47 protein-coding genes, 6 pseudogenes and 1 riboswitch are annotated in these 57057 nt (G+C 63.4%); of the genes and pseudogenes, 19 read left to right on the forward strand and 34 right to left on the reverse strand.

Annotation, left to right across the window (positions count from 1 at the left end):
• Positions 1 to 77 precede the first annotated feature (77 nt).
• The 4 genes and pseudogenes from SPHME3_RS0119500 to SPHME3_RS20390 all read right to left on the reverse strand — a co-directional run.
• Positions 78 to 419 (reverse strand): annotated as a pseudogene (locus SPHME3_RS0119500) (transposase); the annotation flags it as partial.
• Positions 420 to 608: 189 nt separating this feature from the next.
• Positions 609 to 1253, reverse strand: coding sequence for a NeuD/PglB/VioB family sugar acetyltransferase (locus SPHME3_RS0119505; protein WP_018251314.1), 645 nt, complete (start codon positions 1251 to 1253; stop codon positions 609 to 611).
• On the reverse strand, positions 1250 to 1843 hold the full coding sequence (locus tag SPHME3_RS0119510; protein WP_026189154.1) for a sugar transferase: 594 nt from the start codon (positions 1841 to 1843) through the stop codon (positions 1250 to 1252). Before SPHME3_RS0119510 ends, SPHME3_RS0119505 begins: the two co-directional genes overlap by 4 nt.
• An 88-nt stretch (positions 1844 to 1931) precedes the next feature.
• Positions 1932 to 2192, reverse strand: coding sequence for a hypothetical protein (locus SPHME3_RS20390; RefSeq protein WP_037477178.1), 261 nt, complete (start codon positions 2190 to 2192; stop codon positions 1932 to 1934).
• A 107-nt stretch (positions 2193 to 2299) separates the two neighbouring features.
• Between SPHME3_RS20390 and SPHME3_RS20395 the strand changes: the two are divergent.
• Together SPHME3_RS20395 and SPHME3_RS0119525 are read left to right on the forward strand one after the other, a co-directional pair.
• Positions 2300 to 3428 (forward strand): annotated as a pseudogene (locus tag SPHME3_RS20395) (IS3 family transposase).
• Between the two features lie 263 nt (positions 3429 to 3691).
• Positions 3692 to 4735 carry a site-specific integrase gene (locus tag SPHME3_RS0119525; RefSeq protein ID WP_018251317.1) on the forward strand — a complete coding sequence of 348 codons (1044 nt, stop codon included), beginning with the start codon at positions 3692 to 3694 and terminating at the stop codon, positions 4733 to 4735.
• Positions 4736 to 4782: 47 nt separating this feature from the next.
• On the opposite strand, the gene SPHME3_RS0119530 is transcribed toward SPHME3_RS0119525, so the two are convergent.
• Genes SPHME3_RS0119530 through SPHME3_RS0119545 form a run of 4 tightly spaced genes read right to left on the reverse strand, consistent with a single transcriptional unit; the run spans position 4783 to position 6484 of the window.
• A complete protein-coding gene (locus SPHME3_RS0119530) occupies positions 4783 to 5064 on the reverse strand; it encodes a hypothetical protein (protein WP_018251318.1) in 282 nt (93 codons plus the stop codon).
• A gap of 40 nt (positions 5065 to 5104) precedes the next feature.
• Positions 5105 to 5905: a COG4705 family protein gene (locus tag SPHME3_RS0119535; protein WP_018251319.1), complete on the reverse strand. Its 801-nt coding sequence runs from the start codon at positions 5903 to 5905 to the stop codon at positions 5105 to 5107.
• Entirely contained in the window at positions 5902 to 6141 is a 240-nt protein-coding gene (locus tag SPHME3_RS0119540) for a conjugal transfer protein TraD (protein WP_018251320.1), read from the reverse strand. Before SPHME3_RS0119540 ends, SPHME3_RS0119535 begins: the two co-directional genes overlap by 4 nt.
• Positions 6142 to 6154: 13 nt before the next feature.
• Complete coding sequence (locus SPHME3_RS0119545) at positions 6155 to 6484, reverse strand: conjugal transfer protein TraD (RefSeq protein WP_037477196.1); 330 nt, start codon at positions 6482 to 6484, stop codon at positions 6155 to 6157.
• 174 nt (positions 6485 to 6658) lie between these two features.
• Here SPHME3_RS0119545 and traA point away from each other — a divergent pair, with 174 nt between their 5' ends.
• Positions 6659 to 9577, forward strand: a complete 2919-nt coding sequence (gene traA, locus SPHME3_RS0119550; RefSeq protein ID WP_018251322.1) for a Ti-type conjugative transfer relaxase TraA — start codon at positions 6659 to 6661, stop codon at positions 9575 to 9577.
• Between the two features lie 34 nt (positions 9578 to 9611).
• On the forward strand, positions 9612 to 10310 hold the full coding sequence (locus tag SPHME3_RS20400) for a DUF6118 family protein (RefSeq protein ID WP_018251323.1): 699 nt from the start codon (positions 9612 to 9614) through the stop codon (positions 10308 to 10310).
• Positions 10311 to 10339: 29 nt separating this feature from the next.
• Here the strand turns inward: SPHME3_RS20400 and SPHME3_RS0119560 are convergent, their stop codons facing one another.
• From SPHME3_RS0119560 to SPHME3_RS20525, 4 genes are all read right to left on the reverse strand, one after another.
• Entirely contained in the window at positions 10340 to 10783 is a 444-nt protein-coding gene (locus SPHME3_RS0119560; protein ID WP_018251324.1) for a hypothetical protein, read from the reverse strand.
• A 71-nt stretch (positions 10784 to 10854) separates the two neighbouring features.
• Entirely contained in the window at positions 10855 to 11292 is a 438-nt protein-coding gene (locus SPHME3_RS0119565) for an RES family NAD+ phosphorylase (RefSeq protein ID WP_018251325.1), read from the reverse strand.
• Positions 11289 to 11720: a type II RES/Xre toxin-antitoxin system antitoxin gene (parS, locus tag SPHME3_RS0119570; protein WP_026189156.1), complete on the reverse strand. Its 432-nt coding sequence runs from the start codon at positions 11718 to 11720 to the stop codon at positions 11289 to 11291. The genes SPHME3_RS0119565 and parS overlap by 4 nt, the downstream gene beginning before the upstream one ends.
• Before the next feature lie 200 nt (positions 11721 to 11920).
• Entirely contained in the window at positions 11921 to 15349 is a 3429-nt protein-coding gene (locus tag SPHME3_RS20525; protein ID WP_018251327.1) for a S8 family serine peptidase, read from the reverse strand.
• A gap of 204 nt (positions 15350 to 15553) precedes the next feature.
• On the opposite strand from SPHME3_RS20525, the gene SPHME3_RS0119580 reads away from it, so the two are divergent.
• Positions 15554 to 15931 carry an antitoxin Xre/MbcA/ParS toxin-binding domain-containing protein gene (locus SPHME3_RS0119580; protein ID WP_026189157.1) on the forward strand — a complete coding sequence of 126 codons (378 nt, stop codon included), beginning with the start codon at positions 15554 to 15556 and terminating at the stop codon, positions 15929 to 15931.
• Positions 15924 to 16670, forward strand: coding sequence for an RES family NAD+ phosphorylase (locus tag SPHME3_RS20410; RefSeq protein ID WP_018251329.1), 747 nt, complete (start codon positions 15924 to 15926; stop codon positions 16668 to 16670). Before SPHME3_RS0119580 ends, SPHME3_RS20410 begins: the two co-directional genes overlap by 8 nt.
• Before the next feature lie 143 nt (positions 16671 to 16813).
• Here the strand turns inward: SPHME3_RS20410 and SPHME3_RS0119590 are convergent, their stop codons facing one another.
• Positions 16814 to 17974, reverse strand: coding sequence for a PQQ-dependent sugar dehydrogenase (locus SPHME3_RS0119590; RefSeq protein ID WP_018251330.1), 1161 nt, complete (start codon positions 17972 to 17974; stop codon positions 16814 to 16816).
• Between the two features lie 235 nt (positions 17975 to 18209).
• Between SPHME3_RS0119590 and SPHME3_RS21650 the strand changes: the two are divergent.
• The 3 genes and pseudogenes from SPHME3_RS21650 to SPHME3_RS21475 form a co-directional block, all read left to right on the forward strand.
• Positions 18210 to 18623 (forward strand): annotated as a pseudogene (locus SPHME3_RS21650) (TonB-dependent receptor plug domain-containing protein); the annotation flags it as partial.
• A 118-nt stretch (positions 18624 to 18741) separates the two neighbouring features.
• A complete protein-coding gene (locus tag SPHME3_RS20415) occupies positions 18742 to 20373 on the forward strand; it encodes a TonB-dependent receptor (protein WP_231376789.1) in 1632 nt (543 codons plus the stop codon).
• A gap of 5 nt (positions 20374 to 20378) precedes the next feature.
• Positions 20379 to 21026 (forward strand): annotated as a pseudogene (locus tag SPHME3_RS21475) (phytase); the annotation flags it as partial.
• A gap of 28 nt (positions 21027 to 21054) precedes the next feature.
• On the opposite strand, the gene SPHME3_RS21185 reads toward SPHME3_RS21475, so the two are convergent.
• From SPHME3_RS21185 to SPHME3_RS21190, 5 genes are all read right to left on the reverse strand, one after another.
• Positions 21055 to 21381 (reverse strand): WGR domain-containing protein, encoded by a 327-nt coding sequence (locus SPHME3_RS21185; protein WP_156021464.1) that lies wholly within the window; start codon positions 21379 to 21381, stop codon positions 21055 to 21057.
• Positions 21382 to 21462: 81 nt separating this feature from the next.
• The gene (rfbA, locus tag SPHME3_RS0119605) at positions 21463 to 22386 is read right to left on the reverse strand and encodes a glucose-1-phosphate thymidylyltransferase RfbA (protein ID WP_018251333.1); all 924 of its coding nucleotides are present in this window, start codon (positions 22384 to 22386) and stop codon (positions 21463 to 21465) included.
• Positions 22383 to 23438, reverse strand: coding sequence for a dTDP-glucose 4,6-dehydratase (rfbB, locus tag SPHME3_RS0119610; RefSeq protein ID WP_018251334.1), 1056 nt, complete (start codon positions 23436 to 23438; stop codon positions 22383 to 22385). The genes rfbA and rfbB overlap by 4 nt, the downstream gene beginning before the upstream one ends.
• 74 nt (positions 23439 to 23512) lie before the next feature.
• Positions 23513 to 24928 (reverse strand): L-serine ammonia-lyase, encoded by a 1416-nt coding sequence (locus SPHME3_RS0119615; protein WP_018251335.1) that lies wholly within the window; start codon positions 24926 to 24928, stop codon positions 23513 to 23515.
• 122 nt (positions 24929 to 25050) lie between these two features.
• Positions 25051 to 25138: riboswitch (glycine riboswitch) on the reverse strand.
• Positions 25139 to 25199: 61 nt separating this feature from the next.
• Positions 25200 to 25595 carry a hypothetical protein gene (locus tag SPHME3_RS21190; protein ID WP_156021445.1) on the reverse strand — a complete coding sequence of 132 codons (396 nt, stop codon included), beginning with the start codon at positions 25593 to 25595 and terminating at the stop codon, positions 25200 to 25202.
• Positions 25596 to 25938: 343 nt separating this feature from the next.
• Between SPHME3_RS21190 and SPHME3_RS0119625 the strand changes: the two genes are divergently transcribed.
• The 5 genes from SPHME3_RS0119625 (at position 25939) to galE (ending at position 30579) form a co-directional block, all read left to right on the forward strand.
• A complete protein-coding gene (locus tag SPHME3_RS0119625; RefSeq protein WP_018251338.1) occupies positions 25939 to 26892 on the forward strand; it encodes a replication initiator protein A in 954 nt (317 codons plus the stop codon).
• Between the two features lie 476 nt (positions 26893 to 27368).
• Complete coding sequence (locus SPHME3_RS0119630; protein ID WP_156021449.1) at positions 27369 to 28196, forward strand: helix-turn-helix domain-containing protein; 828 nt, start codon at positions 27369 to 27371, stop codon at positions 28194 to 28196.
• A gap of 250 nt (positions 28197 to 28446) precedes the next feature.
• Entirely contained in the window at positions 28447 to 29106 is a 660-nt protein-coding gene (parA, locus tag SPHME3_RS0119635; protein ID WP_018251340.1) for a ParA family partition ATPase, read from the forward strand.
• A complete protein-coding gene (locus SPHME3_RS0119640; RefSeq protein ID WP_026189159.1) occupies positions 29103 to 29372 on the forward strand; it encodes a ribbon-helix-helix domain-containing protein in 270 nt (89 codons plus the stop codon). Before parA ends, SPHME3_RS0119640 begins: the two co-directional genes overlap by 4 nt.
• A 208-nt stretch (positions 29373 to 29580) precedes the next feature.
• The gene (galE, locus tag SPHME3_RS0119645; RefSeq protein ID WP_026189160.1) at positions 29581 to 30579 is read left to right on the forward strand and encodes a UDP-glucose 4-epimerase GalE; all 999 of its coding nucleotides are present in this window, start codon (positions 29581 to 29583) and stop codon (positions 30577 to 30579) included.
• A 379-nt stretch (positions 30580 to 30958) separates the two neighbouring features.
• Here the strand turns inward: galE and SPHME3_RS21195 are convergent, their stop codons facing one another.
• Positions 30959 to 31783, reverse strand: coding sequence for a hypothetical protein (locus SPHME3_RS21195; protein WP_126014483.1), 825 nt, complete (start codon positions 31781 to 31783; stop codon positions 30959 to 30961).
• 20 nt (positions 31784 to 31803) lie between these two features.
• A complete protein-coding gene (locus SPHME3_RS0119650; RefSeq protein ID WP_007406331.1) occupies positions 31804 to 32385 on the reverse strand; it encodes a recombinase family protein in 582 nt (193 codons plus the stop codon).
• Positions 32386 to 32549: 164 nt separating this feature from the next.
• Between SPHME3_RS0119650 and SPHME3_RS0119655 the strand changes: the two genes are divergently transcribed.
• Positions 32550 to 35516, forward strand: coding sequence for a Tn3 family transposase (locus SPHME3_RS0119655; RefSeq protein WP_018250482.1), 2967 nt, complete (start codon positions 32550 to 32552; stop codon positions 35514 to 35516).
• Between the two features lie 214 nt (positions 35517 to 35730).
• On the opposite strand, the gene SPHME3_RS21200 is transcribed toward SPHME3_RS0119655, so the two are convergent.
• The 4 genes from SPHME3_RS21200 to SPHME3_RS0119675 are packed head-to-tail and all read right to left on the reverse strand — an operon-like array spanning position 35731 to position 40258.
• Positions 35731 to 36129 (reverse strand): hypothetical protein, encoded by a 399-nt coding sequence (locus SPHME3_RS21200; RefSeq protein WP_156021451.1) that lies wholly within the window; start codon positions 36127 to 36129, stop codon positions 35731 to 35733.
• An 11-nt stretch (positions 36130 to 36140) separates the two neighbouring features.
• On the reverse strand, positions 36141 to 37358 hold the full coding sequence (locus SPHME3_RS21205) for a tetratricopeptide repeat protein (RefSeq protein WP_156021453.1): 1218 nt from the start codon (positions 37356 to 37358) through the stop codon (positions 36141 to 36143).
• Positions 37359 to 37369: 11 nt separating this feature from the next.
• Complete coding sequence (locus tag SPHME3_RS0119670; RefSeq protein ID WP_037477186.1) at positions 37370 to 39562, reverse strand: GumC family protein; 2193 nt, start codon at positions 39560 to 39562, stop codon at positions 37370 to 37372.
• Between the two features lie 12 nt (positions 39563 to 39574).
• The gene (locus SPHME3_RS0119675; RefSeq protein WP_156021455.1) at positions 39575 to 40258 is read right to left on the reverse strand and encodes a polysaccharide biosynthesis/export family protein; all 684 of its coding nucleotides are present in this window, start codon (positions 40256 to 40258) and stop codon (positions 39575 to 39577) included.
• 328 nt (positions 40259 to 40586) lie between these two features.
• On the opposite strand from SPHME3_RS0119675, the gene SPHME3_RS0119680 reads away from it, so the two are divergent.
• Positions 40587 to 41765 (forward strand): DegT/DnrJ/EryC1/StrS family aminotransferase, encoded by a 1179-nt coding sequence (locus tag SPHME3_RS0119680; RefSeq protein WP_018251347.1) that lies wholly within the window; start codon positions 40587 to 40589, stop codon positions 41763 to 41765.
• A gap of 32 nt (positions 41766 to 41797) precedes the next feature.
• Here the strand turns inward: SPHME3_RS0119680 and SPHME3_RS0119685 are convergent.
• Positions 41798 to 42927, reverse strand: a protein-coding gene (locus SPHME3_RS0119685; RefSeq protein WP_156021457.1) for an IS3 family transposase whose coding sequence is annotated in 2 segments (ribosomal slippage) — positions 41798 to 42675 and positions 42675 to 42927 — 1131 coding nt in all. Because the reading frame shifts where the segments join, the coding sequence is not laid out codon by codon here.
• A gap of 162 nt (positions 42928 to 43089) precedes the next feature.
• Positions 43090 to 45012, reverse strand: coding sequence for a nucleoside-diphosphate sugar epimerase/dehydratase (locus tag SPHME3_RS20420; protein ID WP_051076142.1), 1923 nt, complete (start codon positions 45010 to 45012; stop codon positions 43090 to 43092).
• 498 nt (positions 45013 to 45510) lie between these two features.
• Here SPHME3_RS20420 and SPHME3_RS21210 point away from each other — a divergent pair, with 498 nt between their 5' ends.
• A complete protein-coding gene (locus SPHME3_RS21210; protein WP_156021460.1) occupies positions 45511 to 46518 on the forward strand; it encodes a hypothetical protein in 1008 nt (335 codons plus the stop codon).
• Here the strand turns inward: SPHME3_RS21210 and SPHME3_RS0119710 are convergent.
• The 3 genes from SPHME3_RS0119710 to wecB are packed head-to-tail and all read right to left on the reverse strand — an operon-like array spanning position 46458 to position 50005.
• The gene (locus SPHME3_RS0119710; protein ID WP_018251353.1) at positions 46458 to 47552 is read right to left on the reverse strand and encodes a glycosyltransferase; all 1095 of its coding nucleotides are present in this window, start codon (positions 47550 to 47552) and stop codon (positions 46458 to 46460) included. The two genes, SPHME3_RS21210 and SPHME3_RS0119710, sit on opposite strands and share 61 nt — an antisense overlap.
• Positions 47549 to 48862, reverse strand: a complete 1314-nt coding sequence (locus SPHME3_RS0119715) for a lipopolysaccharide biosynthesis protein (RefSeq protein WP_020493515.1) — start codon at positions 48860 to 48862, stop codon at positions 47549 to 47551. The genes SPHME3_RS0119710 and SPHME3_RS0119715 overlap by 4 nt, the downstream gene beginning before the upstream one ends.
• A gap of 27 nt (positions 48863 to 48889) precedes the next feature.
• On the reverse strand, positions 48890 to 50005 hold the full coding sequence (wecB, locus tag SPHME3_RS0119720; protein ID WP_018251355.1) for a non-hydrolyzing UDP-N-acetylglucosamine 2-epimerase: 1116 nt from the start codon (positions 50003 to 50005) through the stop codon (positions 48890 to 48892).
• A gap of 131 nt (positions 50006 to 50136) precedes the next feature.
• Here wecB and SPHME3_RS0119725 point away from each other — a divergent pair, with 131 nt between their 5' ends.
• Positions 50137 to 51429 carry an EpsG family protein gene (locus tag SPHME3_RS0119725; protein WP_018251356.1) on the forward strand — a complete coding sequence of 431 codons (1293 nt, stop codon included), beginning with the start codon at positions 50137 to 50139 and terminating at the stop codon, positions 51427 to 51429.
• 24 nt (positions 51430 to 51453) lie between these two features.
• On the opposite strand, the gene SPHME3_RS0119730 is transcribed toward SPHME3_RS0119725, so the two are convergent.
• Positions 51454 to 52314 carry a glycosyltransferase family 2 protein gene (locus SPHME3_RS0119730; protein WP_081614892.1) on the reverse strand — a complete coding sequence of 287 codons (861 nt, stop codon included), beginning with the start codon at positions 52312 to 52314 and terminating at the stop codon, positions 51454 to 51456.
• Positions 52314 to 53456, reverse strand: coding sequence for a glycosyltransferase family 4 protein (locus SPHME3_RS0119735; protein ID WP_026189165.1), 1143 nt, complete (start codon positions 53454 to 53456; stop codon positions 52314 to 52316). The genes SPHME3_RS0119730 and SPHME3_RS0119735 overlap by 1 nt, the downstream gene beginning before the upstream one ends.
• A 196-nt stretch (positions 53457 to 53652) precedes the next feature.
• On the opposite strand from SPHME3_RS0119735, the gene SPHME3_RS0119740 reads away from it, so the two are divergent.
• Positions 53653 to 55020, forward strand: a complete 1368-nt coding sequence (locus tag SPHME3_RS0119740) for an O-antigen ligase family protein (RefSeq protein ID WP_026189166.1) — start codon at positions 53653 to 53655, stop codon at positions 55018 to 55020.
• Between the two features lie 9 nt (positions 55021 to 55029).
• On the opposite strand, the pseudogene SPHME3_RS20890 reads toward SPHME3_RS0119740, so the two are convergent.
• The 3 genes and pseudogenes from SPHME3_RS20890 to SPHME3_RS0119750 form a co-directional block, all read right to left on the reverse strand.
• Positions 55030 to 55811: pseudogene (locus tag SPHME3_RS20890) on the reverse strand (IS5 family transposase).
• 77 nt (positions 55812 to 55888) lie between these two features.
• A pseudogene (locus tag SPHME3_RS20895) lies at positions 55889 to 56292 on the reverse strand (IS5 family transposase); the annotation flags it as partial.
• Positions 56293 to 56358: 66 nt separating this feature from the next.
• Positions 56359 to 56856, reverse strand: coding sequence for a hypothetical protein (locus SPHME3_RS0119750; protein ID WP_018250504.1), 498 nt, complete (start codon positions 56854 to 56856; stop codon positions 56359 to 56361).
• Positions 56857 to 57057 lie beyond the last annotated feature (201 nt).

The raw sequence follows: 57057 nt of genomic DNA on the forward strand, positions 1-57057 counted from the left end.
GAGACGGACACGGGCACGGGCAACCTCCTTCACGACAAAGCGGGAAGGTCAGTCTGCCTCAACCGGCGCCAGCCCGCGCCCATGGGATCTTTTTTAACCCGCAGGCTCAATGCCGTGCGGTGCGCCTTCAGGTAGGTTGCATCGATCATGATGGTCTTCGGTTCGGCACCTGCCGTCGCCAGTCCTTCCATCATCCGCGTGAAAACGCCTGCCTCACCCCAGCGCTTCCACCGATTATAGAGCGTCTTGTGCAGACCATAGGCACTCGGCGCATCGCACCAGCGCAGCCCGTTGCGGTTGACGAACACGATGCCGCTCAGCACCCGTCGGTCGTCCACCCTCGGCTTGTCGTGGCTCCTGGGAAAGAACGGCCGCAGCCGCTCCATCTGCTCGTCCGTCAGCCAAAACAGGTCGCTCATCCCAGTTTCCTTCTGGAGCAGGAATCAGATTACAACGCTCAAATCAATGGGTCCTGACTCTAAGTCAGTCTACCCAGAAGCGTCGCGCCAGCAAAGGCTGGACTTTCTCGCGGACCAGGCTGCGACTATCATCGGAAGAGTCCAGCTTTAGCTAGGATTATATTCGATCCCATTGGGATTGATCAGGCCCTAACGGCGCAAGGGACGCGCAGGATTGCCAACCACCGTTTCACCGGGTGCGACATCCTTCGTCACTACCGCCCCCATGCCGATGACGGCGCCACGACCGATGCGTCTTGGCTGTGCCGGTGTCCCCTGTTTGATGACCGCGCCGGAACCGACATAAGCATGGTCGTCGACATGGATATTGCCGTTCAGCTTTGCACCAGGCGCCAGCGTTACGAAATCCCCAATGATGCAATCATGCGAGACATAGGCGTGGTTGTTCGCATGGAAAAACCGGCCGACCCGGATCGTTGAAGTTAGCAGCGAGAACGGGCATAAAATTGCGCCTTCCCCTATAAGGACATCGTCCAGCGTTACGACATTGGCCGCGCGGACGGCGAGACTTTCAAAACCGGCGGCTAGACAACGCGCGACCAGCATTTCGCGGACGCTGGAATTGGCGATCGCGACAACGAATTGCTTGCTCTTATGGGGCAGGCTGGCAAATGCGTCGAACGACAGGATTGCGATGCCATCCGCCCGCCCATCGTCGACGAAAACAATGTCGACGTCATCCCCGGCATGCTGGGCTCGGACTAGTGGCAGCACTTCGCGCCCGAAGCCGCTCGCGCCATAGATTGCGATGCAGCGTTCCCGGACGCCGTTCACCGCCTGTTGCCCGTGAACGGTGGCATGGTCGCCTCACCCGCTGCCGATATCCCTTCGCGGAACAGGACCTTGCGCAGCGTACGCCAAAGGATGCTCCAGTCGAGCGCGAAGCTGCGATTATCGACATACCACGTGTCTAGCGCAAATTTTTCGTCCCAGCTCAAGGCATTGCGGCCATTGATCTGCGCCCACCCCGTCAGGCCGGGACGCACGTCGTGTCGGCGTGCCTGTTCCTTGGAATATAGCGGCAAATATTGCATTAGCAGCGGGCGGGGGCCCACCAAGCTCATCTCGCCACGTAGGATATTGATAATCTCGGGAAGTTCGTCGAGGCTGGTTGATCGCAGCATCCGCCCGAACGGTGTCAGGCGCTGATCGTCCGGCAGGGAAACTCCCTTGCTATCAACCGCATCAAGCATCGTGCGGAACTTGATCATTTCGAACGGTACGCCGAACCTGCCTGGGCGCTGCTGACGGAAGAACACCGGGCTGCCCAGCTTCAGGCGGATCAGCAGCGCTACCGCGGCGAATACCGGGCTTAGTAGCACCAGAGCAATTAGAGCAACGACGAAATCAAAAAGACGCTTCACGCTTGCCGATTACCTATGCAGCTATTCCTTTCTCCTGCCGCATGCCGAGGTCAAACGCAATTCTCCGGTTCGGCGCTTTATAGAGGGTTTAGCTGATCCGGCGCACCGTAGCACAGCCTGCCAGTTCAATCGGCGTTCGGCACTCCGCAAAATCGCTTCCGCCTTCAGCAAAGGCAGAAATACCGTCCGCATAGATGCCATACAGACCATTCGTCAGGCGGTTGTTGACGATCCTGACACCGGACGTTCCATTGACAAGCCGGATGCACGTGCCAGCCGTGTGGGCACGCAGCCGGCTGTTGCGTATCTCCACCCCGGACGCACGGTCGAAGACGGCGGCATGGGTCATTACGCCCCTGCTGTCGCCGACAGAGGTGGTTCGGGGGATCTGAACAGCGGGTATGAGTGGATTGCCGAACTGACAGCGGCCATGCTGGCCGCGTAGCAGGAGGCAAGATGAGCAAGCGACCGCGCCGGAACCACAGCCCGGCGTTCAAGGCGAAAGTGGCTCTGGCCGCCGTGAAGGGCGAGAAGATGCTGGCCGAACTGGCGCAGCAATATGACGTGCATCCCAACCTCATCAACCAATGGCGGGCGCGGCTGCTGGAGGGCGCCGCGGACGTGTTCGGCGCGGTGCCGGCAGCGGCCGAGCCGACGGTCGACGTCACGGTGCTGCACGCCAAGATCGGCGAGCTGACGCTGGCGAACCATTTTTTGGCCGGTGCGCTCGGGAAGGCCGGTCTGTTGCCGAGCGCAAAGCGATGATCGACCGGGGTGATGCGCTGCCGCTGATTGCCCAGGCGCGGCAGCTCGGGATCAGCCGCGGCAGCATCTACTACCTGCCGCGGCCGGTGTCGGACAGCGATCTGGCAATCATGCGTCGGATCGACGAACTGCATCTGCTCTATCCGTTCGCCGGTAGCCGGATGCTGCGCGATCTGCTCCGGCGGGAGGGCACGCCGGTGGGTCGGCTGCATGTCGCGACGCTGATGAAGCGGATGGGGCTGGAGGCGCTCTACCGACGCCCGAACACGTCGAAGCCAGCGCCAGGGCACAAGATCTATCCCTACCTGCTGCGCAAGCTGGCGGTAACGCGGCCGAACCAGGTGTGGGCGACGGACATCACGTACATCCCGATGGCACGTGGCTTTGTTTATCTGGTCGCCATCGTCGACTGGTTCACCCGGCGCGTGCTGGCGTGGCGGGTGTCCATCTCGCTCGACGCCGGGTTCTGCATCGAGGCGCTGGAGGAAGCGCTGGCCCGCTACGGCAAGCCGGCGATCTTCAACAGCGATCAGGGGTCGCAGTTTACGAGCACCGCGTTCACCGCTGTACTCCACCGCGAGCAGATCGCCATCAGCATGGACGGGAAAGGCTGCTGGCGACAACGTGTTTGTGGAGCGCCTCTGGCGCTCGGTGAAATACGAGGAGGGTCTACCTCAACGCCTATGCCTCAGTCCCCGAGGCCCGCGCCGGTATCGGCCGATATATCGGGTTCTACAATGCCGTCAGGCCGCACTCCGCGCTTGGCGGCCGTACGCCCGACCAGATATACTTCGCACAGCCGCTTCTCGCAGCGGCATGATCAACCAGCGGCAGTTCACTTATCCAAGTTGCGAGCCTGTTCAGACAAAACGAGCCACCTCTCACCGCAGAGAGGGCACTTGCGAGCAATCGCTTAAGGACGCCTATTTTGGCCACGGTTGAGCATTCCGTGCAGCCGACAAGTTCAACCGATCAAAGGGTGGACAACAGGGAACGTCGGTAAAAGTAGCAATACGACGTGTCCGATAACAATGATTCCCGGACACTGCGCTAGCCCTTCCGGGTCAATCCTGCCATAGCCGGATGATGGCGCGCCAACGGCTCATTTCCGATGCGATTGTCCCAGTCGTCGGTGACGACGGGCATGATCGCGCGGTGGCTGTGGCCCTCCAGCCGACGTTGCCGACGTTGCCGACGATCCTCGATGCCAAGATCGAGCGGGCGGCGGCTTATGCCAAGGCGGCTCGATCGACCGCGACGCGGCGGGCGTACGATTCGGATTGGGCGATCTTTGCGACCTGGTGCGAGAGGCACGGATTAATGGCTTTGCCGGCGTCGCCCGATGTCGTGGCAGTATTCGCGAGCGATCAGGCGACCGCCGGGCTCAATCCCTCGACGATTAACCGGCGAGTCGCAGCCATCGGGCATTATCATCGAACTGCGGGCTATCCCGCCCCCACCGCCCTGCCGACCGCGGGGCGGCTCGCCGAGGTGCTGGCCGGGATACGGGCGAAGCATGGGGGGGCTAAACGCCGTAAGGCGCCGGCAGATGCTGCGGCGTTGCGCAACATGCTCGGCGCGATCGAGGGGGATGGGCTGCGCGCGGTGCGGGATCGGGCGATCCTGGCGATCGGGATGGCGGCTGCGTTGCGGCGGTCGGAGATCGTCGCGCTGGAGGTGGGGCATGTCGGGCTCGTCCCCGAAGGCCTCAGGCTGACGGTCGGGCGGTCGAAGACCGATCAGGCCGGCGAGGGCGCGGTGATCGCGATACCCGAAGGATCGCGGATCCGCCCCAAGGCGCTGTTGCTCGCCTGGATGGCGGCGGCCGGGCATGGCGAGGGGGCGTTGTTCCGGCGGCTGACGCGCAAGGATGCGCTGACGCCGGCGCCGATGTCCGACCGGGCGATCGCGCGGCTGGTGCAGATGCATGCCGCCGCGGCGGGATACGATCCTACGCAGTTCGGTGGGCATTCGCTCCGGGCGGGGTTCATCACCGAAGGTGCGGCGCAGGGTGCGACGATCTTCAAGCTGCAGGAGGTCAGCCGGCACAAATCGGTGCAGGTCCTGTCCGACTATGTGCGCAACGCCGAGCTGTTCAAGGATCACGCGGGACAGCGGTTTCTCTGAATCCTGACATGTCGATGTGTCGACAACCCGACACGGTGACGGATCGGTCAGTGCGTCGCCACCGGGGTGATCGGCAGCGAGCGATCGGCATCGGGATGGTCGAGCAGCCGGAGCAGGATTTGCGACACGAGGGGAGGCGGTACACCCTCGTCGAGCATCATGGCGAAAAACGCATCATCATTGGCCGAGGGGATCATGCCTTCGATCATCAGGTTCGCGCGGGAATCGGCCATGTCTTCCTGCCACAGGGCGATCTCCGCCGGCGTACCGCGCACGAACTTCATCGCGCGGACCTCGGCGCGAATCGACTCGATATCGAAATCGCTCATGGCGTCTCTCCTTCGGGTCGGAGCAAGGCTTGCGGATCGATCATGGCTTGCCCGGATGCCGTCCCGCCCATTGAGGGAGGATCAGAATAAGCAGCACGATGGCGGCAGCGAGCACGGTGGTGGCGACGGGACGGCTGAACGCGAGCCCACCCCTGGCGACCGGCTTGTCGAGGAAATCGCCGACCGTCGCACCCAATGGCCGCGTCAGGATGAAGGCCGCCCAGAACAGGATCACGCGGGAAACCTGCGTCCAAAAGTAGAGCGCGGCGACAATGGCGAGCGCCCCGCCGAAGACCAGCGCAGCGCCGGAATAGCCGAGGCTGCCGTCCGCGACCCAATCGCCGAGCGCGGTGCCGAGGGTTTGCGACAGAGTGATGGTGATCCAGTAGAAGGTTTCCGCGCGTGGTCCGACGACGGTATCGACCGCAACGCTACCCAGCGTCCGATACCAGGCGAGGAGCGAGGCAAGGACGCAGCCCAGCAGCAACAGCGAACCGCCCGGATAGCCGATGCCGAGCGAACGGGTGGCGAAGTCGGCGAGCGTCGTGCCGGCCGTCGTCGAGGCGATGATCGTCGCCCAATAGAGCCAGGGACTGAACCGTCGCGCCCTGATCTGCAGCCACACCAGTCCGACGAGCAGCAGCCCGAAGATCGCCGTGCCGATGAGATAGCCGTTGAGGCCCGATTGGCCGGCATCCGGGGTCGTTTCGCCGAGCCAGCTCATCGACACGGTATCGCCGCCCGTTTCGCCAAGCGTGGTCGCCAGGATCTTGATGATCCAGAAGCCGAGCGTCACCGCCGGAACCTTGGTCACTGCGTCGGTCAGGTGTTCACGCGTCATAGGGGCTTGTCCCGCAGCTGGTTGTCCGCATCCTGTTCGGCATCGAACGCGCGTTTCCCACGCCGCTTCCACAGCGCCAGAACATTGCCGGCATCATCGCCCCGGCCCCGCGCCGCGACGTCAAGCAATGCGCCGTAGAGGGTCGCGCGATCGTCATCCGTAAAATCGACCAGGCCGGCCTTCTGGACGAGGCCGCCCAGTTCGATCAGGTGACGGGTGCGTTCGCGACGCGCCAAGACCCAGTCCCTGCTATCCGTTCGCCGTTGCGCCGCTTCCGTCCGCAGCGTCGCCGTGCGGTTCAGCCGCAGCGCCCGATCCGTCGCTTGCAGCAGCGCCGCCACCCTTGCGCCCGCGTCGTTGAAAGAAGGCGGCGCCCTTCGCGCGCCATGCCTCCTTTGCGTCCGCATCCCGCGATCCGATCGCATCGAGCAGCACGCCGGCGAGGGTTTCCGCATCGAGCGCATCGGCTCCGGTCGCGGCGACGAGCTGACCGAGCTGCTCGACCCGCTTCGCCTTGAGCGCGCGGGCCTTGTCACCCAGCGCCTTCAGTTCGGCATCGTAATCGCGAACCTTCCGCATCGCCTTCATCCTTCCGCGTATCGGTCATCAGTATCTTAGCGTGTCCGATTTATGGGTAAAGCTAGAACGGGCAGAAAGTGGCACCAAGTCAGTCAGGAGATGCGAAGCAGATCATGAGTGCGCGCTTATACGTCGTTGCCGACGTCCGCTAAGGTGTGTATCATGATAGTTGCGATGGCGATCTATCATTTCAGTGCCAAGGTCATCAGCCGCGCCAACGGCTCCAGCGCCGTGGCGTCTGCCGCCTATCGTTCCGCTTCCGAGCTGCCCGATCAGCGACTGGGACGATCGCACGATTTCTCGAACAAGACCGGCGTCATTCATTCTGAGGTGATGTTGCCGCAGGGCGCACCGGAGCGTTTGCGCAACCGTGTCACGCTGTGGAACGACGTTGAAGCGGGCGAGAAGCGCAAGGATGCGCAGCTTGCCCGTGAGGTGGAGTTCTCGATCCCGCGCGAGATGAACGAGAAGCAGGGCATCGCGCTCGCCCGTGATTTCGTCGCCGAGCAGTTCGTGAAGCGCGGGATGGTCGCGGACCTCAACGTGCATTGGGACAAGGCGAAGGACGGCAGCCCGAAGCCGCATGCGCATGTCATGCTGTCGATGCGCGACGTGGGACCGAACGGGTTCGGGCAGAAGAACCGCGACTGGAACGGTAACGAGCTGCTGAAGGAATGGCGCGAGGCGTGGGCCGCCCATGTCAACGAGCGCATGGCGGAGCTGGGGCTGGAGGGGCGGATCGACCATCGCTCCTATGTCGATCAGGGCATCGATCTTGAGCCACAGCACAAGATCGGACCCGCAGGAATGCGCCGGCTCGATCGCGGCGAGGATGCCGAGCGCGCCGACGATCACCGGCGGATCGCGCGCGAGAACGGCGAGAAGATCGCAGCCGATCCGCGTATCGCGCTCGACAGTATAACCCGGCAGCAATCGACCTTCACCACCCGCGACCTCGCGACTTTCGCGTTCCGGCATTCGGACGGCAAGGAGCAGTTCGACCGGGTGATGGCGGCAGTGCGCGCCAGCCCCGAATTGGTGGCGTTGGGCCGGGACGGTCGGGACCAGGAGCGGTTCACGTCCCGCGACATGATCGCGACCGAGGCGCGGCTTGAACGCGCCGGCGACGAGCTGGCGCGTCGCGGCGATCATGGTGTCGGCGATCGGCAGCGTGACGCCGCGATCGGCGCGGCCGGGGGGCGGGGGCTGGTACTGTCGGGCGAGCAGCGCGACGCCTTCGACCATATCACTGGACGGGACGGGCTGGCGTCGGTCGTCGGCTATGCCGGCACCGGTAAGTCAGCGATGCTGGGCGTCGCGCGCGAGGCGTGGGAGCGTGAGGGCTATCAGGTGCGCGGTGCGGCGCTGTCCGGGATCGCGGCCGAGAATCTGGAAGGCGGATCGGGCATTGCGTCGCGCACCATCGCTAGCCTGGAGCATGGCTGGGCGCAGGGGCGTGACCAGCTTGGACCCCGTGACGTGCTGGTGGTCGACGAGGCCGGCATGATCGGCACCCGCCAGATGGAGCGAGTGCTGTCCCATGCCCGGGATGCAGGCGCGAAAGTCGTGCTGGTCGGTGACCCCGAGCAGCTGCAGGCGATCGAGGCGGGCGCGGCGTTCCGGTCGATCGCCGAGCGGCATGGCGCAGCCGAGATCACCCAGGTTCGCCGGCAGCGCGAGGACTGGCAGAAGGAAGCGACGCGGGCGCTGGCGACCGGCCGTACTCCGCAAGCGCTGAATGCCTATGCCGCGCACGGCATGGTCCATGCCGTGGACACTCGCGACGCTGCACGTGCCGAACTGGTCGACAGTTGGGATTGCCAACGCCGGGCCGATCCCGACCAGACCCGCATCATCCTCACCCACACCAATGCCGAGGTCCGACAGCTGAACGTGGAGGCGAGAGACCGGCTTCGCATGACCGGCGAGCTGGGCGAGGACGTGGCGTTCGCGACCGACCGCGGGCATCGCGACTTCGCCGCGGGCGACCGGTGCATGTTCCTGCGCAACGAGCGATCGCTGGGCGTGAAGAACGGCACGCTGGGGACGATCGCGCACGTCACGCCGGAGGGCATGACAGTGCGGCTCGACGGCGGGCGCGAGGTGACGTTCGCGGCGAAGGATTATGCGGCGGTCGATCACGGCTATGCCGCGACCTTCCACAAATCGCAGGGCGTGACGGTCGATTGTGCGCATGTTCTTGCGACACCCGGGATGGACCGGCACAGCGGCTATGTCGGACTGTCGCGGCATCGCGAGGGCGTGCAGCTCCATTACGGCCGCGACGACTTTGCCGATCAGGGCAAGCTCGCGCGTGTGCTGTCGCGCGACCGCGGCAAGGACATGGCGGGCGACTATGCGCCCGAGCGCAGCGAACAGGACCAAGCCCGCGCCTTCGCCGATCGGCGCGAAATCCGGTTCCCGGAACGCACACGCCAGATGGTGGAGAAGGTGCGCGACATGGTTCGGGATGGCGCGCGCGGCATGTTCGCGGGGTTCCGGCCGAAGCCTGCGGTCGAGCGTGACGGAGCGGCGATCGGCACCGACCGTCCTGACCAAGCCAAGGCAATCCGTGACTATGCCCGCGTTGCGGCCGACGTGCGGCGGATGCAGGCACGGGACCTGCCGGTGCTGCCGCATCAGGACACTGCGGCACGGCGCGCGATCGCGGCATTGGATGCGATCCGCCCCTATGCCGCTCGCGACCTTGCGTCCGCGATGCAGCGCGAGCCTGGGCTGATCGATCAGGCGGTGAGCGGCCATACGGATGGGGCGGTGCGGGCGATGGCCGAGGAACAGCGCGTGCGGCTTGATCCTGAGGCACGCGCTGATCGGTTCGTCGCCGGCTGGCAGGCGATGCAGCGGCAGCGTGCCGGGCTCGAGCGAAGCGGCGACAGCGCCGGCGCCGAACGGGTGCAGGCGCGGATGGAGACAGAAGCGGCCGGGCTCGCCCGCGATCCGCAGCTCGAATCCGCGCTGCGCCGTCGCGCATCAGAGCTGGAGCTGGACATGCAACGCGAGCGCTCGATCGGTGACGCGCTGATGCGATCGATCGAACCGGGCCGGAACCGCGACCGGGGTATGAGCCGGTAGGGTTTCGTGCCGTCGTGCGGAAAGAGGGGGCAACATGGACGAGGGCGAATACGAACGGGATGCCGCGGCGGAAGCGTTCGAAGGCGTACGCGGCGAACTGGCGTTGCTCCGGCGCGCGATCGAAGGGATCGCGGCGCGTGACGATCGGCCTGAACCGCCCGACTATAACGAGACGCTGGGGCAGATCACGAAGCTTGCGACCGCCACCTACCAGCGCGCGGAAATCTTGCGGAAAGCAACGGAGGAAGAGACGGTCGCACGTCAGGTCGCCGCCCGGATCACCGGGGCTGTCGCCGAGGACCGGCAGGCAGTGAAGACCGCAGCCGGCGAGCTACGCGATGCGACGCGTGCCTTGCAAGCCGTCACCGTCTCGGCACGGCGCAGTGACGAGCAGAACCGCTGGCTCGCGTGGACCGCGATCGGCGGGATCGTCGTCGGCATGATCGTATGGGCGGTATTCGCCGGCATCGTCGCGCGTGCCGTCCCCGCGGGCTGGCAATGGCCCGAGAAGATGGCGGCGCGCACGCTCGCCATGCCGATGTGGGAGGGCGGACAGCGCATGATGCGGAGCGCCGGACCCGAGGCGTTCGCGAATATCGCTGCGGGTGACCGGATCGTCACCGCTAATCGGAACACTCTGGAGGCATGCCGCAAGCGCGCGGACAAGGCGCGTAAGCCCCTGCCCTGCACGATCACCATGTCGCCCGCCCTGCCTGCTGATACGCAGCGCTAGGCCTGTGATCAGCGGGCGGGCGGTCATCGCTAGTGTTTCAGGCTGCCCCCGTTCAGTCGCAGGCGAGATGCCGGGCGGACGAGGCGTCCCCAGCGTGGTTGCGTGGCACCGGTGAGCGTGTCGGCAAGGCGCGCGCGGGCTGGCGCGGACAGTCGTGCCCACGCCGTCTGCTCGCGTAGCGTCAGCGCGTAGAGTCGCCAGCCGCGGTTGCTCATGCAGGTTTCGATCGGGTCGTCCGGTGTGACGGGCGGTACGTCTTGGGCGGTGCCTATCGGGGGCGTGAGCCTGCGGTCCTTGACCACCGCCGGGCCGGTATCGGCCATCGGTTGGGTGGCGATCGCCAGGCAGCGGGCGAGGTCGGCGTCGCGGGTCGCGACACTGGCGCCGGGGCGGTTATAGAAACGCGCCGGGAGGGTCGTTAGCAGGGGATCGGCCCAGGTCAGCGCCAAGGCGGTCAGCAGGGCGACGGGCATGGGCGGCTCCTCCTCAAGCGGTCTATTTGATCTTCGATGAGCGGGGGCTGACTGGATCGCCCCGCCTTGCGTCAGCGAAGCAACCGCGGGTCGAAGCGGAACGGGTCCGTCCCGACCACCCTCACCCGCTTCATGTCCGCGTGGCGCACGTTCAGCAGCAGGTTCGCCTCTTGCGGCACGACGACGCTGCGCACACGCAGGCCCAGCGCTTGGCTGGCGTCGAGGAAGGCGTCCCCCGCCTGCCGACAGGCATCGGCATCCGTCGGCGTGCCGTCCAAGCTGTGGAGCGTTGCATCATCTGGGACGTCGATCGCCAGCAACACCATGTCGTCGGGGATGAGATCGGGCGGCAGGTCGAGGTGGACCAGCACCTCCAGAACCGCGAGGCTCGGCGTAGCGGCAGTATAGACCATCGCCCGTCCCGGCGAATTCCACCGTCCGCCCCACATACGCGCGCCCTCGCCGTCCAGCGCGGCATGCGCTGCCTTGCACAGGCGATGGACGATCACGCCGCGAGGCCATGCGCGATCTGCCCCAGCAGCGCCTCCACGGCGCGCGCGCCCTGATCCGTGTCGGTCATCGCGAGGGGCGTTTCGCCGTCGAGCGCGCGATTTTCGCGCGTCAGCCAGGCATGCGCCTTGTCCGGGTCGGCGAACGTCTCCTCGGCCGCGGCAACTACGCTCACCACGCGCACGATCCGGTCGGACTCTGCCGGATCGAGCGGCTGGGCCGCATCCTGGCGTCGCTTGAAGGTCCGCCGGTTGAGGATCTGCGGGTCGAGCGCGCTGAACGTCAGCCGGGAGGCGCGCAGGAAATGATCGACGGCCTGAGTCGGCAGGCCGCGACGGACCAGCCGCATCACGTCGCGCTCGCTGTGCAGCGGCCCCGTGTTCGCCTCGCCCCCCAGCAGAGTCTGTATACGTCCTACCGCACTCATGTCTGCGCTCCGCATTTTGCCGGATTGCAACCGGCAAAATGTAAATAGGCATCGTGCGTGATGGCAGCAAGTCGGTGCGTCGAACGACGGCGACGTTCCAATTTTATGCCATTCTAAGGCGGGTGTCGCGGCAAGCCCCAAACGACAAAGGGCGGCGGATACATCGACCCGCCGCCCCCGTCATGCCGTGTCGCGTTCGATCAGAACGACAGCTTCAGGCCGCCGCGATAGGCCTGGTTGCGCACGTCGCTGCGTTCGAAGGTCGTGTCGGCCGACAGCGACAGCGTCGCATTGCCGGTGCGGTAGGAGAGGCCCGCCGACACTTCGCCCCAGTCGCGGTCCTGGTTCGCGACCGCGAACGGCGTGCGCAGCGGGGTGCCGCCGGCGAAGCCTGCCAGGAACACGTTCGAGCGGTCCTGGAAATCGTGGACGTAATAGGCCGAGGCGAACGGGCGCAGGCCCTGGGCATTGCCGTCGAGCTGCAGGCCGGCGCGGGCCTGGATGCTGCGATAGCTGTCCTTCGACGTGGCGAGCGCCGGACCGGTGCCGGTTTCCGCGGTCGGCGTGAAGTCGATGCGGTTGGTGCGCACCGCGACGCGTGGGCCGAAGCGCAGCGCCTCGCTACCGGCATTGTAGGTCGCGCCGATTTCGCTCGACAGCGCCAGGGCGTTGTCGCGGGCGCGCAGGTCGAAGGCGGCGCCCAGGAACGTGCCGGTGCGGCGGGTGCGCGACTGATAGACGCCGGCGCTGGTCTGCACGTCGAGCGAGGGGCCGAGCGAGCCACCGATGCGGCCGTACAGCGTGCCCTGGATCAGCTCGCCGCGCGCGGTCTGGCCGGCGTTCGGCTTGCCGTCGATCTTGGTGTAGGAAAAGCCGAAGCCCAGCATGCTGGTGTCGTCGACCTTCGCCTCGATCCCCGCCGCGACGTAGAAGCCGTCGAACCGGTCACGCCCGGTCTGCGGGACCGTGCCGGGCATCGATGCGCTCGACCCGTCGAGATAGCCGCCCGCCAGATAGACCGCGGCGTTTTCGGGCAGGACGTTTTCCTGCAGCGTCGTCGCCGGCGTGTCGCTGACCATCGCGGCCTGGCCCGGCATCGCGATCTCATTGGCGGCAAATTCCATGGGCTTGCCGATCATTGCGATCGAACCGCCCTGGAACGTCTCGGGCGCCATCGCCGAGATGCGCTCGCGATAGAAGCGCGCCATATTGTCGGTCGCGACGGTGCCGATCGCGCGCTTGGTCGTCTCGGCGCGCGGCGCCAGGCTTTCCAGCGTCGCCTGAATCGTCGATGCCGACTGGAGGTCGAGGCCGCCGTAGATGCCGAACAGCGAATTGTACGCGGCCGACCGGTTGCCATCGAGCAGGCGGGCATAGGCCATCTGCACCGGTGTGTTGGCGACGACGCTGGTGTACGGACGCGCCGCGACGCTCGCGGTGACCGCGGTCGGGCTATAGCTGAGCAGCGGATACAGGATCGCGCTGAACGACGTGGTGTCGCCGAATGTGCCGGTGACGCCGTTGCTGGCGGTCAGGATCGTGTAGCTGTCGCCGAAGCGTGGATCGCGTGCGGTCGGCCGCAGCGTCACCGTGCCGCCGCTCAGCACTGCGCGGTTGGTGGCGATCAGGTCCGACGTGCCAGGCAGTCCGACGTCGACCAGATACTGGCTACCGCTCGCGAAGGTGGTGGTGCCCGCGACGGTGAGCGTGCCGATCGCGCCGACGTTGCCCGGCGCGACGATGCCACCGCTCGCCGCGGTCAGCGAGGCGAGGCTGCCGGTGCCGCCGATGGTGCCGCCCCCGGCTGCGGTCAACGCCGAGCGGGTCAGCGCGCCGTTGACGGTCAGCGTGCCTTGTTCCACGCGGGTCGCGCCGCTGTAGCTGTTGCTGCCCGTCAGGATTAGCTCACCCCCGCCACGCTTGGTGAGGCCGCCGATGTCAGCGGGGAAGCTCGCCAGCACTTCGGCCGAATAACGGTCGCGCGCGTCCTGGATGTTGTTGCTCCAGACGTCGACGCCGCCCGTCGCGACATTGACTTCGCGCGTCTGGCGTAGCGCGGTGGGGCCGGCCAGCGCGACGTCCATCTGTGGGGCGCCCCAGCCCGACTTCAGGTCGACGCCCGGCGTGTCGAGATCCTTCGAGCTCGAGACGAGAATGTCGGAGATGAGGCCGGTGTTGTAGTTCGGGAAGCGGCTCATCAGCACGGCCGCGAAGCCCGACACGTTGGGCGCCGCCATCGATGTGCCGGTCAGCACGCCATAGCCCGGGCCGGTGATGGTCAGGTATTGCTTCATGTCGGCCTGCAGCTGCGCATTGGCCTTGGTCAGCACGAGCTTCGAGAAATCGACGCCGAGGATGTCGGTGTTGGCCGAGATGATGCCGGCGATGCGGCTGGTGTAGCCGTCGGGATCGGCGCTGGTGAAGCGCGCGCCATAGGCGAGCGTGATGCCGACCGCTTGCTGCGCGAGGAAGGTGCTCTCCGCATCCAGGTCGAACTTCGTGCCGGCCTGCTGCGCGGCGAACTGGCGGTTGAGATAGCCGTTAAGGACGTTGATCCAGGCGTTGACCGCGGCATTCTGCAGCGCGCTCAGCGTCGCGGCGCTGTAGATCGTCGGATACATGGCGCGCGTGTACTTGGCCTGGATCCCGGCGCGATCGAGCGTCGTGACATTGAAGGTCGAGACGATCTGGCTGCCCGGCGCGGCGACGCACCAGGTCGCGGTCTGGCCGCACAGGCTGGAGCTGGGATCGGCATTGCCGCTGGCCTGGTAATTGACCACCGACAGCCAGTTCGAACGCAGGCGCAGGTCGTTGAGCGGCGTCACCGCGTCGAGGCTGGCATGTGCGCCCGCGTCGTTACCGGCCGAGAAGACGACGAGCACGTCGTTCTTGAGGACGGGGTCGTAGAAGCCGTTGAGGGTCTGCGCGAAGGTAGCCCGCGCCTGCGCCAGCGACAGCGTGTAGGGCGCCGAGGTGCTGACGCCCCAGCTGTTGTTGATGATGCGCACCTTGCCGGTGTTGGCGAGGTCAACGATGTTCTGGCGCGGCGCCGAGACCGTCGTCGAGCCGTCGATGCCGACGTCGCGCGCCCACAGGAAGTCGCCGGCCGAGAAGTTGATCGTCGCGGCCAGGATGTTGGCGCCATAGGCATTGCCAAACATCACGCCATTGGCGGTGCGATTGCCCGCGACGGTGCCCGCGACGTGCGTGCCATGGTAGCTCCACGGCGTGCGCGGGTTGATCTGGCCGTCGTTGCCATAGCCGGACGGGGCCGCGGTGCGCAGGCCGGTGATCTTGCCGGTGCCGGAGAAGGAGGGATGGCTGAACAACACGCCGCCATCGTTGACGCCGACCGTCTGCCCGGCGCCGTTGAGACCCAGGACATAGGCATATTCCAGGCCCATGAACGCCTTCGAATAATCGACCTTGAACTGCGCGTCGTTGCGCCACGAGGCGAGCGCGGCGTTATAGTCGGTCGTGCGCGTGCCGTTGGCCATATAATAGCCGCCCGACGGCGGAGGCGGGGGAGTGCGGGTCTGCGCGGTGGCCGGCAGCGCGGTGAGCACCGTCCCCAGAGCCAGCGCGGACAACGCCAAACGCAACGACGCACGATACGACTTCACGGCCATGTAGATTCCCCCGGATCGGACGCTGCGGCGTCCGTCTTATGTCGGTGACACTCTTGTCATTTTAGCCGGCATGGCAATGGGGTTGCCGGTACGGCGCACAGGTTTTGCGCCATGGTGGCATTATCGCCACAGCTGACATATCCACTTGATGATTCTTTTCTTGTGAACGATTTCGTCCTATATCGTTCCGGAGGAGATATGACGATGGCGACTGCCCTGCCCTCCCGCGATCCCGATGCGCCGCGCGTGTTGAGCGAGGCGATCGCGCGGATCGCGACGTTCTGGCAGCTTTCGAATGCGCGGTTGGGGGCGATCCTCGGCCTGTCGGCGCCGACCGTGTCGCGGCTGCGTGGAGGCAGCTATCGGCTGGAGGTGGGGAGCAAGTCGTTCGAACTGGCGCAGCACCTGCTTCGCCTGTTCCGCTCTCTCGACAGCTGGCTGGGGCAGGACGACGAGGCGGCGCGATCGTGGCTGGCGACGCCGAACCTCGATCTGGGCGCCGCGCCGCTCGAGTTGATCGCGAGCGTGCGCGGGCTGCTGCGCACCGGCGACTATGTCGACGCGCTGCGTGCGCATGTCTGAGGCGCTTTCCGATCACGCCCGCCCCTATCGCGGGCGGGTGATCCGCATGGTGGAGGGGCAGCACCGCATCGCGACCAACCGGCTCGCAGACGATGGCGAAGCGCAGGCGCTGCTCGAAGCGCTGGCCGACGACGTGAAGCCGGCGCTGCCGCCCGCGGTGCAGCGCCTGCCCTGGCTGCTCGCCGCGCCGTTCCGGTATGGCCTGGGGCGCCCGTCACGGTTCCGCGGCTCGGACGTGCTGCCCGGCATCTTCTACGCGGCGGAGGATATTGCGACCGCGGTCGCCGAGACGGCCTATTGGCGGCTTGTCGCCTTCGCCCGCTCGCCGGGTTTCCGCCGGCCGCGCACGCCGACGCCGATGTCGGCCTTCGCCGTCCATGTCGCGAGCGACTGCACGCTCGACCTGACGCAGGCGCCGTTCGACACGCCGGCGGGTCGCTGGACCCACCCGACTGATTATACGGCGACGCAGGCACTGGCTGCGGCCGCACGGGTCGCTGGCATCGGGGCGCTGCGGGCGCCGTCCGCGCGGGCACGGGGCGGGATCAACGTCGCGGTGCTCGACCCCGCCGCGCTGGTGCCGCCCCCTGCCCCGCATTCGAGTTGGGCGTTCCTCGCCACGCACGACGGCCTGATCGCGACGCGCGAGATGCGCAGTGAGGCGCTACGCTTCACCGCTGCGGGGTTCGGCATCAGTTCACATGTCGGGATGTCGACATGTCGGCTATGCGACGAGTAGCGTCATTAGGTAGTTCACGCGAAGACGCGAAGGTGTCGCGCTGCGGTGCGGTCGTAGTGGCTCGACAATGCCCTCGATAGGACGCGCATGCGGCGCGGCATGCGAGCCCTCTTTGCGTCTTCGCGTCTTCGCGCGAACCAAAACTACCGCGGCGTCAGCTCCACCAGCGCACCATTGTCGCCGTCGCGCAGCACCCAGAGCGAGCCGTTCGGGCCTTCCTCCACCTCGCGCGTGCGGGACCCCAAGCCGATGCGGGCGACCTCGCGCGCGGTGTCGCCGGTGACGCGGACGCGGACCAGGCCCTGTTGTGCGAGGCCGGCGAGCAGGAAGTCGCCGGTCCAGCCTGCGAACGCACTCCCGCGATACTGGATCATCCCGCCCGGCGCGATCACCGGCGTCCAGCTGACCAAAGGCGCGGTGTAGGCGGTGTTGGTGCTGTGGCGCGGGATGGGCGTGCCGTCGTAATTGTCGCCCTCCGACACCTTGGGCCAGCCGTAGTTCTTTCCCGCCTGAATCAGGTTGAACTCGTCGCCGCCCGCTGGCCCCATTTCGGATTCGAACAATCGCCCGTCGCTCGCGAACACGAGACCGTAGGGGTTGCGGTGGCCGAGTGTCCAAATCTCCGGCTTCGGGCCGGAGGCGAAGGGATTGCCCGCCGCAGCGCTGCCGTCGAGGTTGATCCGCACGATCTTGCCGAGCGTCCCCGTCGGGTCCTGCGCGGGCGTGAATTGCTGGCGCTCGCCGGTGCTGACGAACATCGTGCGCCCGTCGGGTGCGAAGGCGATCCGCCCGCCCAATTGCCCGCCGGTCGTCGCCGGCGTCGCGCGCCACACGACCGTCACGTCGTCGAGCCGCGGCGTGCTGCCGGACACCAGGGTCGCGCGTGCGACGGCGAGCTGCTGCCCGCCGGTCGCCGGCTCGGCATAGGTCAGCCAGATCCGCGCGTTGCTTGCGAAGCCGGGGTCGAGCACCACGTCCTGCAACCCCAATTGCCCCGAATAGGTGACGCGCGGCACGCCCGACACCTGCGTCTTGGCGCCGGCTTGCGTGACGAGCTGCAACCGCCCCGGCTTTTCGGTGACGAGCGCCCGCCCGTCGGGCAGGAACGTCATCGCCCAGGGGTTGTCGAAGCTGGCGACGACGCGCTGGTTCACGGCCGTCACGGTGGGTGTCGGTGTCGGCATGGCGGTCGCGCTGGGGGTCGGCGTCGGCGCGGTGCCGGTGGCCCCGCCGTTGCCGCCATCCTCGCCGCAGCCCAGCACCAGCGCGGCAAGCGCAACCGGCAACAGATGATATGTCCGCATGGATTCCTATCCTCTCCCGCGTCCCTGCCCTGCCCGAACGCATGGACTCCCACGGGGTGCCCGGCCTGCGGTGAAGCGAGGCCGTGATCGGCCCGGTGTCTTCGTTCTGTTTCCGAAATGCAACTCAGTCGGCTTCGGACATGTCTAGCGCGCCGCCCGACGAACACGGGGGGACATCATGGTATCGCGTACGAATATGTTGTTGCGGTCGGCTGCGGCGGTGGCACTGATCGGCATGGGGACGGGGTCGGCCTGGGGGCAGACGGCCGGTAGCGCCGCAGCGGGGGTTGCGCCGACGATCACCGCAGAAGACGACCAGTCCGGCGGCCTCGCCGACATCGTCGTCACCGCGCAGAAGCGCAAGACGAACCTGCAGGACACGCCGATCGCGATTTCGGTGCTCGCCGCCACCGCGCTGCGCAACCGTCACGTCCAGTCGCTGGTCGATCTGCAGGACGGTGCGATCCCGAGCCTGCGCGTTGCACCCTTCTATTCGCGCAATTCGGCGCTGATCGTGAACATCCGCGGCGTCGGCGTACTCGCCGACAGCAACCAGCCCGCGCGCGACCAGGGCGTCGGCGTTTATATCGACGGCGTGTATCTGGGCCGTGCGCAGGGCCTGGGCACTGCGCTGTATGACGTGCAGAGCATCGAGGTGCTGAAAGGTCCGCAGGGCACTTTGTTCGGCCGCAACACCGAAGGCGGCGCGCTCAACATCGTCACCAAGAAGCCGACGGGGGAATTCGGCTTCAACGGCACCGCCGGCATTGGCAATTACGGCAGCTACAAGGGCGAGGCGCATCTCGATCTGCCCGCGTTCGGGCCAGGCGGACTTCAACGCCTTCGACCGCCGCGGCTTCCATGGCGAGGCATTGTGGAAGCCGGTGACGGGCTTCAGCGCGGACTATGCGTTCGACACGTCCTACGACGCCTCGACGCCGCTCTATCTCCAGTCGATCACCGCCGGCACGCTGCCGCGCGCGCCCACCCAGCCGCTGCAGCCGACCCGCGTCGGCACCGCCAACGTCGGCGTTCCGCAGCAGCCCAGCATCGGCAAGACGCACGGCCGTCGCCTGACGCTCGACTGGCAGGCGATGCCGGGCCTAGAGCTGAAGTCGATCACCGCCTATCGCGCGATGGCGCAGTCGCAGTTCGACAATGGCAGCGCCAACACCTCGGTCTATGCGCCGAACGGCGCCTTCTCGCACTACAGCCTCGCCTATTTCAAGCAGCACCAGTTCAGCGAAGAGGTGCAGGCGATCGGCGAGACGGCGCAGCTCCATTACCTCGCCGGCGCGCTCTATTATCGCGAGAAGGTGGAGGACAATGCGCAGGCGTTCAACACAATGCGCTGGAACGCCGACGGCACCGCGGCGAGTGTGATCTCGCTCGTCATCGCCGACCAGCGCATCGACCGCGCGAGCCATGTCACGACCGAGAGCGTCGGCGTGTTCGGCCAGGCGACCTGGACCCCCGATTTCGCCGAGGACCGGCTGCATCTGACGGGCGGCGCGCGCTGGACGCGCGATGCCAAGCACGGCGAATTGTTCATCGTCAACGGCGTGTCGGCGCCGCGCGCGCTGAACGCCCATTGGTCGCGCATCGACCCGATGGTGACGCTGGCCGCCGATCTGACGCGCGACGTCCATGTCTATGGCAAGTGGAGCACCGGCTATAAGTCGGGCGGCGCTAATTCGCGCTCGCTCACCTATGCGCCGTTCAATCCGGAAACCGTGTCGATGTTCGAAGCCGGCGCGAAGATGGAATTCTGGGATCGGCGGGCGCGCTTCAACGTCGCCGCCTATGTCGGCGACTATAAGGACATCCAGATCGATTTCAGCGCCAATTACCAGCAATATGTCACCAACGACAAAGGCGAGCGGGTGCTGCTCAACACCACGCGCACCACGACCGAGACGACCAACGCGCCCGGCACCGGCCGCCTGAAGGGCTGGGAGGGCGATGTCACGCTGCTGCCGGTGGACGGCCTGACGCTGACCGCCAGCTACGCCTTCGCCTATGTCCACATCCCGCCGACGTCGAACCCCTTCCCGCAGACCAACGGCGTGGTGGTGACGACGCCGATCCGCATCTATCCGGTCTATACCCCGCGCAACGCGGCGAGCGGCGCGATCGATTACGAACTGCCGCTGACCGGCACGACGTTCCGCGCGCACCTCGACGGCAATTATGACGACGGCTTCTACGCCAATTACAACGATCCGCAGACGGGTGTGCGCCAGCCCAAGGGCGACGGTGCCTTCGTCGTCAACGGCCGTCTGGCGCTGACCGACATCCGGTTGAACGCACCGGCGCGAAGCTGGGCGTGTCGGTGTGGGCGCGCACCCCCGCCGCGCGTCTCAACAACGTCGACCTGCGTGAGGTCGGCGGACGCGTGATCGCCGTGGCGAGCGACCGCGCCGACGTGACCCAGGCGCATGTCGCGCTGTTCACGCTCGACACGTCGACACGTAGACTTGTACCCATGGGCCGCTATCCCGTCGGCCCCGGCGAGGCGTACGGCATGTGCCTGTGGACGCAGGCCAAGGACAAGGCGCTGTTCGGCTTCGTCGTGCAGAAGGACGGGCGCATCGACCAGGTCGCGATCGACGTATCCGGCCCCTCCCCGCGCGTCACGACGGTGCGCAGCATGAAGCTTGGCTCCCAAGCGGAGGGCTGCGTCGTCGACGATCGCACCGGGCTGTTGTACGTGGCCGAAGAGGACGTCGGCCTGTGGCGCTTCTCCGCGGATCCCACCGCGCCCGCAACCGCCACCCCGATCGCGCAGGTCGACGGCAAGACGCTGGTGGCGGACGCCGAGAGCCTCGCCCTCGCGCCCCAGGGCACGCGCGGCGGCTACCTCGTCGTCTCGAGCCAGGGCGACAACGCCTACACGCTCTACCGCCTGCCGGCCGTCACCTACGCCGGCCGCTTCCGCATAGGCGGGGGCGCTATCGACGGCACCAGCGACACCGACGGCATCGAACTGGCGCTGGGCGACTTCGGCCCCGCCCATCCTGACGGCCTGCTCGTCGCGCAGGACGGCGACAACGCGCCGGACACGCAGAACTTCAAATACGTCAGCTGGGCGAAGGTGAAGGCGGCGCTAGGGTTGTACAGGTGTCGACACGTCGAGGTGTCGGTGGAGCGGGCCGATAGCCCACCCCGATCCGCCGCACCGCCCCCGCCCGCCGCGCGAGCAGGCTACGCACATAGCCCCGCGCCGCGCCCTCGTCGTCGAAGCTGCGCGTCAGGCACCGCCCGCCCGCTCCGATCCGCCCCCAGCGCGTCTCGATCACCCATGCGCCGAGCAGATCCCGATACGCCGCCACGCTCCACCGTCGACGGATGTTCCGCGCCGCGTCGATGGCGACCAGCTCGATCGGAACGAAGGGCAACGTCTCCATGCCCGCGAATCTAGAGGATCAGGCCTGCCCCGTCCGACGGATTTCCTGAATCAGAGGAGCGCGCGTGAGTCAGCGGGTGAATCAGGCGCCGCGCCGCTCCCCTGCCCGACGGTCTTCCTGCGGAACGGGCGCTTCCTCGATCGCGGTCAGGATCGCGCGGCCGTAGGCAGTCTTCGCTAGCGCCCTGCCCCGCGTCTCCGCCGCCTCGCGGGTGATGAAGCCTTGCAGATAGGCGATCTCTTCCAGACATGCGATCTGGATGCCCTGGCGGTGCTGGATCGTGCGGACGAACTCGGCCGCTTCGAGCAGGCTGTCGTGCGTGCCGGTGTCGAGCCAGGCGAAGCCGCGGCCCATCGCCTCGACGTGAAGCGCGCCCGCGGTCATGTAGCGGCGTGCAAGATCGGTGATCTCCAGCTCGCCGCGCGCGGAAGGCGTCAACGCGGCGGCATGGTCGCAGACGCCGGCATCGAACATGTAGAGGCCCGTCACGGCCTGGTTCGAACGCGGCCGCTCGGGCTTTTCCTCGAGCGACACCGCCCGCCCGTCGTCGTCGAAGGCAATGACGCCATAACGTTCGGGATCCTCGACGCGGTAGGAGAAGAGCGTGGCGCCGCCCTCCGCCTCGATGCGGGCGACGGCGCGGCGCAGCAGGGTGCGCAGGCCGTTGCCGAAGAAGATGTTGTCGCCGAGCACCAGCGTCACCGCCTCACCCGCAATCCAGCCCCGCCCGATCGTGAACGCCTGCGGCAGGCCCTCCGGTGCCGGTTGCTCGGCATAGGCGATCGACAGGCCGAGCGCCGATCCGTCGCCGAACAACGTGCGGTAATGGGGCAGGTATTCGGGGCTGGAGATGATCAGGATCTCGCGGATGCCGGCGAGCATCAGCGCCGACAGCGGATAATAGATCATCGGCTTGTCGTAGACGGGCAGCAGCTGCTTGTTGACGACGAGCGTCGCCGGATGGAGCCGCGTACCCGTGCCGCCGGCGAGAATGATGCCCTTCATGCCGCCAACCCTCGCCGCACGGCCGCGGCCTGATCGGCGACGATCGGACGCCACCATGCCTCGTGATTGAGATACCAGCGCACCGTTGCGTCCAGCCCGCTCTCGAAGCTCTGAACGGGGGTCCAGCCGAGTTCGTCGCGGATGCGCGTGGCATCGATGGCATAGCGCAGGTCGTGGCCCGGCCGGTCGGCGACGAAGGCGATCTGCTGCGCATAAGGGCGGCCGTCGGCACGGGGACGCAGGCGGTCGAGCGCCGCGCACAGCGTCTCCACCACGTCGATGTTGCGGCGCTCGGCATTGCCGCCAATGTTGTAGCGCCGCCTGGGCTGCCCGCGTTCGAACACCACCTGCAATGCGCGGACGTGATCGTCGACGAACAGCCAGTCGCGCACGTTCTCGCCGCGGCCGTAGACGGGCAGCGCTTCGCCCGCGAGCGCCTTGACGATCATCAGCGGGATCATCTTTTCGGGGAAGTGATAGGGCCCGTAATTGTTCGAACAATTGGTGACGAGCACCGGCAGGCCGTAGGTATGGCCCCAGGCACTGACCAGGTGATCCGATGCGGCCTTGCTCGCCGAATAGGGCGAGCGCGGGTTGTAGGGCGTGTCTTCGGTGAACAGGCCGGTGGGCCCGAGGCTGCCGAACACCTCATCGGTCGAGATATGGTGGAAGCGGAAGGCCGCGCGGCGCTCGGGGGCGAGATCCTGCCAATAGCTGCGGACCGCCGACAGCATGGTGAAGGTGCCGACGACATTGGTATCGACGAAGGCGCCCGGCCCGTCGATCGAGCGGTCGACATGGCTTTCCGCGGCGAGATGCGTGACGACATCGGGCTGGAAATCCCGCAGCGCAGCTGCAACGGCAACGCCGTCACGGGTGTCGCCGTGCACGAAACGGTAGCGAGGATCGTCGGCAATGGGTGCCAAGGCGGTCAGCGTGCCCGCGTAGGTCAATGCGTCATAGACGAGCACCTGATGCTCCGTCTCGCGGATCAGGTGGCGGACGAGCGCCGAACCGATGAAACCGGCTCCGCCGGTGACGAAGATGCGCATGGACCGAGCCTAGCGTGTGAAGGTTAATCCATCGCTGTCAGACACCATGGTCTATGTGTTGTCATGTAGACACGTCAACATTCTACCACGTTGACGGCCAGCCCACCCAGGCTCGTTTCCTTATATTGCGAGCGCATGTCCTCGCCCGTCTGGCGCATCGTCTCGATCACCGCGTCCAGGCTCACGACATGGCTGCCGTCGCCGCGCAGCGCGAGATAGGCGGCGTTGATCGCCTTCACCGCGCCCATCGTGTTGCGCTCGATGCAGGGAATTTGCACCAAGCCACCGATCGGGTCGCAGGTGAGGCCGAGATTGTGCTCCATGCCGATCTCCGCGGCATTCTCGACTTGAGCGGTGGTGCCGCCGAGTGTTGCGGCAAGCCCGCCCGCGGCCATCGAGCAGGCGACGCCGACCTCGCCCTGGCAGCCCATCTCGGCCGCCGAGATCGACGCGCGCTTCTTGTACAGCATGCCGATCGCCGCGGCGGTGAGCAGGAAGGTCCGAGCACCGTCCCGCCGCGTCGCCTCGTCGCACGCCACCAGCGTCTCGTAGAAGCGCAGCACGGCGGGCAGCACGCCCGCGGCGCCGTTTGTGGGCGCGGTGACGACGCGGCCACCCGCGGCATTCTCCTCGTTGACCGCAAGCGCCCACAGGCTGACCCATTCGAAGACCTCGGCGGGATTGCTGCCGGGCACGCAGCCGGTCAGCCCCTGTTCGATCGCGCGGGCGCGGCGCCGGACCTTCAAGCCGCCGGGCAGCACACCCTCCTGCGCAATGCCGCGGTCGATACAGGCGTGCATCGCGGCGCGCACCGCGTCGAGGAAGGCGTCGGTCTCGGTGCTCTCGCGCCAGGCGGTTTCGTTGGCGCGGACGATGTCGGCGATGCCGAGTCCGGTTGCCTCGCTGATCGCGAGGAGGTCGGCGCCCGAGCTGAACGGGTGGCGCACGGCAACGTTGCTCGCGCCCACGGGCGCCCCCTTGCGCAGGATCGCGCCCCCGCCGATCGAAAAATAGGTTTCCGCATATGTCGCGCCGTCCGCAAGCCGCGCGGTGAAGGTCATGCCATTGGGATGTTCGGGCAGGAACGCGCGCGGATGGAAGACGACATCGCTCGCTGCAAAGGCGATGGCGTGCGTGCCGGCGAGCGGCAGGCGTTCCTCTTCCGCGATCGCGACGAGGATACCGGGCGCTGCGTCAGGATCGAGCCGTTCGGGCTTCCAGCCGGCAAGCCCCAGGATCGCAGCGGTGTCGGTCGCGTGGCCGCGCCCCGTCAGGGCAAGGCTGCCGTAGAGATCGCAGGTAACGCGCACCGGGGCGGCCCCCTCCCCTGCCCGCCCCACCGCACGCTGGGCGAAGTCGAACGCGGCGCGCATCGGCCCGACGGTGTGCGAGCTCGACGGACCGATGCCGATCGTGAACAGCTCGGCGACGCTGATCGGCCGGTGCAGCCCGCGGTCGAGGGCTAGAGATGTAGATGTGTCGACAGGCATACAGGTCCTCTTCGCCGGTGATGCCCGGCCATGCGCCTGCCCCATCTGTCGCTTGTGCCTGAGATCGCTATCCCGTCGGCGGATGCGGGGGATGCCCCCCTCACCTCTCTCCAGATATTATCGTTATCGCCATGGTCCTTCTGCCTGAGAGTTTCCGGGGCGGTTGCTCCTTCGGCGCCGGGCAGGCCCGATCTCTCCCATGTCGACGGGCGCGGGTATCGACCGGGGCAGGGAAGGGGTCAAGGGCGCGATGCGGTACGGTTGCCGACGATCAGGTGGAGGCTTGGGTTGCCGCTTTCGCCAGTTTGGAGGCTTGGCCTTCGCTGACGCCGAGCCGGGTCGCGATGACCTTCAGCGGCAAGCCTTGCGCACGCAGCTCTCCTGCGCGACGGATACGGTCGTGTTTACTCATTGACTGAATGGCATTCCAAGTGTGGAGCAGCCGTTCGCGGCGCTGCGGATCACGTAAAGGATTGAGCGACCTTGTGCTCAACCGCTGCTTGTTCCTGACTTTGTGGTGCAGCCTTGGCCTCTGGTGCCTGAAGCAGGACCAGCGGTTCGTGCGACCAGCCATCGAATACAAAGGCCTGCGCGCCAGCCGATGCCTGTTGGTCACCGTGCCACAGATCATATGGCATGTTCTTATCTCCCCGACGATCGGCGTCATTTACAGCTAATTTACGATGAAGGATAGCATGTGCCTTGTGGTGATGTGCCTGCGGCAATTGATCGTGTGTCAGGGTAAGACGATCATGCAGCCTGTTACGCCGATGAAGCGCCCCACATTGTTGAAGCCTCGATAGATCGGCTGGCTGCTGCCAGAGCGATCACCTATCCCCCGTACGGCAGCCGCTCGACGTGTCGACACGTCGATATGTCGGTACGCTATAGATGGCCTGCAATGCGCACCCCTATTTCCTACTTGAAAGCACGAATTGTTGGATGGCTTGCCCTATTTTCCCTCGTGAAAGCGGCTTGGGGGTCCAAATCTTCGTGCTTTCGAGTAGGAAATGGTCATGGCCCGTACCCCTGCTTCGAACCGCTCGCCCGCTACCTCCGGAACGCTGCCGCAGCGCGACCTGTTCGCGCTTGACAGCCCGCTGCATGGCGAGATCCGCGGCGAGCGCTCGCTGATGGCGTTTCCGTTCTTCGCGCTGTCCAAGAACGCCTGGATGAAGCCGCTGACCTATGATCATGCGACCGTCTCGATCGAGGTGCGCCCCTCGGCGAGCGGCGTCGCGACGATCTACGACAAGGAGATCGTGCTCTACATCGCCAGCCTGATGGCAGCGAAGCTGGAGGCGGGCGATCAGGTCGAACAGGATTTCGTCTTCACCGCGCACGACCTGTTCTCGGCGACGGGCTCCAATCATTCGGCGCGCAGCTACGGCCGGCTGTCCGAGGCGCTGGAGCGGCTGCAGGGCACGCAGATTAAGACCAATATCGAGGCGGGTGGCGAGGGCGAGGAGGGGTTCTTCTCGTGGCTGTCCGAAGCAAAACTGCACTACAGCAAGACCAAGAGCGGCGAGCGGCGGCTGAAGGCGGTGAAGGTGCGCCTGTGCGACTGGCTGTATCGTGCGATCCTGCTCGATCGCCATGTGCTCGATTATGCCGCGGCCTATTTCCAGCTGGGACCGATCGAGCGGCGCATCTACGAGGTTGCGCGCTCGACCTGCGAGGAGGGGGGGGCGCTCGACCTCGACCTTGCCACGTTCCGCCTGCAGATCGGCTATCAGAACCCGCTGTCCAACTTCAAGGCGGCGCTGAAGCAGATCGTCTCGACCGACGGCATCCCCGATTATCACCTGGAGCTGATCGAGGAAACTGAGGCACCCCCCGCCGGCGATGCGCCCGCGCGCCGCGGTCGGCGTGCGCCCCAGGCCCGCGTCGTCATCACCCCGCGTGGGCCTGCGCTGCCCGATGCGACGCAGGACGATGGGGCAGGGGAGGGCGCGCCTGCCTGATTCCTCCACGCGAATCACCCGTCGCCTTGAGGCCTGCTGCGGAGCGTCGATTCGCTGGCCTTCCGTCCAATTGTTACTCGAAAGCACGAAGTTGAAGTGTGAATTCCTACTCGAAAGCACGAATGAACGGCCAATTCCTACTCGAAAGCACGAACTTTTTTTGAGTTAAATACTCGAAAGCACGAATCGTAGTCGCTTCCGTTGTTGGATCATTGCTGCAACAAGATCGGCGATGCGCGTCATGTCGACGCGGAAGAAGCAGGAAGCGGCCGTGACCACATAAAGGAAAGCCCGGCACGAAGGCCGGGCATCCCAAGGAGGGTAAGAAAGAGCGGCGTCGCCAAACGTCACTCCACCGTGAAAGCATCAACCGTTCACGGGCTCTTCCTACCCTCCCACCCGACCCGGTGCAAGGATGCGCGTTTCGCGCCACGGTCTTTTTTGTCTCCGGTCCCGGCCCCGATGGGGGATGGAAGATGACGGCATGTGCCTTGGGCATGGCGAGCGCGCGCGTGCTCGCGCGGGCGAGCGATACGTGCGAACGTCCGCGAGCAGGAGGCGGCTTCACCGCCCTGCCACGCGGGCGATCGGGCGGAGTCCATCGCACCGGCGCCCCCGTGCTGCGCGGCGGCCTGGAGGCGGGGACGTTCGAGGACGCGTTCTTCGCTGCCCCTGCACCCGGCGAAACCGACCGATTGCTGACCGCCTGCCGCCGCGCGCGCGATGCCGGCCGGCGCCTAGCGCGTGAGGCTCGCGCCGGCACGCGGGTCCTGTCGGCGACCGAACGCCATCTTGTCGCGCTGACCGCGGGCGCGGTGCGCGTGTTCGAGGAGATCTGCACGCTCGCGCGCCTCAACCGCGGCCGCGTCTTTCCGAGTTACGACTGGCTTGCCGAGGCGACCGGCCTGGGCCGTGCGACGATCGCCCGCGCGATCGTGCTGCTCGAGGCGGCGGGCTTCCTCGTTCGTCAGCGCCGCTTCGCGCGCGATGAGGGGGCAGGGGGCTCGGGGGACCCGCGCCCGCGCTACCGGCAGACTTCCAACGCCTATCGCGCGCTGCTGCCGGCGAGCGTGCGCGCCTATCTGCCGCGCTGGCTGCGGCCGGCACCGCTGCCCGACGATCAGGTACAGCGCGAGGCCGATCGACGCGAGGCCGATGCGGCGATGCGCGCAACGTTGAGTTGTCGCGAGCTGGCACGGGCGAGTGTAGGCGGCGCGCTCGGCCGTATACTCGCCCGGCTCGGTGCGCGCATCGATGCTGTGTGCGAGTCTCAAATCGATCCGCAACCACTCAGCGAGTCATAATAATCAGCAACAACGGAGTTGGCCTAGCCGGCCAACAACACCCGCCTGACGGCGCAGACACACCACCGAAACACCTAAGACCAACCAAACCCTTCCAACAAACCGATGGAGTGCCGGCTACGCCGTCACATGCTCCCCAAAGGTAGCAGGCGGCTATCGGCGGACACGATCACGTTGCGTAGGAAATAGGGTCAGCGTCGTCATGTCGACCTCTTGCCATGTCGGCCTGTAGACATGTAGGAAGATTGGTATGCCAGTCGTCGCAATCATCAGCCAGAAGGGGGGGGCGGGGAAGACCACGCTCGCCATCCACCTCGCCGCGGCCGCCCAGGATGCGGGGCGCGTTGCGCTCATCGTCGATACCGATCCGCAGGCGACCGCGAGCCAGTGGGCCGCGTGGCGCCACGATGCGCCGCCCGAGGTGATCGACAGCCCACCCCCGCGCCTCGCCGCCAAGGTCGCAGCAGCGCGCGAACAGGGCGCCGAGCTCATCGTCATCGACACGCCGCCCCATGCCGACAGCGCCGCCCGCGCCGCAGTCGAGGTCGCCGACCTGGTCCTGATTCCGTGCCGCCCGAGTGCCTTCGACCTTTCCGCGATCCAGACCACCGCGAAGCTCGTCCAGCTGCTCAAGAAACCGGCCTATGTCGTCTTCACCGCCGGCAACCCCAATGCGCCGCGCGTCTATCAGGAAGCGGGTGAACTGGTGGAAAGCTTCGGCACGCCGCCCTGTCCGATCCAGATCCCCGACCGCGCCGCCTATCGCCACGCCAGTGGGGAGGGGCGTACCGTCATGGAATACGAACCCGCCGGCAAGGCCGCGGACGACATTCGACAGATCTACACGTGGACATGTCGGCAGATTGGTCTACCCACCCTCCGCAAATCCGCAAAGAAAGCCGCTGCATGAGCCGCAAACCCAACTTCGCTAATTTGCGGACAACTACAACGCCAACACCGACCACGCTCCCCGTCGCCGCACCGAGAAGCGAAACCGCTCCAGCTGTCCCGGCAAGCCGCCAAGGTCGCAAACAGATCGCCGGCTTCTTCACCCCCGAAATGTCCTTCGCCATGCACACTCTCGCGCGGCGGCAGGGTAGGAGCCTCCAAGCACTGATGGCCGAGGCATTCAATGATGTGCTGCGCAAGCACGGAGAGAGCCCGATAGGGGACTGAAGACAAGGCATGGTTGTTGTGGCAGCTGCTTGGATTGCTCAATGTCGCACTGAATAATGTGGGAGGATGACATGATCACCAAACGTGTACGCAGGGCAGCAATATCAAGCGAACCTTCTTTGGTTGCGCAGCATGATACGGGCCAGACAGTGTGCGGCTTAGTCAGAATGATTCTCCGTTAAGCTTTAAAAACATTTCAAGGAAGCTCATGCCAATCCATGGAAAGGTGATGGTGACCGGTGGTGCCGGCTATATTGGCAGCCATGCGGTGCTCGCGCTGTGCGACGCGGGCTATGACGTCGTCGTCGTCGACAACCTCGTCACCGGTTTTGCCTGGGCGGTCGATAACCGCGCGACGCTGGTTGAAGCAAACGTCGCCGACGACATCGCCGTGCGCGCCGCGATCCGCGACCACAACGTCCGCGCGATCATGCATTTCGCCGGCTCGGTCGTCGTACCGGAATCGGTCAGCGACCCGCTCAAATATTACCGCAACAACACCGCCGCCACGCGCAGCCTGATCGAAAGCGCGGTGACGGAGGGCGTACGCCACTTCATCTTCTCCTCCACCGCCGCAACCTATGGGACGCCGGTCAAGGTGCCCGTCGAGGAAACCGACCCGACCGTGCCGATCAACCCCTATGGCATGTCGAAGCTGATGACCGAGGCGATGCTGCGCGACGTCGCCGCGGCGCATCCGATGAACTATTGCGCGCTGCGCTACTTCAACGTCGCCGGCGCCGACCCGCAGGGCCGCTCGGGCCAGTCAACGGTGGGCGCGACGCACCTCATCAAGATCGCAGTCGAGGCGGCGACGGGCAAGCGCACGGCCGTCTCCGTCTTCGGCACCGACTTCGACACGCCCGATGGCACCGGCGTACGCGACTATATCCACGTCAGCGACCTGGCGGCCGCGCATGTCGCGGCGCTCGAACTGCTGATCGCCGAACCCACCAAGAGCCACACGCTCAACGCCGGCTACAATCGCGGCTTCTCGGTCAACGAGGTGCTCGACGCAGTTGATCGCGTCACCAACCTGACGATCGAGCGCCGTTATGAAGGTCGCCGCGCGGGTGACCCGGCCGCGCTCGTCGCCGACAATCGCGCGATCCTCGCCGCCTTGCCGTGGCGCCCGCAGCGCGACGACCTCGACACGATCGTCAAGGACGCGCTCGCCTGGGAACGCAAGCTTGGCAAACCTGAGTAGTTGTTTGATCCAATGGTTTGATGGTGCGATCCTTTCCTTGAGACTGTAGGAAAAGTTCCGTGACCACCGCACCCGCCTCGGCCTCCTTCAGGAGGCCGATGATCTGCTCTCCGAAAACTGCTTCCGCTTCATTCCGTCCGTCCCTTAGAGGGGACGTTCTCTAGTGCCACCTGGATGAAGAAACGGGGGTCACGTCAGTCGCCTCCCGCTACAACGGCTGCCCAAGCGCATTGGGGGCACCTCAAGGTTTGTCATATGGACAGCGGCAGTCGGAACAAATGGTCAACAAAAGCCTGAGCGTTGCCGCAAAGTATATTAAGTTTCGTGGGTTTGTGAGGTTGGACGAGTTGGAAGTTACCGGATCACCTCTCGTGATGTTTCACCCGCGGAGCTCGTAGTAGACGATCTGCCATCCATTCTTGGGACCGCGCCACTGGGTGATCTGAAAGCTATGGGCTTGTGCAGACCCGTCCAGGACGCGGCTACTCCACCGTAGCGTTTCATCGTAACTGCTTCCGGACGATAACGCACCCGCTATGCGCCGAATGGGCAGCTTGGCGGGGAGCCTGCGGATGCGTCGGCCATCGTTGCCGACAAAGATAACGTCTTCGGCCACGCTTCGTCTTGGAACAGCCAACCAGTCGACCTGTTTGCCGGCCTGCTCCTGTCGCAAAACAGACGCGATCTCTTTCGCATCGCTAACGGCTTGGATTTGGAGCTGTTCATTGGTGAGTTTTGCCGAGCACTCAGGTTCGATCGCTTGTAAACTTTCTGCCGCTAATGCCTTCGATCCATCCCGACGATAGTCGTCGATTTCCCAGCGCCACCCCTCAGCACTGTTCCGCCAAAGCGTCTTATATGATCCAACTCGATTTCCGCCATCGTACAGCCCGCCGATAACAACTGCCGACCCGCTCGGATCACAGGACGGAAAGACAAGTTCGGGTCTGCGCTCGGCATGGCTCTCGACACTCATCATTGTGAGCCACCACCTTCGGCTACTCTCGGCTGCTTGCAACATGCTGGCCACAGATGGAGAGCGCGCGGTTTCGGGCGCATGTTGTATTGGCCAGGGGTCGCTTTGTGGACCGAAACTGCGTGCCGCTGCCTGACGGCCACTGGCAAGTACAGCTTCCGAGTAGGCCCGCTCCGCCTCCAGCGCGGAATTCGGCGAACTTGCCGCTAGTAGAAGCGCGAAGATCATGGCGAAATCCTACTCCTCAATCAACGTGTCGAGCGATGTACGGGCATCTGCGCCGGATGGTTGAGCGCCCGATAGAGCGTGGCATGATGACACTTCAGCAGCTTCGCCGCTTCGCGCACCGATGTGCCTTCGCCGACGAGACGCTGTCCGAGCGCGATCTGGTCCGGAGTGAGCTTGGGCTTACGCCCGAACTTCACGCCGCGCGCCATGGCTGCCGCGCGGCCGGAACTGGTACGCTGGTGGATCAGCTCGCGCTCGAACTCCGCGATGCCGGCGAACACGGTGAGCACCATGCGTCCCGCAGGCGTGGTCGTGTCGGCCCAGGGCTCGGCGAGCGAGCGCAGCCCCGCTCCCGCCTCGTTCAGCTTCTCGGCGATGTCGAGCAGGTCGCGCGTCGAACGCGCTAGGCGATCGAGCCGGGTGACCACAACCACGTCGTCGTCGCGCAGCTGCTCCAGCATCCGGTCGAGTTCCGGTCGGGCGCGCTTGGCGCCGGACACCTTCTCCTCGAATGTCCGCCGGCATCCGGCCGCCTTCAGTGCCGTCTTTTGAAGCGTGAGATCCTGATCGTCGGTAGATACGCGCGCATAGCCGAGGAGCATGTCGCAGATGTGCATTGGAACACGGCTGATTAGCAACAGACATTTGCGACAGCGTCCGCCCTCGTGGCGTGACCGGTCAGGGCCGCTGTCGCGAAACTTGAGAGTTACGCGACACCTCGCACGTGTCGGCCATAAACTATACGCTCCCGGACAGGGGGTGATCGATGGCCAGACGCGATCTGTTAACGGGCGACGAACGCCGCGCGTTGTTCGGCGTGCCCCTCGACCATGCCTCGCTCGCCAAGCATTACACGGTTGCCGATGAGGACCGGCCACTGATCGAAGCGAAGCGCGGCGACGCCAACCGGCTCGGCTTCGCGCTGCACCTCGCCCTGCTGCGTCATCCCGGCTTCGGCATACGCCACGACGATGTCGTCCCCGATTTTCTGATCCGGCACCTGGCCGCGCAACTCGACATCGCGCCCACAGCGTTCGAGGGCTACGCGCATCGCGCCCAGACCCGGCTCGAACACGCCTGGGAGGCGATGGAGCGTTTGCGCCTGCGCGCGTTCGAGGCGGCCGACGTCCCCGGCGCGCTCGGCGCAGCCACCCGCGCGGCGGAAGCGACCGAACGGGGCAAGCCGATCGCCGCGGCAGTGCTGGGCCATTTGCGTGCTGCCCGGATCGTTCTGCCCGCGCCCGCCCGTATCGAGCGGATCGGGGTGGCGGGGCGCGCCATGGCGCGCCGCCTCGCGGCCGACACGCTGGTCGATGCGCTTGCTCCGGAGCAGGTGACGGGGCTGGATGCGTTGCTGATCGTGGACCAGGATCGCAGCACGACGCCGCTCGCGTGGCTGCGCGACACGTCGGACAGCCCGACCGCGCGCAATCTCGCCGGCATTCTCGCCCGGCTCGCGCACGTGCGCCGGCTCGGGCTCGACCCGGGCATGGCCGGCCGCATCCACGAGCACCGCTTCGAGCAGCTCGTGCGCGAAGGCCACGTCGCGCCCGCGTTCCTCCTGTCCGACTACTCGCTCCGCAGAAGGCGCGCGACACTCGCCGCAGCCGTCATCGACCTGGAAGCGCGGCTCGCGGACGCCGCGATCGAGATGTTCGGCAAGCAGACCGGCCTCCTGTTCGCCAGGGCCAGGGCCGCGCAGAAGCGCGGCATCGAGGCGACCACACGCGACGTGAACCGGCTCATGCGGCTGCTGGGCGCCACGGTCGGCGCACTCCGGGTCGCGCGCGAGGACGGGTTGGACGTCTGGGCGGCGCTCGACGACGGGGTGGGCTGGACGAGGCTTCTGGACGCCGAGAGCGAGGCGACCGCGATCGCCGACCTGACTCGCGACGAGCCGCTGATCCGCGCGGCGGGGCGCTACATGACGATGCGGCGCTACGCGCCCGCGTTTTTTGACGCGTTCCGGTTCAAGGCGGCAGGCTCGCGCGACGGCGTGCTCGGCGCGATCAAGGTCGTGCGCGCGCTGAACGCGACCGGGCGGCGAGACGTACCGGCCGATGCGCCCATGCCGTTTTCCAGAAAATGGAAGGCGGCGATCACCGAGGGCGGCGTCATCGACCGCCGTCGCTACGAAACCGCCACGGTCGCGACCGTGCGCGAGCGGCTCCAATCGGGCGACCTGTGGGTGGAGGGTACGCGCGAACACCTGCGCTTCGACAGCTATATGCTCCCGCCCGGCAAAGCGGCCGAGATCGCGCTCACGCTGCCGTTCGACACCGACGTCGGCCGCTACTTGGAGGGGCGCGCCAGGCTGCTCGACTGGCGGTTGCGCCGGTTCGCAGGCTCGCTGAAGCGCGGCACGCTCGACGGCGTGGAGCTGCGGGGCGGTAACCTCAGGGTCAGCCCGCTCGCGGCCGTAACGCCCGCTGCGGCCGACAGGCTGGACGCGGCCGTCGACCGGCTCATGCCCCGCGTGCGCATCACCGAGCTGCTCGCCGAGGTGGAAGCCCGCACCGGGTTCCTGTGCGCATTTCCGGAACTGCGCTCGGGCCGCGCCCACTCCAACCCGCAGGCCGTGCTCGCCGCGATCCTGGCAGACGCGACGAACCTCGGCATCGAGCGCATGGCCAACGCCAGCCAGGGCGTCACCTACGCCCAGCTCGCCTGGACGCATGGCTGGTACGTATCGGAAGAGAATTACGCGGCAGGGCTGCGCCATCTGGTGGACGCGCAAGCCGCGCTGCCGCTCACGCGCGTGTGGGGCGACGGCACCGCGTCGAGCTCGGACGGGCAGTTCTTCCGCTCGGGCAGGCGGGGCGCGGCCGGCAGCACCAACGCGCGCTACGACCGGGAGCCGGGGCAGAAGATCTACGCCCATGTCGCCGATACCTACGCGCCCTACCATGTCCGGCTGATCTCGGCGACCGCGGCGGAGGCGCCCTATGTGCTGGACGGGCTGGTCGCGCACGGCTGCGGCATCGAACCCGCGACCCACTATGCCGATACGGGCGGCGCGTCCGACCACGTGTTCGCGCTCGCGCACCTACTCGGCTTCCGGTTCGTGCCCCGCCTGCGCGATCTAGCCGATCGCCGGCTCGGCCTGTTCCCGGGCACGGCCCGCCCCGAGGCGCTCGCGAAGCTGATCGGGCGCCCGTTCAACATCGCTGCCATCCGCGAAAGCTGGGACGAGATCGTCCGGCTCGCCGCGTCCGTGAAGGCCGGCGTGGTGCTACCGTCGGTCATGCTGAAGAAGCTGGCCGCGTACCGTCGCCAGAACCGGCTCGACTTCGCGCTCCAGGAGCTGGGCCGGATCGAGCGCACCCTGTTCACGCTCGACTGGCTAGAATCCAGGGCGCTCCGCCAGCAGTGTCAGGCTGGGCTCAACAAGGGCGAGGCGCGTCACACGCTCGCCCAAGCCGTGTTCGTCCACAAACAGGGCCGCCTGCGCGATCCGCAGTTCGAGAACCAGGCGCTGAAAGCGTCCGGGCTGACGCTGGTCACCGCCGCGATCGTGTACTGGAACACGCTTTACATGGGCCGCGCCGTCGAGCATCTGCGCGCCAGCGGCGAGCCCGCGCCCGACGAGCTGCTCGCCCATGTAGCCCCGCTAGGCTGGCGACACATCAGCCTGACCGGCGATTACCTCTGGCAAAACGCCGCTGCCGAGCTCGATCAAGACGGCTACCGCGCACTCAACATCGCCGGCGGACCCGGAGCCAAGGTGGCCTGAGCCGCCCTGTTCGCTACCTGTTCAGCTTACCGCTGTCCGTGTCACAAACCTTGAGGTGCTCCCGCATTCTTCTCTACCGTTGCCCTCGCTGCCACCATCATCTTCTGGCTGTGATCAACGAGTCCTAACCCTGAGGCCAGCAGCTAGAGACCTTAGTTATCCCTGATGAGCTAGAGATAGAGAGCAACTCGTCAAGGCCGGTAACGCAGCAGGATTAGCGCGGGCGGCCGCCCTTGCGCACCTGTTCGTCAGCGACAACGAAGGGGGTATTTACATTGGCTTGAGGATCGTAATTGCGATCGATCCGGTTACGGATGCGGTTCTGTACGCGATTTTGAATGCGGTTCGTGATGCGCGCCATGGGTTTGATGTTTGCCTGCTCGGCGGCGTCATCGCGGCTTTGACGCCGCCCGACCTGCCCGACTGAAGTGAGCGGAGTGCGGCCACTCGGATTAATCTCGATCGGCGTCTGTTGCTGTTGCTGGACGATTGGCTGTTCATTGTCCTCGCTGCCGGCGGGGGAAGAAGCCGTGCCGTGAAAAGATTGCAGCTCGGTAATTGCCGGTGATGTCGCCAAGGCGAGGCTCAAGCCCAGCAGAAGCGCTATGCGCAATCCGACCTCCTTCACCGTACCGGTGCCAAAACGACCCGGTCGATCTGCCCCGACAGACCAGACACCGCATCGGACGGTCGCGCTGTAAGCAACAGCGTCTGCACTGGACAGTCCGCGGGGACGCCGAAAGTACCAGTGAAATTGCCATTTGCGACAATCGAATTGGGCACTTCTACTCGCCCGAGTTCGAGTCCGTTCTGACAGCGTAGCGTCCAGTAGGGCAAGGCGCCCGCGGCCTGATCGATCCCGCTGCTATGCCCGCTCAAACGATAGGTTCCAGGTGGCAACAACTGCAACTGCCGCAACATTGGCCCGCCAATGCTGGCTGCGGCGGTGAACTCGAATAAGCCATCCTGAATGCTCGTCGTCAGGCCGGATCCGTCGTTAATCGGCGTCCAGTCAAATTGTGAGGGCGTTTCAAGATTTGCAGCAAAGCGCTGGTCGCGTGAGTGACGGCGATCGGCACCAGGTCGGATCGTGGCATAATATGACCAAGCAGCGTCCCTCTGCTCTCCCGCGATTAATGCGTTAATGGTGCCAGCATGCGCAGTTTCGGGAATTGAAATGCCAGCATGGCCTAGATCTAAAAATAGGGCAGCAACGGACTTGATATCTGAGTCACTGTTGGCGGCGAACTCGATAAAACTATTGCTCCACAAAGGCTTGGCCGCCAGCGTCTTAACCAATTCGCTACGGATCGCCGGATCGGCAGTTGCCGATGCCAGCACAGGATAGAGCATCTCACCCAAATTCGGGAAAACTCGAAGAGTCATGTCGTACTGGTGCAGGGTCCTCGGAATATCCCCATGCTGAACAGCGTCTTCGATCATGAAAAGTTGGGTCCGCAGATCGCGCCGCGACAATTTTTGCGCATAGGCAAAATAGCGGCGCGCCACTGCCCCGTCGCCACGAGCGTCAGCATTGATCCCCAGTGTAGCCACCGCAGCAACCGCTGTTGGATCCTGCTGAAGCGCATGCTTGGCGAGGACATCGGCACGAGCACGATCCTCCAGCGTGGCATCTGCTCCGGCTAGCGATGTTGCATAGGCGGAAGTCATCTGTCCATCATAAGGCGCAAGGCGATAGGCTAGCTCCGGATCGAGCTTCACTGTCTTCGCGATAGAAAACGCCAAGCTGTAAAAGCCAAGCACCATAGCCGTCGCGGCTAGCACGAGGCGCGACGCCCATTCCTTTGGTGAGCGGCGCGCTAAATTCTGGCTGAGCGACATTGTTCGACCGCTTACGCCTTCGCGTCCTTGTTGCGGCCATAGTCATAGCCATAGTCATAGTCATAGCCATAATGCGCCTTGCGGGCTTCGAACTTGGTGAGCACTCCACCGAAGATGCGAGCATTTGCCGCGGCAAGACGGGCAAGAGCAGTTTTTACCAGGCTCGAGCGAATACCATGTGATTCCACCGCGAAAACGACGCCTTCAACTCGATTTGCAATGAGAGGGGCGTCGGCAAGCCCCATTACTGGAGGGCTATCAATCACGACATGGTCGAACTGCTCGAGCAACCGGTCGATAAGAATGCCTAGGCGATTTCCAGTCAACAACTCAGCCGCATTGGGTGGGATTGGCCCGGCTGACATAGCGGTAAAGCCCAGATCGGCCATCTCGAAGGTGAGCGGCGCAATGTCATCCTGTCCAGCAAGGAAGTTGCTGAGGCCATAGTCATGGCTCTGCCCTCCCAACTGATGGACCGATGGCGAGCGCATGTCGCCATCGACCAGAATCGCTCGTTTACCGCTCCTTGCCAACATGGTGGCCAGCGCCAGCGCAGTGGTTGACTTGCCCTCGGCCGGGCGGGTTGAGGTGACCGACAGCGACCGCGGCACACCATGTTCGGTAGTGAATGCAAGGTTCGTTTGGATTGCGAGATAAGCATCGACCAAATCAGACTTGCGATCGAGCAGCGCTTCCTTCGGTGTAACGTCGTCCACCTTGGGCACAGAACCAAGCAAAGGCAGACCAAGCCGACGCTGTACCTCCGCTGGATCGGCGATCGCCTCATCCATCTGCTCCATTGCGAAGGCAAGCGCCGCACCGATACCAAGACCACCGAGGAGCGCGAGGATCAGATTGATGAATAGGCGCGGCGAAGACGGTCGCTGGGGGATGTCTGCCTGATCGACCACTGAAATGTTGTTGATACCGACACCGCCGGCTACGCCGATTTCCTTAAAGCGTTGCAATAGCCCGTCGTACAGGGCGCGGTTAGTATCCACTTCCTGCTGATAGATATTATACTGGATCGAACGACGGCGTAGATCGAGAAAATTCCCTTTGAGCTGCTCGACGCGCGCCTGCAGCGCACGCTCACGTTCTACGGCGCCGCGATAGTCGGTTTCGATCGATCCCGACACTCGCCGCTCTTCGCTGGCGATACTGCGGTCGAGCTGGTCGATCTGCGACTTCATTGCCTTGGCCGCTGGATATTGCGGCTCGAACTGGATCAGCAGCTTCTGATATTCCGCAGCGAGTTCAGCACGCCGCTGGCGCAAGGTGTTGATCGCCTGGTTCCGCAATGCTTCGGATGACGCGCCCGCTTGGCTACCCTCACGATATCGTGCTTCGGCGGTAATCCGATCGGCAGTGGCCTGGCTCAACGCAGCATTCAGCGATGCGAGGTCATCTGCGACGATCGAGCGCTCCGATGTGGAACCATCGGCGTTTGACTGGGCCGGCAGGTTGATGATGCGCTGCTGCGAGGCATAGGCAACCAATTGCCGCTGGCTTTGGTCAAGTAGCGCCTTTTGCTGAACCAGCTGACGCTGCAGCAGGTTGCGTCCATAGGACGTCGCCTGCACCTTGCGCTCCAAATTGGTCTGGATGAACGCATCAGACCATGCATTAGCGACCTTTGCCGAAAACTCAGGGTCGGGGCTGCTGAAGTTGATGTTGACGAGGCGCGACAGGCGGGTCGGCGCGATCGCGAGGTGCTTGCGCAAGATCTCGCCGGCTACACGCTGCCGATCTGTGCGCCCTGCCGCCGGATAGCGCCCATTGACCAACGTGAACGCGGGCCCTTTAGGCGACACCCCGAAGCGCTCAAAAAATTTGGGGTCGTCTACCAAGCGGAGCTGGACTGCAACGCGCTCTGACAGGGATCGCGATTCCAGGAGGCCATATTGGGTTTGGTAAAATTCCTGATCGGCGAGGCTCGTTTCACGCTCGACACCCTGAAAGTTAGTTACTTGACTAGATTCGCGCGAAATCTCGATGGCTGCCGTCGCAGTATATTGCGGCGTCATCAACAGCGTTATGACCAACCCTAACAGGAAGCAGACCGCGACCGTGCCTAGAATGAGATAGCGCCAGCGCATCAGCACACGCAGGTACTGGCGGACGACCGGGATCGCTTCGGTCTCTGGCGCAGTAAACGTACCGGATGACGTGCCCTGATGCAGGGCGATAGGAGCAAGATTCATGATGGCAGGGCCTTACTGAACAATCGCGATCAGCGGAGCCGCCAAGATCGGGGAAATCGAGACGAGATCGCGGAACAGGCGCCGTTGCGGAGAATCGCCAACTACAATCAGGTCATTGGCGTACACGGGCGGATCGTCATAGGCTCCCCGCCGAATTTCCGCGATGTTGTACAATCCCGCCATACGTCGATTGCCGACTGTGCGAAGGATAACAACATCTTCCTGACGGGCGAATTCGGACAGCCCCTTGGCGGACGCGATCACCCGGGTCAGCGTCATCTGATTGGTCACGGGATACAAGCCCGGCTCAACGACTTGACCATCTATCGTCACCACTTGGCTAACTGAATTGCGGATGTTAATCGTAACTTCGGGATTACGAACATAGCGCGCGCGCAACGCGGCTTCGACGGCCCTGGCAAGCTCCTCGGCGGTTTTGCCGCGCGCATCGAGCGTCCCGGCCAGCGGCATCGCGATACGACCGCTGGCATCGACCTGCATCTCGCGGCTGAGATCGGGAATGTTGAATACATCAACTTGGATAGTGTCCAGCGGACCAATCAATGCTGGGCGGTCGGCCGCAGTGAGATCACTACGCCCCGGTGGCGGCAACGCAGAGGCGCCATCGACAACCGTAAGCTGCTGGGTCGATTGCAGGGGCTCGCGGCCAGCGCACCCGGTCAGGGCGCTCGCCATCAAAAAAGCGATACAAAATTTGCGCATGCGCTGGAACGGTCCGCATTAGATATATTAAGGTTCGTGGCCTATAGTTGTTGTAAATCCTGGGGTAAAGCAAAGGACGTCGGATAGCCTGCCGACGGCACACAGGCCGGCGCGAAGGTCGTTCCACATGCAAACTGTCGATGATCAGATTGAATTTTCGGTACAATGATCGTTCGCGTTGCCCCACTCGAGGGAGGCTGTAAGAGCCGATCTGAATCACGAAACAGCCTGTTTCGTGTGCCCCCCTTAGCCCATCGGTATCGCAACCAGTCCATATCCCTTAGAAAAGAAGCCGCTTTCTATGCTCAATACCCAATTCAGCCCTTGGCCAAGCTTCAGCGACGAAGAGCAGGCAGCGGTTTCCGGGGTCCTCAGATCAAACCGCGTCAACTACTGGACGGGCGAGGAAGGTCGCGCATTCGAACGCGAATTCGCTCAATGGACCAACGCGAAACGCGCGATTGCCGTTGCCAATGGAACACTGGCGCTCGACCTCGCATTGAAGGCGTTGGACATCGGTCCGGGTGACGAAGTGATCGTGACACCCCGCACGTTCATCGCTTCAATCTCAACCGTCGTCACCGCCGGCGCGACGCCAGTCTTCGCGGATGTTGACCAGGACAGCGGCAATATTTCTCCCGCCACCATTGCGCCGCGGATTACACCGCGGACCCGTGCCATTATCCCGGTTCATTTGGCCGGATGGCCGGCGGACATGGCGGGGATCCTCGCCCTTGCCCGTCCGAACGGTATCCGCGTCGTCGAGGATTGCGCCCAGGCGCATGGCGCCCGGATCGGTGACCGAATGGTCGGCACGTTTGGCGATATTGGTGCATGGTCGTTCTGCCAGGATAAGATCATGACTACCGGCGGTGAAGGCGGCATGGTGACAACCGACGACGAGGCATTGTGGTCGAAGATGTGGTCGTTCAAGGATCACGGCAAAAGCTGGGAAGCGGTCTACGAACGCGCACATCCCCCAGGTTTTCGCTGGGTCCACGAACAGTTCGGCACAAATTGGCGAATGCTGGAGATGCAGGCGGTGATCGGGCGCATCCAGCTGGACCGCATGGCGGAGTGGACCGCGCGGCGCACGCTGATCGCGCATCGGCTACGAGATGTCATGGCGGAACATGCTGACATCGTCCGGGTACCGCTGCCCGACAGCGGGATGACGCACGCCTTCTATCGTCTATACGCCTATGTCCGGCCCGACCATCTTGGCAGCGAATGGAGCCGCGACCGTATCGTTGCGGAGATCACAGCGCGTGGTGTTCCTGCTTATCAGGGGAGCTGTTCGGAAGTGTATCTGGAAAAGGCGTTCGACAGCACTCCATGGCGGCCAGCCGAACGGCTACCCGTCGCGCGTGAACTGGGGGACACTAGTCTAATGTTCCTGACCCATCCGTCGCTGACCGATGCCGAGGTCGACAAGATGTGCGACACGGTACGCAGCGTTTTTGAGCAGGCGGCCGGCTAAGGCGTCTGACGTGCTCCCCAAAGCTCTACCAGTCATAACTGGAGTCCGGGGTTGGTATGGTGCCCCTCGGGGCGGTGTTGCACAACCCGCCTGGCAGCATCGGCGGGCGTCAGCCCGCCAACACCACTATGCGGGCGCACATGGTTGTAGTCGTCGCGCCATAGCCGCAGCACCGAGCGGGCATGGCCAAGCAACACGAACAGCGTCTCGTTGAGGCATTCGTCGCGCAGGCGGCCGTTGAAGCTCTCGACATAGCCGTTCTGCTGCGGCTTGCCCGGCGCGATGTAGTGCCACTCGATGGGGCGCTCTGGCGTCCATCTCAGGATCGCCAAGCTGGTCAGTTCGGTGCCGTTGTCGCTGACGATCATCAGCGGCGGTCCGCCTCGGACGGCGATGATGGCGTCGAGCTCATGAGCGACACGCGCGCCTGACAGCGAGGTGTCGGCCACCAGCGCCAGGCATTCCCGCGTGAAGTCGTCGACCACCGCCAGGATGCGGATGCGACGGCCGCTGATCAGCGTATCGCTCACGAAGTCGAGGCTCCAGCGCTGGTTTGGACCTTGCGGCAGCGCCATGGGCGCTCGGGTGCCCATGGCTCGTTTGCGACCGCGCCGGCGCCTGACCCGCAGGTTCTCCTCGCGGTATAGCCGCAGCAGCTTCTTGTGGTTCATGACCAGCCCCTCACGGGCCAGCATGATCCCCAGCCGCCGGTAGCCGAAGCGGCGACGCTCCGCCGCGATCTCCCGTAACCGCGACCGCAGGTCGCCATCATCACTACGCCGGGGCGCGTAGCGCACCGACGTCCTGTCTACGCCGAAGATCGTACAGGCCCGACGCTCGCTGATGCCGAACAGCTGTCGAGCGTGCTCGACAGCTTTCCGCTGAGCGGCGGGCTTCACCAGTTTTTTCCCGCCACCTCCTTCAGCACGGCGTTGTCGAGCATGGCATCGGCCAGCAGCCGTTTGAGCCGGCCGTTCTCCTCCTCGAGCACCTTCAGCTTGCGTGCCTGCGACACGTCCATGCCGCCATACTTCGCCTTCCACGCGTACAGCGTCGCGCTGCTGATGCCGTGCTTACGACACACATCGGCGGTCTTCATCCCGCCCTCCTGCTCGCGCAGCACCGCGATGATCTGCTCCTCGCTGAACCTCGTCTTCTTCACGTCCGTCTCCTCACGAAGCCGGACTCTAGCTCAAAATGGCAGAGTTTCAGGGGAGCACGTCACGTCCCTCCCCTGCCTCCGCCAGAACGACAGCATGCCGCGACAGACAAGGCGCGGGCGGACGCCCTCGCCGGATGTACCTGAATGCCGGTGGGTGCCAGATCAGTGAGCGTGTGTTCCACTATACTCCGGCACCAGCGTGCACATCACTTCGACCGCCTGTTGGCGATTCCCGTTAGTCAGAGCCTCCTGCAAAGTAGCGAGATGTTCCGCCAGTACGGGCCAGTCGAGATGATCCTCGCGAGCCTGCATGATGCGGGCATGATCGGTTGGGCGTGGGGAATTGCCGATCAGCAATTCTTCGTACAACTTCTCGCCCTTCCGCAGCCCGATCTCACAAATCTCGATGTCGCCCTCGGGATGTGTGGCGTCGCGGACACTTAACCCTGACAGGTTGATCATCGTGCGTGCCAAGTCGTAAATCCGGATCGGTTCGCCCATGTCGAGTACATAGACTTCACCGCCCTCAGCCATTGCTCCGGCTTGGATGACCAACTGGGCGGCTTCGGGTATAGTCATAAAATAGCGTGTAACGTCACGATGCGTGAGCGTGACTGGCCCGCCTTGGCGGATTTGCCGCTGGAACCGTGGAACGACAGAACCACTTGATCCTAGCACATTACCGAACCGGACGATTGCGAACAGCGTCTGGCTGCCCCGCCCGCTCAATGCCTGCAACACCAGTTCGCAGATACGCTTGCTAGCGCCCATCACATTGGTCGGACGCACCGCCTTGTCCGTACTAACCAGGATAAAGTTGCGTACGCCCACCCGGTCCGCCTGCACTGCGCAGTTCAACGTTCCGATAATGTTGTTGCGTAACCCAGCAATCACATTCTCTTCGACCAAGGGAACATGCTTGTAAGCGGCTGCATGAAACACGGTCTCAGGGTGCCAGCGGTCGAACAGCCGCCGGGCGGTATCTATGTCGGCAATGCTGCCAAGCTCAGCATGAATGGCAAAGCCTGAAGCAAATAGGCCCTGATTTTCCGCTTCGCGAAGTTCGGCTTCGATCGAATAGAGCGCGTGTTCTGTCATTTCGACCAAGATTATCGCCAATGGCTCCAACCGGCTAATCTGGCGGCATAATTCGCTACCAATTGATCCGCCAGCGCCGGTAATCATAACCGAGCGGCCTGTAACCGTGCGGTGCAGGAGATGCTGGTTCGGCGGTACCGGGTCGCGTCCTAGAAGGTCAGTGATCTCGATTTCCCGCAAGTCGCCGACTGAAACGGATCCATCCAGCAGGTTGCCAATGGCAGGCAACGTCAGCACCCGGACGCTGATGTCCTCAAACTTGCGAACCATCTGCTCGCGCTGCTGGCGCGAAACCCGCGGAACGGCGAGGAGTACCATGTCGATGCCAAGCCGGTCGATCAGGTCGGCAACATTGTCCGTTCGATAGACCCGGACGCCATCCAGATGCTTACCTGCAACACGAAGATCATCGTCCAGATAGCCCCGCAAGATCATGTTGCCTTCATGGCGCAAGGACAAAGCAAGTTGTCGCCCCGACGAACCAGCACCGTAAATAAGAACGCGATGTCGCTGTCCGGTAAAGTTACGCTGGTTCAGCAGATCAAACAAAATATAACGTGCAACAAGCCGGCTAAAAATTAGCAATACAGCAAAGACCATCGGCTGAATAGCCGCAATAGTGCGGGGTATACCAGGCACCACATTGAGAAGCGTAAAGATGGCCAGCACCACACCGATCATCATGCAGGACGTTGCGATGCCGATCATAGTGCGTGATCCCATGTATCGCACAACCGATCGATAGACGCCGGAAAAAAGGAATATTGGCAGCCATGCCACGATACTCACGATGGCAATCGCGGCAAACGCCGGGCTGGAAATAATCCATCCACCGAGCCGCAGCGAAAACGCAATCCATACAGCTAATAAGCAAAGTATAGCGTCATTTGCGACAACAAGGGAAATTTTTACTTTTTGTCCCGATTCGACAAGGTAATGGAGAGCGGAAACGACCGCAGGCTCTGCTCTTTTCCAGATTTTGTTCACGACGCCGCTACTCACCACCTGCCATGTTTCCAGCGATCGCCTGTTACTGCAATTGTAGGCACCGGCTGCGCCCTACAACATGGTGTGACCGTTGACAAACCGGTACGGGGCATGTCGATAGCCGTGCGCAGCGCTTCCCATGACCGCTCGCCATGCTGTAGCCATGCCAACTTCATGCACACACCTGTTTTTTCACGCCGCAAGACCTTCGTGCTCCCGCTGGCCTGGGCTAGCGCCGGCCAACTCCTCACCAGCGCGTGCGATGCACGGCCCGCGACTTCTTTGACACCCGAGGATTTTGGGGCGACGAGTTACACCACCCGCGAGGCCGCCAAGCGAGGCGTCGACGCCACGGCAGCCGTACAGCGCATGGCGGACGAAGCCGCTAGACGGGGGATTGGATGCGGTGGGGCGGCGGGGCGATGGTATGCGACCAGTACCGTCGACTGGCCGTCGGGATCGACAGTTACCAGCCTGAACCTTCTTACGCGATCAGGCATGATCGACGCAGCGCCGTTCACCATCGAGGCTGTGCACGAGCCCCGGCGCGACCTGTCCTTCACCGACTGCATGGTAGACGGGAACCGTCAGGGCCAGCATGATCTGCGATCCTCAGGCGGAGACGGGCGGCGGTGCGGATGGCTGCTAAGCGGTCATTTCCCCGGTGCGATTCAGGGCATTACGCTGACCCGTTGCCGGGCATGGAACTGTGCAACCGACGGGTTCATGACCTGGTGCAACGGCGTCGAGCAGCGTGAGAACGCCGATTACTTCTTCGGGAATATCAAACTTATAGACTGCGACTTCCAATGGAACGGGCGCCATGGCGGGTCACTGATGGGGGTCGATGGCTTTCACATGCAGGGCGGCCGTCTCAAGAACAACGGCAAGGACCTTGCCATGACGAAGGCACCGATCCGGTCCAATGGTACTTGGGCACGCGTGATCGGATCGGGCGTGGGAACGCGACGCTATGGTAGGCCATGGGATTGCGAAAGCTCGCTTCCCGGTGAGGGCTATCAGAACGTAACGTTCAGCGACGTCGACATGCGGGACAATGTCGGTGGCCTGCTGTTCCACCATTATTTCTATGCCGGCGGGCGATTGGCTCGTCGTTTACGGATTCATAACTGCCTACTTTCTGATCCGGAAGGGCAGACGACGGGCGATGGCGCGCTACTATTCTATGCGGTCGATGCCCGCACCGGCCGTCCGTTTGACCGTCAGGTGATAGCGTTCGATGAGATTGAGGCGATCGACAACCAGTATGAGCGTCAGGGTGTCGCCGTCTACTCGGCCGATCATGTCATCGTCGCCGGCGGAAGGGCAACCATGACCGGGCCAGGTTTCTGGGGGTATTACGCTACCCTCAACCGGTGCGGCGGTAATGTGCGCATAGACGTGCCCAGCAACCGCTACCGTATCTGGAAGGTTGACCAGACCGGTCAAGGCCTAATTGATGGACGGTTCAGCAGTGGCAGGACCGCTTCCAGTGCTTCTTCATAAGCGGGAATGCTGCCCTTACGGACAAAGGTCCGCCCATCGGAATTCTGTGTGCAGGCCAGCGCTTGGTTAAAACCATTCGCAACTGCTGCCTTGTTCTGTGCGACCATGAATACTCCTTCCTGCGCCTTCTGCACAAGGCTGGGATGTCGGAATGTGACAAAAGGAATACCGAGCAGCATATACTCGTAATATTTCGTTGGTTCAGCATATTTGGTGTTCAACCGATTCATTCGGCCGGGCACGTCGTTATATGGGTACAGGCATACTAACGCCGATGCTTCTTGCCACAACCGTTGAAGCAAAACTGGACGCGGTAACGGACCTGTGATGATTAAACGTTTGCCTTCGGGCAGGGGGATTGCGCGCAACTGGTCGAGATAGGCGGGATCCTCAGGATTGCCGATCAGTTCCAGCTCGTGCGCGTCGGATTTCGCAAAGGCCCGGACCAGCAGGTCGATCCCTTGGTAATGGGCGATCATCCCGCCATACATGATCCTGCCGGGAATCGGTGCACGCGGCAGGTCATGCAGCCCGCGTATCTGTTCCACCGTCCGGCGATCGGGGACGTTGCGAACCACAGCGTCGGGCCGGCGGGCGATCACCGTGCGCAGCCGCGCGCGATGGGCATTGACCTCCACCAGCAGATCGGCCGACCGAGCAATGCGGTTCGCGACCACCTCCATGCAGCCATCGCCGTCGAGTTCATAGGCGAAGACCATCGTTCGGCCACGCCTCAGTAGCCATAGCGGCCACGAAAACAGCGCCGAGCGTGTACCGACCAGCACGACCATGTCCGACCGCTTACGCGACCGCCACACACTTTGCCAAAATGTCAGCACGCGCTGCCATCCGCTGCTCGAGGCCGAAGCGACCGAGCGGATGTCGATCCCGTCCTCATCAACGATGTGGCGGGCGCTCTCGCCGACATACAGCACGCGAACGTCATGCCCCCTGGAGCGCAGGAACCGCGCCAACGAGAACACGATGCTATATACACGGTCTAGATTGGCATAAGACCAAATGACAATATTCATGACAGTCCTGTATCGGCCGGCCCCCGATCACGCAGCTGCCCGAGCCGGATGAAGGTCGCAAACGAAAGAAAGACAAGATAGGTAGAATAGGCGACGAAACGTGCTTCGGCAAAGCCATTGGTCGACCGATGTACCAGCAGCAGCGACATCCCGACGAAGACCAAGCACCAGAATATATTGCCGAACGCGCTGAACTTGAAATGACCAAGTCCAGTAAGCACGGTGCCGAACGGAAATGCCAGCGCGCTGAACCAGCCCGCACACAACAGCATGACAAAAGCATACTCGGCTCCGCCCAAGCGATATGCCGCCAGCAGGAACGGCGCCGATGCCATCAACGCTACCGCCGGTACGAGAGTAAAGACGAAGTTCCAGCCAATGATCCGCCGTGCCTGCTGGCAATATGCGACGAACTCGGCAGCCTCCGCTTTGTGCATCAGATGCGGCAGGATGACTTGGTTTACGATTGCAGGAATAAAGAGCAATAGGCTAAGCCATTGCTGGGCGACCGTAATGACCGCCGTGTCGATCGGAGGACGCGCCGATCCAAAAATATAGGTCAGAACGACAAGATTCGTCGGTTCGACCACCGATGATCCGATCAGCGAGGGCGGGACACGGCCCAGCATCACCTGCCAATGGGTAAAGCTGTGGATTGCCGCTCGATCCTTGTGTAGTGCCACGCGAACCAGCATCGCGGCAGACAGTGCGCCGGCTAGAACAGTACCACCTACCACCGCTGTCACCATCGTCCCGGGATCGGACGCAATGAGGACCGCCGCGACTTGCCCCCCGCCGAGTAGGAGGCTGCTGAGCATCGCCCGGCGATAGGCACGCTCGGCGATCAATCCGGCCAGAGTCACCGCCTGAACGCAGAAGCCCGATGCCATCGCCGCCACCAACATGGCGAAGTTGGTTGGGGTCAATCCCGATGCCGTAATTCCTGCTGACAACCACACGACCATTGCCGCGACGGCAACGGTCACAATCGCTCCAGTGATCAGCGACACGATCGGGGCCACGCTGCGTTCGCCGCGCGTCCGTGCGCCCGCAACCGCACCAGTCAGCGGCAACGAAAAGCCTGGCGCGATCGCCAGCCCAAGAATGCTGCTCCACAGGATCACCGCTGAAACCGCCGACAGCCCCTGCTGTCCAAACCGATGTGCCACCAGTAGCAGCGCACCGATCTGGAACGCGCGATTGCCGCCCGCACCAACGACCGACAGCGCTGTACCCTGTACGAGGGAGCCTGGGTTGATCAGGCTTTTGATGCCCAAGCTCAGCAAGCTCCGCACACGATCGATAGCCAAGCCAGCTTCCTTGTTATCGCGGTTGCATCAGCCGGCGATGATTCGGTCGACGATCCGTTGTGCCGCATGGCCGTCGCCATAGGGGCTGCCGCCCTTGATCATGTCGGCATAGGCCACCGAATCGTCGAGCAGGCGCCGCGCCTCAGTAAGCAGGCGATCGGCCGATGGACCGACCAGCCTCGCGCTGCCGGCCTCAACAGCTTCGGGGCGCTCGGTCGTGTCGCGGGTGACCAGAACTGGCTTATCGAGTGCCGGGGCTTCTTCCTGAATGCCGCCGGAATCGGTGATGACCAGATAGGCACGCTTTAACAGGTAGACGAAGGAAAGATATTCCAACGGCGGAATCAGGTGGACGTTAGGCGCATCACCTAACATCTCGTGCACGACCTCGCGAACGGATGGGTTCAGGTGGACCGGATAAACGATATCGACATCTCTACGCTCGGCCAGCGCCTTGATCGCAAGGCATATCTGACGCAACCCTTCGCCGAAATTCTCCCGGCGATGACCGGTGACCAATATGAGGCGCCGAGAGGAACCGAGGAACGGCATGCCCTGACCGGCACGGTCGCACAAATCCGGCTCCCGCTCGAGCCGGTCAACGATGCTGTGCAGCGCGTCGATGACGGTATTGCCCGTGACGATCACGCGATCCGCCGCAACACCTTCAGCTAATAGGTTGTCGCGCGAACGCGCCGTCGGCGGAAAGTGCAGGCTGGTAATCGGAGTCAGCAGGCGCCGGTTCATCTCTTCGGGCCATGGGGACATGATGTCGCCGGTTCGTAAGCCGGCCTCGACATGAGCGACCTTGATCTTGCGATGGAAGGCGGCCAATCCGGCAGCAAAAGCGGATGTGGTGTCGCCCTGTACGATGACCCAGTCGGGATTAACATCGGCGAGGATCTTATCGACGGTTTGCAACACGTTAGCCGACAATTCCGAAAGCTGCTGTCGAGGGCGCATCACATTCAGGTCAAACGCAGGTTTGATACCGAACAAGCCCAGCACTTGGTCAAGCATTTCCCGATGCTGCCCGGTAACGCAGGTGATATGTTCAACACGATCTTCCGTTTCGAACGCACGGATGACAGGCGCCAGCTTGATCGCTTCCGGCCGCGTGCCGAAGATGCTCATCACTTTCATCGAAAGCTCCCTTCGCCAGTCGCGTTAGCGGATGATGTACCCGGCACAAGAGAGGATGATAGCAAGGCCGAAATTTATCGCGCTACATGCGTCCCTTGCCCCCTCCCGTACGTTTACGATAGGTGGCAGTTATGTCCCCGGAATCCGCTACATTGGCGCCCCCGATCGTATCCATAAGAACACAGGGCAGCGAAACCGCGCAGCGGGCTTGCATCGTCGTTGTCATGGTGGCGAGCTTCGTGTTGCAATCCGCTGCCGACGCCTTCTGGGGCGTGCATCTAGGGCTGGTCGCCGCATTTGTGCTGGCCTTCGTATTGGCATGGGTCGCGTCGCAGAGCTCCCGCTATTCCCTCGCCTATGCTGTGATACCGATTGCGATCTGTTGCTCCCTACTATGTTGGTGCATCATTTCGCCGCTGCCCGGTGCTACAATCGAGGGACTCCCCGTAACCGACCGATTAAATTATTATATTTTGTATCACACGCCTGCAATTTATTCATATACCGATTACGAAATCGGTTTTTTGACTTTGATTGCTGCATGCCGACCATTCATTGATTTCCAAGCGTTCTTGATATTGTGCGTCATAGTTACACTACTAGGATATCTCCAGATGCTATCTGCATTTGGACGCAGCGCCTATTTCTCTTTACTGTTATGCTTCGGACTGGGTTATTTCGCCTTTTGGAGCGGTGTGCTCAACGTCACGCGGCAATTTATGGCCGGTGGACTGATAATGATAGCCGCCAGCTTTCTGTTAACCACTGATCGCCATACCACTCGCACGCATCTGCTGTGCGCACTGATTGGCATCGCCGCCATGTCAATCCATTCCTCGGCGGCAATCCTGTTCCTATTCCAAGCACTGGTTTTGATCAAAAAGCGCAACAGGCTGCTGATTGCGATGTGGGCCTTCAATATTCTAATTTTTACGGTGAATATTATTGGCCTAAGCCCGCTTCGTCCGCTGACCTCGCGAATTTCCGGGTTTCGCAGGTATGACATAGAACAGGCTTCTGCTGCAGACCTTGTCAATATTATGAACACCGGCGTTGGTACGGGTAATCGCCCCGACTGGGCGATCTTTCTGTTGATACCGATGCTACTGTACGGAGTGTTCCGAGTCCTAAGTAACAAGCCTAGCGGCGACCGGGACGACTTGAGTGGACTTGCACTGTTCTACACTACCGTTACCGTGCCGTTCTATGCAATGAGCTACCTCATCTACGCGGATCGACTCGCCTATTATGCCTACCTGACGTTTCCGCCTTTCATTCTTATCATTTCGGCAACGCAGGTTATGAAACCCTATCGGGCGATCCTTATCGCAACGATGGCAGGCTTAGCCATCTCCCAGTTTGGGCTAGGATGGTATGGCTACACGCCGTTGTTCTGGTCAGGAGCCCTGCTGCGAGTGGGGTGACCACACCGGGTACCTATTCCCCGTTCAAGACAGCGTGCGTGCCAAGCGCTTACGGACGGCCGCCTTCAGGCCGCGTGGCAGACACGCGGCCGCCAAGCTGCGCCCCAATCCTTTGTACGATGCGGGGCGATGCCAGGAGAAATAGTGCCAGACGATGCGGGCGGTGGTCCGTGCCGGGCGGTTTGACGCCGCCAGCACCGATCCGCCATGTACCCGGTATTGAACCAAAGGCTGGGCTACGCTGTCGATTATGCCGTCACGAACGATACGCTGCACGAACTCATAATCCTCGGCGCCGACATAGCGATCATCATAGCAACCGATCCGGTTGAACACCGAGGTCCGCAGAAACCAAGTCGAATGCACGAAAATATTACGGGCCGATAGCGCTGCGACCAAGTCTTGCGGTAGGTCGCCGGGAATATCCCATAGGGATCGACCCTCACCATCGATAACTTGCACGCCGCTGACCGTCAGGTCAGCGCCGGTTGTATCGGCGCAGGCGCGCTGCATCGCCAAACGATTGGGAAGGCTGAAGTCGTCCGCATCCTGGCGGGCGTAGAACTCATACCCTTCTTCAAGGGCAAAACGGGCTGCGAAGTTCAGCACACCGATCAGGCCAATGTTGCGCGCCATCCGGCAATGGATCAGATTGCTGGCAGGCGGAAGCTCATCGAGCGGGGTACCACCGTCCTCCACCAGGAGGATGTCGTGCGGCTCGTCATTAGCGGCCAGCGCCGTGAGGCAGGGCCCAATCCATTGCTGCGCATTGTAGCAGGGCAGCACGACGAGGATGCGAGGGCGAGGGCGATCTTGCTGCCGATGGTCCTGCACACGACAGGACACCATTCTGCCACCCTGCGATACCCACCGATCGCCGGCCATCACCACTCGGTTTCATTCGAGAGGGACGCTGTCATGCTGCGATAGATTCTCTCGTTCACCTTGACCACGTCGAAATTCTCTTCTGCCATACGGCGACTTTCCTTCCCCATTGCTGAAATCAGGTCGGGGTTTTCACAAAAGCGAGTCATCGCCTCTGCCAGACTGGGCACATCGCGGGGCTGAGCATAATAGCCGTTAACCCCGGCGACGACTGTTTCGCGACAGCCCGGAACGTCGGTTGTCACGACCGGACGACCCATTGCCATGGCCTCCTGCGTGCTACGTGGCACGCCTTCGCGGTAGGACGGCAGCACATAGACCGAACAGGCGGCGATCCAAGGGCGCACGTCGTCTAGCTCACCCAGCCATTCGACACTACCGTCGACGGTGAAAGCCCGTACCTCGTCGGCCGCGATGCCGCCGGGATTATCGTCCATCCCGCCAATCAATCGGAAACGGGCCTCGGGAAAGCGTTTGCGCACGAACCGTGCCGCCGCGACATATTCCCGCACCCCTTTTTCGCGCAGTAATCGCCCGATCATCAGGAACGATGGCGTATGGTCAGGCAGCGGCGCGACGGCATAATGGGTCAGGTCGACCCCTATCCCCCCTAGCAACCGGGCCTGGGTAAGATCAACGATACGCCGGTCAATGAATTCGGCAAGATCATCGGGGTTTAGGAATAGTACTCGGTGCGCACGCCCCAACGCAGCCTTCAGTAAAGTGATGGCCAGCCCGCGCGCCAGCTTTTTTTTGGACGTGTCCCTGTCGTCTTCAGTGAAGAGATAGCCTAGTCCCTCGACCATTGCGATCCGCCGGGGGATACGTGTGATTGCGGCAGCAAGACTGCCATAGATGTTCGGCTTGATAAAATAGGTCAGGCTGACGTCCGGTCGTTCGCGCCATAGCCATGCGATCAGATCCCGCAGAGTCAGCAGATCCGACAAAGGATTTTGTCCGGTACGCTCAATACGATAGGTATCGACCGCCACTCCCATGCTCTCAAGTTTTCGCCGTTGTTCATCGGAAAAATCGGGAGCGAGTACATGGACGGCATGCCCTCGCTCAATAAGCAGGCGTAATAGCGGCCCACGGAACCGGATCACGGAATCTGTAAAATTCGAGATAATTACGATTTTCATGGCGATCAGATCGTCTTGCGCCCTTAACTGCGTGATTGGGACGGCCGGTCGAATACCGTTACCCCCGCCGTTGAATGCGCCATAGCCGGAATCGACACCGTTGGGTAGAAGAATGGCGTGCTATCGTCATGCGCGCCCGACAAGCGGCAAACTGACGGTTCCGCCAAACCGCAAACTATCATAAGACGCGGCTGACATGTCCCAGTCCTTCCAACGTTCCGCATCGACCTTCAAACCCAGCCTGTCTTTTGCGCTGCTATGCATGATGCTGGCAGTCCTTTGGCTGGCGGGGGGGGCATCACGGGCCGATACCCTAGGACAAACCATCGTGCGTAGCGTCGCATGGTTCGGCCTCATAGTGCTGGTGCTAGCAGGCGAGCGCCCGTCGCTGCAACAGGTCAGACCGGTAGCGATCCTGCTCTTGGCGGTGATCGCGATGCCGCTCGCACAATTGATCCCGCTACCTCCAGACATCTGGGGCAGCCTGCCAGGCCGGGGAGAGTTTGCCGCAGGCACACCACTGGCCGACTCCCCTGTGCCATGGCGGCCGATCAGCCTAGCGCCCAGTGCAACCCTCAACGCCCTCTATTCTCTAATTGTGCCAATTGCGATCTTCCTATTTGCAACCGGTCTGAAGCAACGAGAGCGCACCCGTCTGCCAAGCATCCTGCTGGGGATGGTCGTCGCATCAGCAATTGTTGGTCTCGCCCAATTTTCAGGAATATCGTTCGACAATCCGTTCATCAACGAAACGGTGGGGCGTGTAAACGGCACCTTTGCCAACCCCAATCATTTCGCACTATTTACAGCGATCGGTTGCCTACTCGCCCCAATTTGGGCACTGGAAGAGAGACAGCGCCGCGGATGGCGGGTGGTGATTGCGCTGGGGCTGCTGACGCTATTCGTCCTGATGATCTTGGCCAGCGGTTCGCGTACTGGGATGCTACTTGGCATTATTGCCACCTGTATTGGGCTTATGCTCGAACAATCCGCAATTCGCCGGATGACCCGACATTATCCACGCTGGGTCTTTCCCACCCTGATCCTTTCCATTCTCGCTATGCTATCCGCCTTTGTGTTCGTCAGCTTTGCCGCCAATCGCGCTCAATCGATCAACCGGCTATTCTCAATAGATACCGGGCAAGACATGCGTACGCGTGGCCTACCGATTGTCGTGTCAATGATCCGCGATTATTTTCCTATTGGAACGGGCTTGGGAAGCTTTGATCCAATATTTCGAATGCACGAACCTTTTGGATTGCTCAAATTCCTTTATTTCAACCATGCTCATAACGATTTTCTCGAAATTATTCTTGATACTGGCTTGATAGGCGGGGTATTGTTGGTGGTGGGGTGCGGATGGTGGCTGATACGCAGCATTCGAATCTGGACAGCCAAGGATGACACTAGCGCGCGCAATCTTGCTAGGTTGGGATCGGCGATGCTGCTGTTGGTGATGATTGCTAGCGTGGTAGATTATCCAGCCCGCACTCCAACCATCATGGCGATGATCATGCTGGCAGCACTGTTTTTGTCCGCTCCTGTTCGACAGGAACCCGCCTAGGTTGGGGACTCATTTGATCCACTCGGCGACGGTGGCAACGAGCGCGATGGCGGCCAGGTAGTTGCTGGCGTGACGGTCATATCGTGTGGCGATGCGCCGCCAATTCTTGAGCCGACAAAACAGCCGCTCAATGACGTTCCTGCGGCGGTAGATACGCCTGTCGAGCGGGTAAGGCGTACGGCGCGCAGCGGTGGACGGGATCACGGCCTTGATGCGTCGGTCGGCGAGCCAGCGGCGCAGACTATCGGCGTCATAGGCTTTGTCGGCGATGAGATGGCGGGCTGGCGTGGCAATGCTCAGCAGTGGAATGGCCACGTTGATGTCGGCAACGTTGCCAGGCGTCAGGGCAAAGGCGACCGGTCGGCCGCAATCATCGGCCAGGCAGTGGATCTTGCAGGTCCGACCGCCGCGCGAGCGGCCGATCGCTTCTTGCCACTCCCCCTTTTTGAGCCGGCTGCCGAGCGGTGGGCTTTCACATGCGTGCTGTCGATCGACAATTCATCCGGCACCGGCCCGGCGCCAGCAATCTTCTCGAACAACCGCTGCCAGATGCCGCGCGATGCCCATCCATTGTAGCGATTGTAGATGGTCGGTGGTGGTCCATAGTTCGCCGGAACATCCCGCCACCGGCAGCCTGTCTTGAGAACATGCAGAATGCCCGAGATCACCGTCCGATCATCAACGCGAGGCTTGCCAGGACGGCCATGCGGGAGATGCGGCTCAATCGCCGCCCACGCCTCGTCAGATAGCCAAAACAGATGCCGTGCCATAGCCGCTCCTGCCAAACTCATCAGAAGCCCCTATTTACATTATCTCATCAACAACTTGTATGGGGTCCCAACCTAGGGTCAGGACTCCTTGATCACAGTCAGAAGATGACGGCGGCGGAGATGGCTGTAAGGCCGCGATCGTAGCGGGTGGCGACCCAGCGGGCAGTCTTTGAGGCGGCCGAACATGATTTCAATGCGGCTGCGGCGCCGATAGCGCGCTTGTCGTATTTGACCGGCTTGTTGCGTAATCGCCGCCCGGGATGCAGGGCTGGATGCCTTTGGCTTGGTGAGCGTCCCTGAACCAATCTGCGTCGTAGCCGCGGTTTCCGAGCAGCCAATGCGCTTTTGGCAGGTCGTCCAGCAGCGCTGCCGCGCCAGTGTAGTCGCTGACTTACCCGGCGGTCATGAATAAGCTCAATGGGCGTCCGTTTGCGTCGGCGATGGCATGGAGCTTGGTGTTCATGCCGCCCTTAGTTCGCCCGATCAGGCGGCCGAGATCCCCTCACATGGGAGTTCTCAGGTCAAGAGGCTGTGCGGTAGAGCGTGCAGCCTCTTTCCTTCCGCACAATCATATCTGTTCTACCTTGCCGGTTCGGCTGCCAGCCGCAGCAATGAACCAAAACAGCGCGCCTGCAATAGCGCCTAATAGGGCAATTTGGCCGACGTAGTAGAAGTTCATCAGCCATCCGTAAGCAGTCAAAGATCCGTCGATGACGGTTGATCGTCCATCAATGCTCGCATTATCCGGTCGACTTATTAACGCGAGCACGAGCCAGGGAAGAGCGGCGACCACTGCACCAGTCGCAGCGCAGTTGATGATTGTCGCATTGACGTGTCGGCGTAACATGAAGAACGCCGGGAGCCCGATGATAAAGGCTGGAGGGTAAGCGCCAAACACGGCAAATGCCACAGCGCTCCGCCAGATCCGTTCGAGCGGATCGGTGATGCCCTCATATGCTGGCATAGCAATAGCCATCAACAAGGCGGCTGCGCCCGGGACCACTACAAAGGCGAGGATCACCCGCCAAATTGAAGGATAGGTGCGCTTGGCTCGTGCGGCGTACATGACGCCAGCTTATCGCTTTGTCGTCGCCATTCCAGATCAATCGTCAGGAATGGTCAGAGCGTCAGGCCATGGTCGTCCTCCTCAATTTCTGGATCACTGGCCTGAGCCTGTTGCAACAAGCGTCCCGGTGACCGGTCCGCTCTAACCTCACATCCGGTCGCCGCTCGTGCGCGGCTGCACCACAATCCCGCTTGCGTCGGG

This window comes from Sphingomonas melonis DAPP-PG 224 (genome assembly GCF_000379045.1).
Taxonomy (GTDB): domain Bacteria; phylum Pseudomonadota; class Alphaproteobacteria; order Sphingomonadales; family Sphingomonadaceae; genus Sphingomonas; species Sphingomonas aquatilis.

Bases quoted from the DNA above. Each gene is read 5' to 3' on its own strand.
- SPHME3_RS20390 (WP_037477178.1), bottom strand. From the start codon at position 2,192: ATGACCCATGCCGCCGTCTTCGACCGTGCGTCCGGGGTGGAGATACGC.
- SPHME3_RS0119525 (WP_018251317.1), top strand. From the start codon at position 3,692: ATGATGGCGCGCCAACGGCTCATTTCCGATGCGATTGTCCCAGTCGTC.
- SPHME3_RS0119530 (WP_018251318.1), bottom strand. From the start codon at position 5,064: ATGAGCGATTTCGATATCGAGTCGATTCGCGCCGAGGTCCGCGCGATG.
- SPHME3_RS0119535 (WP_018251319.1), bottom strand. From the start codon at position 5,905: ATGACGCGTGAACACCTGACCGACGCAGTGACCAAGGTTCCGGCGGTG.
- SPHME3_RS0119545 (WP_037477196.1), bottom strand. From the start codon at position 6,484: ATGCGGAAGGTTCGCGATTACGATGCCGAACTGAAGGCGCTGGGTGAC.
- traA (WP_018251322.1), top strand. From the start codon at position 6,659: ATGGCGATCTATCATTTCAGTGCCAAGGTCATCAGCCGCGCCAACGGC.
- SPHME3_RS20400 (WP_018251323.1), top strand. From the start codon at position 9,612: ATGGACGAGGGCGAATACGAACGGGATGCCGCGGCGGAAGCGTTCGAA.
- SPHME3_RS0119560 (WP_018251324.1), bottom strand. From the start codon at position 10,783: ATGCCCGTCGCCCTGCTGACCGCCTTGGCGCTGACCTGGGCCGATCCC.
- parS (WP_026189156.1), bottom strand. From the start codon at position 11,720: ATGAGTGCGGTAGGACGTATACAGACTCTGCTGGGGGGCGAGGCGAAC.
- SPHME3_RS20525 (WP_018251327.1), bottom strand. From the start codon at position 15,349: ATGGCCGTGAAGTCGTATCGTGCGTCGTTGCGTTTGGCGTTGTCCGCG.
- SPHME3_RS0119580 (WP_026189157.1), top strand. From the start codon at position 15,554: ATGGCGACTGCCCTGCCCTCCCGCGATCCCGATGCGCCGCGCGTGTTG.
- SPHME3_RS20410 (WP_018251329.1), top strand. From the start codon at position 15,924: ATGTCTGAGGCGCTTTCCGATCACGCCCGCCCCTATCGCGGGCGGGTG.
- SPHME3_RS0119590 (WP_018251330.1), bottom strand. From the start codon at position 17,974: ATGCGGACATATCATCTGTTGCCGGTTGCGCTTGCCGCGCTGGTGCTG.
- SPHME3_RS21185 (WP_156021464.1), bottom strand. From the start codon at position 21,381: ATGGAGACGTTGCCCTTCGTTCCGATCGAGCTGGTCGCCATCGACGCG.
- rfbA (WP_018251333.1), bottom strand. From the start codon at position 22,386: ATGAAGGGCATCATTCTCGCCGGCGGCACGGGTACGCGGCTCCATCCG.
- rfbB (WP_018251334.1), bottom strand. From the start codon at position 23,438: ATGCGCATCTTCGTCACCGGCGGAGCCGGTTTCATCGGTTCGGCGCTC.
- SPHME3_RS0119615 (WP_018251335.1), bottom strand. From the start codon at position 24,928: ATGCCTGTCGACACATCTACATCTCTAGCCCTCGACCGCGGGCTGCAC.
- SPHME3_RS21190 (WP_156021445.1), bottom strand. From the start codon at position 25,595: ATGACGCCGATCGTCGGGGAGATAAGAACATGCCATATGATCTGTGGC.
- SPHME3_RS0119625 (WP_018251338.1), top strand. From the start codon at position 25,939: ATGGTCATGGCCCGTACCCCTGCTTCGAACCGCTCGCCCGCTACCTCC.
- SPHME3_RS0119630 (WP_156021449.1), top strand. From the start codon at position 27,369: ATGACGGCATGTGCCTTGGGCATGGCGAGCGCGCGCGTGCTCGCGCGG.
- parA (WP_018251340.1), top strand. From the start codon at position 28,447: ATGCCAGTCGTCGCAATCATCAGCCAGAAGGGGGGGGCGGGGAAGACC.
- SPHME3_RS0119640 (WP_026189159.1), top strand. From the start codon at position 29,103: ATGAGCCGCAAACCCAACTTCGCTAATTTGCGGACAACTACAACGCCA.
- galE (WP_026189160.1), top strand. From the start codon at position 29,581: ATGCCAATCCATGGAAAGGTGATGGTGACCGGTGGTGCCGGCTATATT.
- SPHME3_RS21195 (WP_126014483.1), bottom strand. From the start codon at position 31,783: ATGATCTTCGCGCTTCTACTAGCGGCAAGTTCGCCGAATTCCGCGCTG.
- SPHME3_RS0119650 (WP_007406331.1), bottom strand. From the start codon at position 32,385: ATGCTCCTCGGCTATGCGCGCGTATCTACCGACGATCAGGATCTCACG.
- SPHME3_RS0119655 (WP_018250482.1), top strand. From the start codon at position 32,550: ATGGCCAGACGCGATCTGTTAACGGGCGACGAACGCCGCGCGTTGTTC.
- SPHME3_RS21205 (WP_156021453.1), bottom strand. From the start codon at position 37,358: ATGTCGCTCAGCCAGAATTTAGCGCGCCGCTCACCAAAGGAATGGGCG.
- SPHME3_RS0119670 (WP_037477186.1), bottom strand. From the start codon at position 39,562: ATGAATCTTGCTCCTATCGCCCTGCATCAGGGCACGTCATCCGGTACG.
- SPHME3_RS0119675 (WP_156021455.1), bottom strand. From the start codon at position 40,258: ATGGCGAGCGCCCTGACCGGGTGCGCTGGCCGCGAGCCCCTGCAATCG.
- SPHME3_RS0119680 (WP_018251347.1), top strand. From the start codon at position 40,587: ATGCTCAATACCCAATTCAGCCCTTGGCCAAGCTTCAGCGACGAAGAG.
- SPHME3_RS21210 (WP_156021460.1), top strand. From the start codon at position 45,511: ATGATCGACGCAGCGCCGTTCACCATCGAGGCTGTGCACGAGCCCCGG.
- SPHME3_RS0119710 (WP_018251353.1), bottom strand. From the start codon at position 47,552: ATGAATATTGTCATTTGGTCTTATGCCAATCTAGACCGTGTATATAGC.
- wecB (WP_018251355.1), bottom strand. From the start codon at position 50,005: ATGAAAGTGATGAGCATCTTCGGCACGCGGCCGGAAGCGATCAAGCTG.
- SPHME3_RS0119725 (WP_018251356.1), top strand. From the start codon at position 50,137: ATGTCCCCGGAATCCGCTACATTGGCGCCCCCGATCGTATCCATAAGA.
- SPHME3_RS0119730 (WP_081614892.1), bottom strand. From the start codon at position 52,314: ATGGCCGGCGATCGGTGGGTATCGCAGGGTGGCAGAATGGTGTCCTGT.
- SPHME3_RS0119735 (WP_026189165.1), bottom strand. From the start codon at position 53,456: ATGAAAATCGTAATTATCTCGAATTTTACAGATTCCGTGATCCGGTTC.
- SPHME3_RS0119740 (WP_026189166.1), top strand. From the start codon at position 53,653: ATGTCCCAGTCCTTCCAACGTTCCGCATCGACCTTCAAACCCAGCCTG.
- SPHME3_RS0119750 (WP_018250504.1), bottom strand. From the start codon at position 56,856: ATGTACGCCGCACGAGCCAAGCGCACCTATCCTTCAATTTGGCGGGTG.